The sequence below is a fragment of the Mesorhizobium sp. B3-2-1 genome, assembly GCF_006439515.1.
In the GTDB taxonomy this organism is placed as follows: Bacteria; Pseudomonadota; Alphaproteobacteria; order Rhizobiales; family Rhizobiaceae; genus Mesorhizobium.
The window spans coordinates 1-57,192 of record NZ_VFTI01000029.1 but is presented as its reverse complement, the minus strand read 5'-3'; the positions used below and the strand labels follow the sequence as shown (position 1 = coordinate 57,192).

Genomic DNA, 57,192 nt, shown 5'->3' with positions numbered 1-57,192 from the left:
CTGGTCGTGATGCCGGACGAGTGCCAGTCCATGCCCATGACGGCGCCGAAGGACTGGAACCAGAACGGATGCGCCAGGCGCCGCAGCAACTCATTGCGGCCATAGTGATGGATGATCGCCTCGCACATGACCGCGCCGAGACGCGTCATGCGATCGCCCAACCATTTCGGCACACGCCCGCCGTGAAGGGGAAGATCAGCACTGCCCGATCGTTGCGCCACGTTCGTGCCTGCTCCTGTGTCCGCGAATCTTAGACAAATAGGTATCCCGGACCGAGCAAGGAAGCACTGAATGCTCGCACCCGGGTGATCGATGAGCCAGACTGGGCTCGGCCCGCTCGCGAGAGCAACGGCGCTGTGCTACCTCACCACGCGCTTCTCGAGCTTGCGGGCCAGAGTACGCCGGTGAAGGCCAAGCCGGCGCGCCGTTTCGGAGATGTTGAAGCCGGTTTCGACCAGCGTTTCGTGGATGCGCTCCCATTCCAGATTCTTGATCGAGGTGGGCCGGCTGGAAAGCGGTACGGAAACATCGCCCTCGGCACGGCCGAAGGCGGCTTCGATGTCATCGGTATTGGCGGGTTTCGCCAGGTAATGGCTGGCGCCGAGCTTGATCGCCTCGACCGCCGTGGCGATGCTGGCAAACCCCGTCAGCACGACGATCTTCATCGAAGCATCGCGGGCGCTGAGCAGCTTGACGCACTCCAGCCCGGAGCCGCCGGCTCCAAGCTTGAGATCAACGACGGCGTAAGCCGGAACAGTTTTTTCGAGGGCGCCGAGCAATGCCGCCCTGTCGTGGCAGACGACGACGTCGTAGTCGCGCTTTTCGAAGGAGCGCTTCAGCGTTTTCGCGAAGGTCGCGTCGTCCTCGACGATAAACAGGGATCGATCAAACGTCACGATCATCTCCATCGGTCAGTGCCGCCAGCGGCAGCAAAAGGGTAACACAGGCGCCCTGCTCCATATTGCGCGCCGAAAAATCGCCTCCCAGTTTCCGGACCACGTTCATGACGAGGAACAGACCAAGACCGCCGCCTGGCCGTCCCTTGCTCGACATATAGGGTTGGCCAAGTGCTGCCAGAATACCCTCGTCGAAACCCGGACCGCGATCGCGCACGGAGATCATGAGCTTGTCGCCTTGCCGCTCGGCAGTCACGCCGACCCAATCCTGCGATGCTTCCTGGGCATTGTCGAACACATTGAAGATGACCTGCTTCAGCGCCGTGTCTGACACGATCTGCTCGTCCGGGGCGAAATCGTTCTTGTATTCCAGCTTGAATGGCTGGCGACTGATGCGCCATTCCTCGACCAGATCGTCGAGGAAATCGCGAATGGTCGTGCGTATCGTCCCCTCGCCCCTCGCCTGGCCGGAAGACATCAGGATTCCGGACACGATGCGCTTGCAGCGCTCGATCTGCGCCTGCATTTCGGCCACGTCGGCCGCCAGTTCGCGGTTGCGCGCAAGGGTGCGCAAGTGGCGCCAGTCGGACAGGATGACGGATATCGTGGCTAGCGGTGTGCCCAGTTCGTGCGCGGCTCCGGAGGCCAGCAAGCCCATGCGCACGATGTGGTCCTCCTCGGCCGAGCGCTGGCGCAGATCGGCGAGATAGGCGTCGCGCTCGCGCAGATTGCGGTTGATGCGCGTCATGAAGATCACGATCAGCCCGGCCGCCAGCACGAAGCAGATGAACATGCCCCTGATATGCAGGGACAGGAGATCGCTGCCGCCATGATGCGGGATGGCGATCGGCTGGAAAAGGAAGATGAGCAAGACGAAGCAGGCCGAGGCAGCCGCCACGAGGATCCAGGTAAACCTTGGCGTCAGCAGTGCCGCGCCGAGCGTGATCTGCAAGAGATAGAGCGATACGAACGGATTGGACGCGCCGCCGCTCAGGTAAAGCTGCGTCGTCAGTGCCGCCATGTCGAAGATGAGTGCGATGAAGAGCTGGGTGTTGCTGATAGGCCTGATACCGCGCAGGACCAGCAGGCTGAAGATGTTGAGGCCCACCAGAAAAAGCACCACCCCGGCCATCTCCCCCAGCGGTAGCGGGATATCGAACCAGTATTCCGTCGCCAGAATGGTGAGCACCTGACCCGCCACCGCCAGCCAACGCAGTTGGATGAGCAGGAACAGATTCTTCCTGTTCGTCGCATCGGTATGCGATACTGTCCCGTTCTTGCCGGCAAGGGATGCCGCCACCAGGGATTTGCCATGGTGAAGCTCTTGCGTGGGAACGCTCATCTCGTGGGTCCTTGCCGCCGGCGGTGGCCGATCATCGGCCTGGCCAGGGCAATGGCGAGCATCGCAGCGAGCGTGAACCAGGTCAAAGCATAGACCAGATGGCTGTTGCGGAAAGTCACGACGGTCAGCCCGCCGCGCGGCCAGCCCTCGATGCCGGATGCTTTCGCATCGACGAAATAGGGAGCGACATTGGTCGTCAACCCGCGCGCGGTTGCGATAGCGGCGACGTCTCGCGCATACCAGCGATTGCCCGTGGCGTCGTTCTTGCGCAGGAATCCTCCGCCCGGTTCGCTCATGCGCAACAGCCCGTCAATGACGGCCGGCGCGGTTCGACCGCCCCTCTCCCGTTCGAATTCAGCCTTGCGCTCCTGGGGAATGAACCCGCGGTTGACCAGCACGACGAAACCAATGTCGGTTCGCATCGGCGTCAGCACCCAATAGCCGCCGCCAAGCTCCGTCACCGCCCGAACCAGCGTGTTGGCGCCGCCCAGATAGCGCCCCGCCAACCGCACATGGCGGTATTCGTAACCGGCCGCGGTGATGCCGTTCCAGCTCTGCGGGCCAGGCGCATCGACAACCGGGGCATGAATGCGCTGGTCGACACGGGCGATCAGATCGAGTTTCCAGACCCGCCTTTCCAGCTGCCATATGCCGAGCCCGACAAACACCAGCACGCCGAGAAGTCCGAGCAGCACAAGGACAAGGCGCGATGCGGACGATCCGCCGGCGTCTTCTTGCGGGGCGGGACGCGAGCCAATGCCGGTTTGTCCGATCGCCTCGATGATGGTCCTCCCAGAGCCCGCCGCCGGGCTCATGGCATCTCGCGCATGTCGTGCAGTCCCGGCATCATGTTGGCGTTGAGATGGTACATCACCCAGAGCGAACCGGTCAGCACGATACCGACCAGGATCAGCGTGAAGATCAGCGCCAGCATCGACCATCCGCCTTCCGAGGCGGTATTCATATGCAGGAAGAAGACCATGTGGACCATGATCTGCACGACGGCGAAGGCCATGATGACGATGGCCGTGGCCTGCTTGTCATCGATGGCGCCGGTCATGACCAGCCAGAATGGAATGGCGGTCAGGATCACCGACAGGACGAAGCCGGTCAGATAGCCCCGCAACGATCCGTGTGCCGCCCCACCATGGGCGTGGCCGTGACCCTCGGCATGATCATGAGCGCTCATCGCAACATTCCCATCAGATAGACGAAGGTGAAGACGCCGATCCAGACGACGTCGAGGAAGTGCCAGAACATGCTGAGGCACATCAGCCGGCGGCGGTTCGCCTTTATGAGGCCAAATCTCGCGACCTGCACCATCAGAGTCACCAGCCAGACGGTGCCGAAGGTGACATGCAGGCCATGCGTGCCGACCAGCGTGAAAAACGACGACAGGAACGCGCTGCGCTGCGGCGTGGCGCCTTCATGGATCATATGCGCGAATTCGTAGAGCTCGATGGACAGGAACGCCAGGCCGAACAGGCCGGTCACGGCAAGCCAGGCTTGCGTCGCCACGACGCGGCCCTTGTCCATGGTCAGCATGGCGAAGCCATAGGTGATCGAGGAGAAGAGCAGCATGGCGGTGTTGACCGCCACCAGATCGAGGTCAAACAGGTCCCTGGGCGCCGGCCCGGCCGCGTAGTTGCCGCCGAGCACGCCATAGGCGGCGAACAGCATCGCGAAGATCAGGCAGTCGCTCATCAGGTAGAGCCAGAAGCCAAGCATGGTGGAGCCGCCTTCGGCGTGCGCATGCTCTTCTTCCAGGTGGAAGACCGGTTCGGTGCCGGCCGTGATTGCCGTCGATGTCATGCTCAAACCCTCAGCCCCGAGCGGCGAGGAGCGTCGTCCTCGCCTCCTCCGTTTGCGTGACTTCGGCCGCCGGAATGTCGAAGTCGCGGTGGTAGTTGAAGGTGTGGCCGATCGCGGTGGCGATGAGGCAGACGAAGCTCAGCGCCGCCAGCCACCAGATGTACCAGATCAGGCCGAAGCCGAGCGCAACGCTGAAGGCGGCCAGGATGATGCCGGTGCCGGTATTGCTTGGCATGTGGATCGGCTTGAAGCCGGCAAGCGGCCTGACGTAGCCGGCCTGCTTCATGTCAAACCAGGCATCGTTGTCGCGAATGACCGGCATGAAAGCGAAATTGTAGGCGGGCGGCGGCGAGGATGTCGACCATTCGAGCGTACGGCCTTCCCAGGGATCGCCGGTCGTATCGGCAAGCGCCTCGCGCCTGCGGATGGAGACGAAGATCTGGATCAGGAAGGCGGCGATGCCGCAGGCGATCAGCACCGCGCCGAAGGCGGCGATGACGAACCATATCTGCAGCGACGGGTCGTCGAACACACGCATGCGTCTCGTCACTCCCATCAGGCCGAGGACATAGAGCGGCATGAAGGCGAACCAGAAGCCGACCACCCAGCACCAGAACGAGACCTTGCCCCAGAACGGATCGAGCTTGAACCCGAAGGCCTTGGGCCACCAGTAGGCAATGCCGGCGAACAGGCCGAACAGCACGCCGCCGATGATGACATTGTGGAAGTGCGCGATCAGGAAGAGGCTGTTGTGCAGAACGAAGTCCGCCGGCGGCACGGCAAGCAGCACGCCGGTCATGCCGCCGACGGTGAAGGTGAGCATGAAGGCCACCGTCCACATCATCGGCAGTTCGAAGCGGATGCGGCCCCGGTACATTGTGAATAGCCAGTTGAAGATCTTCGCTCCCGTCGGGATCGAGATGATCATCGTGGTGATGCCGAAGAAGGAATTGACGCTGGCGCCGGAGCCCATGGTAAAGAAATGGTGCAGCCAGACCAGGTACGACAGGATGGTGATGACCACCGTGGCGTAGACCATCGAGGTGTAGCCGAACAGGCGCTTGCCGGAGAAGGTCGAGGTGACCTCGGAAAAGACGCCGAACAGCGGCAGGATGAGGATGTAGACTTCCGGGTGACCCCATATCCAGATGAGGTTCACATACATCATCGGGTTGCCGCCGAAGTCGTTGGTGAAGAAGTTCGTGCCGACATAGCGGTCGAGCGCCAGCAGCGAGAGCACCGCCGTCAGCACCGGGAAAGAGGCGACGATCAGCACGTTGGTGCAGAGCGACGTCCAGGTGAAGACCGGCATGCGCATCATCGTCATCCCGGGCGCACGCATCTTGATGATCGTGCATATCAGGTTGATGCCCGACAGCGTCGTGCCGACCCCCGCCACCTGCAGCGCCCAGATATAGTAGTCGACGCCGACGTCGGGGCTGTAGCCGATGCCGGAGAGCGGCGGATAGGCGAGCCAGCCGGTGCGGGCGAATTCGCCGACGAACAACGATGCCATGACCAGGATGGCGCCGCCGACCGTCATCCAGAAACTGAAATTGTTGAGGAAAGGGAAGGAGACGTCGCGCGCGCCGATCTGCAGCGGCACGACGAAGTTCATCAGCCCGGTGACGAAGGGCATCGCCACGAAGAAGATCATGATGACGCCGTGGGCGGTGAAGATCTGGTCGTAGTGGTGTGAGTTCAGGTAGCCCTCGGAGCCATTGAAGGCGATGGCCTGCTGGAGCCGCATCATGATGGCGTCCGAGAAGCCGCGCAGCAGCATGACGAGGCCCAGCACCATGTACATGATGCCGATCTTCTTGTGGTCGACGCTGGTGAACCATTCGCGCCAGAGGTAGCCCCACAGCTTGAAATAGGTGATGACGCCGAGAAGCGCGATGCCACCGAGCGCCACCGCGACGAAGGTGGCGACGACGATCGGCTCATGCAGCGGCAGCGACTCCCAGGTGAGGCGGCCGAAAATGAATTTGGTCAGCGTATCGGGCATCGGCTGTCTCTCACAATTCACGCCGCAGCAGGCCGAGGGTCGGCGTATCCGCCTCCGCGCTACGGCTGTCGGTCCCTGGCCGGAGCAATCCCGCCCCGCGAAGCGGGGACAGGTTCTTCGCCGGCCAATAGGTCGGCCAGGCATCGCGGGACGCGCGCGAGACCGCAGCAGCCTCCTCAGCCGTGCAGATGCTGGCGACATAGGAGGGATTGTTTCCGAACACCGCGCCGCGCCGGGCGAGCTTGTCGTATTGCAGCGGCAAGGTGTTGCGCACACCCGCAAGACCGAGACCACCCTTGGCGTCGATCGACATCATCTCGTTCATGCACATCTTGCCGCGCTCGACGCACAGGTTGAGGATGGCGCCATAAAGGTCGGGATCGACCGAGGCGTAGTGCCGGACCGGTTCGTTCTCGCTCGGCTTTTCGAGCTCGAGATAGCTGTCGCGGTTAAGCGCCGCCGACGCTGTCCTGGCCTGTGCCACCCACTGGTCGAAGGCCTCATCGGACAGACCGTGAAAGGCGAAGCGCATGCCCGAAAAGCCGGCACCGCTGTAGTTGGCCGAGAAGCCGCTATAGGTACCCTGTCGGTTGATGACGGCGTGCAGCTTCGTCTCCATGGCCGGCATGGCGTAGATCTGCCCGGCTAGGGCTGGAATGTAGAAGGAATTCATCACCGCCGACGAGGTGATGCGGAAATCGATCGGCTGGTTGACCGGCGCAGCCAGCTCGTTCACGGCGGCGATGCCATAATCCGGATAGATGAACAGCCATTTCCAATCGAGCGCCACGACCTCGACCCTGAGTGGCTTGTGCAACTGGGTGACGGGCTGGCCGGCTTCGATCCGGTCGATCCGGCGGTATGGGTCGAGCAGGTGCGTGCCGAGCCAGGTCAGCGCGCCAAGGCATATGACGATCAGGAGCGGTGCCGCCCAGATTACCAGTTCCAGTTTCGTCGAATGATCCCAGTCCGGCGCATAGGTCGCCGAGACGTTGGATTGCCGGTAGCGCCAGGCGAAAAAGACAGTCAGCGCCATGACCGGCACGATGATGATCAGCATCAGCAGGGTCGAGACCATCAGCAGGTCGCGCTGCTGGGCCGCGACATCGCCCGCCGGCGCGAGCACCACCATATCGCAGCCACTCAACAGCCCGGCCAGGGGAAGCAGAAGCAAGGCTCCAAATCGTTTCATCAGACGCTGCCCTCGATGGACCTCCGCAACGCGTTGGAATGTTGCAGTGCGGTATCGATCAAGGGCTACTGCCGGCGGCGGCGCGGTGACATTGGACAATTTGTCCAATGCCCAGCCGGGATAGGTCTGGCACAGTGTGCAGCGCACAATGGGATTGCCGCAATTGGGTCCCAGATATTTCATTCCACGCGGTGGCGACGGATAAGATGGCTCATACTTCGACTGGCGAAACAAACAGCGGGCTGATCGGCTCGGACCACGGCCAGGTCAGCGCGGGCGATATCGCGGTCGGCGTGATCGTGGGCAGGACGTCGGAATTCTTCGACTTCTTCGTCTATGCGATAGCGTCCGTCATCGTGTTCCCCAAACTGGTGTTTCCCACGCACGATCCGCTCGTCGGAACGCTCTACTCCTTCGCCATCTTCGCGCTGGCCTTCATCGCCCGTCCGTTCGGCTCCGTCCTGTTCATGGCCGTCGATCGCGCCTACGGTCGCGGTGCGAAACTGACGATCGCGCTGTTCCTGCTCGGCACCTCGACCGTCGCCATCGCGTTCCTTCCCGCCTATGGCGATATCGGCGCGGTCGCTATCTGGCTTTTGGCACTGGCCCGCATCGGGCAGGGCGTGGCGCTCGGCGGGACGTGGGACGGCCTGCCCTCGCTGCTGGCACTGAACGCGCCGCGGAACCGGCGCGGCTTCTATGCCATGATCCCGCAACTGGGCGCGCCGATCGGCCTCATCGTGGCCAGCGCCCTCTTCGCCTTCTTCGTCGCCAACCTGTCGGCCGACGACTTCCTTGCCTGGGGCTGGCGCTATCCCTTCTTCGTCGCGTTCGCCATCAATGTCGTGGCCCTGTTCGCCAGGCTGCGCATCGTGGTGACGCCCGAATTCTCGAAACTGTACGAGAGCGGCGACCTGCAGCCGACGCGCATAAGGGACACGATCAGGACCGAAGGCCGCAACGTCGTCGTCGGCGCCTTCGCGCCGCTGGCGAGTTTCGCCCTATTCCATATGGTGACGGTGTTTCCGCTTTCCTGGGTGTTCCTGTTCACCAAGGAGGGGCCGGCGCGCTTCCTGGCGATCGAGGCGGTGAGCGCGCTGTTCGGCATCGCGGCCATCGTCGCGTCGGGTCCACTTGCCGATCGCGTCGGACGCCGTGCGCTGCTCGGCGGTTCGGCGATCGCCATCGCGACGTTCAGTGGCTTTGCCCCGCAGCTCCTGGATGGCGGCACCGTTGGCGAGGCCCTGTTCATGGTGCTGGGCTTCATCCTGCTGGGGCTGAGCTTCGGGCAATCGTCGGGTGTCGTCGCATCGAGCTTTTCGCGACAGCATCGCTATACCGGCTCGGCGATAACCTCGGATCTTGCGTGGATGTTCGGCGCTGGCTTCGCGCCGCTCGCAGCTCTCTTGCTGGCCGGCAATTTCGGCCTCATCGCGGCGGGCGCCTACCTACTCTCGGGTGCGGCCTGCACCTTGCTTGCCTTGTGGATCGATGGACGGCGTCCGGTCTCGGACCGTCCGGCCGACTGAAAAACCAGAGCTTGCAGAAGGTTCGACGCAGTCGCCCTGCCGGTCAGCGGAACATCGAACCGCCATCTACGTCGAGCGCCGCGCCATAGACGAAGCTCGCGGCGTCGGAGCATAGGAACAGGATCGCGGCAGCCATGTCGTCGGGCCGGCCCATGCGGCGTATGGGGAGATTGGCCGCGATGCGATCCTTCAGGGCCGGGTCGATGTGGGAATGCATCGGCGAATCGGTCGGTCCCGGATTGAGGGCGTTGATGCGCACCGCCTTGCCCGCCAGTTCGCGCGCGACCGACTTCACCAGCGACAGCGTGCCGGCCTTCGAGGCCGCATAGGCCGTGTCGGCGATAAGGCCGCCGCCGCCATGCACGCCGGCGTCCGATGCCACGCAGACGATGTTTCCCCCACCGCTGCCCTGCATGCGCTGCACCGCCCCCTGGACGGTGAAGAAGGTGCCCAGCAAATTGACGCCGAGCACGTGTTGCCAGTGCGCCCAATCCTGGTCCGGGATTCGCTTGGCGGTGATGATCGCGGCGCAGGTGACGACGTTGTCGAGCCGTGCCAGCCTGGCATCGCAATAGTCGAACATATGCTTGATGCTGTCGGGATCGCCCATGTCTGCCACCACCTTGTGCGGTGTCCCGGCCATCCCGCCCAGCTCGTCATGGCGCCTTGCAAGGCCTTCCGCGTCACGGTCGCACATCACGACCTCGGCCCCTTTGGAGAGGAATGCCCGGGCGGTTTCGAAACCCATGCCGCTGGCGGCACCGGTCACCAGCACGGTCTTGCCGGCAAAGCTGTCCTGGGCAAACGTGGCGTACGCGTCGGTCATGATTTCTCCATAAGCTGAAAAACGGATTTGCCGGCCATAGGCGAGGCCCGTTGCGCCGGCGCGAGCCGGTTCAGGCCTTCAGATGCAGAGTCACCAGCACGGTACACTCGGCGCCACCGTCGAACCGTGCCGCGACACGCAGCCAGTTGCCGAAATGGGCAAGCCGCGCCATCGCCACGGCGTCGCGCTCCTTCGGCATGGGAAATTCGGTGCCCTCGCGCAGCCAGTGCATGCCGTCCGGCGAGACCTCGACCCATGCCGAGCCGGTGGGGCCGACGGGTTGCTTGAGCGCCCGCACGAAGAAGATCGCCTCTCGCGCCCATCCCGCCTCATAGGGCTCGCTGGCGGCTTCGCCATGCCAACGCTCGTTGCGCGAGACGACCGCGGTGATGTTCTCGGGCAGCATCAGAAATCTCCCGAAATGCAGATGGAATCGACGTAGAGAAAGGCCCGTTTGGCGACGTCGGTTTCAGCGAAAAGGCCGAAATTGAGCATGCACCACAGGTTCTTCATCGCCGGAATGCGGATCGAATCGAAGCCTGTGAGATCAAAGCTGCGATCGTTGCAGCGCAGCCCGAGCGCCGTCATCGTTGCCAGATCGAAATCGAAGCACAGATACGTCCAGTTCACCTTGGTGGGGATTTCATTGTAGCAGAGGCGCTGCGATCCGCCGGGAAGATCGGTCCAGCCCTCCGGCGACAGATGGTAGTGGCTGATCGTCTTGTTGTCGGTGCCGATCGGCGTGATCCTTTCGGTCTCGCGCTTGTACTGCCATTTCTGCAGGTGCTGGCCGTCGAGCGCGTTCAAAAAGCGCAGATGCGGCATGACACGATCATTGTTGCTGTTGCCGTCCTGGTCTCCACCCTGCAGATCGAAGAGGAGGCCGACGGATCGCACGTCGGTTTCGGACAGCTTGAGCGTGTTGGCCTCCGGCTTGAAGGTAAAATACACTTCGAAACGGATCGGCCCGCGTTTGCGGAATGTGTGACGTTTGATGGCGACGTTGCGGGCCCCCGCCACCGGGCGCGTCGCGATCTTCAGCGCATAGGACGAATCCATCCCGCCATGCGAGCCGGCGTCCCAGTGCGCGAGCGTCGACAGCATCGCGCTGGTGTGCTGCGCGTAGCCCGGCAGCATGGTGTCGAGATCGTCCTCGTAATTGCCGACAAGCTGGGACCAGCCGCAGTGGCCGCGCGCGAAATTGTCGAACGACAATATCCGTGGCAGCGGATCGAAACGGCTGAGCGCGGGGTCCGCGCGCAGCAGCGCCAGGCGCATCGCCTCCGTCAGGTCGCCGGTCTGGTTTGGAGCCTGGTTCTTCATCTGGTCTTCGGCCTCATTCGGCTTTCAGTTTCTTGACGGCATTCCAGTCGATTTCGATGCCGAGCCCGGGTTTTTGCGGGACATCGAGCGTGCCGTTCTTCTGCCTGAGGCAGCCGGGCGCGAGATCGGCCAGATGCGTCTTGAACGGGCTGGCGTCGCACTCGCATTCCATCACGCCGAAGTTCGGCATCGCGGCAGCCAGATGAACGCTTGCCGTCTCGCAGACGATGCCGGACATGCCGATATGCGGAGCGTAACGGACGTCGTGCGCGGAGGCGTAGTCGGCCATGCGGCGCGTCTCGGAGATGCCGCCCGCGCGCGCCACGTCGGGCTGCAGGACCGACAGTGTGCGGTTGGCGATCAGGCGTTGCGCCTGGTCGAGGGTGAAATTGCTCTCGCCCGCGGCCAGCGGTACGTCGCAGCGCCGACGCAGCTCCTCATAGCCCTGCTCGTTTTCCGGCTGCAGCGGCTCCTCGAACCAGAAATAACCATTTGCCGAAAGCGCGCGGCCGACCTCGACGGCCTCGTCCAGATCGTAGGCCCAGTTCGCATCGACACAGAGCCCGATCGCGTCTCCGGCCCGCTTGCGAATGCGCTCGATGCGTTTGCAGGCGTCCCGCACGGGGCGGGCCATCTTGACCTTGATGCGTGTAAAACCCTCGGCGACATAACGGTCGAGCTCGGCGTCGGCGGCCTTGTCATCGACCCAGTTGACGGCCGCCGCGTAGACATCGATGCGATCACGTCCGACGCCGCCAAGAAGTTTCGCGATCGGCTGTCCGGTCGCCTTGCCCAGTATATCCCATAGCGCGATATCGACGCCGGCGATGGCCTCGATCAGCATGCCACCTGCCCTGCCCGACAGCGCGCGGCGCATCGACTGCCACAAGGCGCCGATGTTGCGCGCGTCCTGGCCGAGCAGGCGCGGCCTGAGCGAGCTTTCGATCAACTCGACATAAGCCTTGGGTGAAAATCGAGCCAGGGTTTCGCCGACCGCGACAATGCCGTCGGTGGTGCGCACTTCGACCAGAACCAGCGAGACCTTTTCGTAGACGCCCCATGACGTGACCGTGGGCCTGGGCAGCGTCTGACTGAGGGGATGGGCTATCACCTCGGCAATCTTCAGCGGCCCCGCCGCGGTTGGATCGCTCATGCGCATCGATACCAGACTTCCCTCGTCCCTGCGGATGGCCCGTCATAACGCTCACTTATAAACTTAGCAACCAGAAAACTTAGTTGCTATGTTTGAGGCAATTGTGCTAGGCAGCCAAAAGAGGATCCCGAATGGCCGCAGAAACAGCACGCAAATCGATTTTCGCCGTGAAGCCCGCGAGCCCATCGCGCCTTGCTGATGGCGTCTCGGATGCAATCGCCGCGGCCCTGTTCGACGGACGCATCGCCCCTGGCGAGGCGTTGCCGCCGGAAGGCGAGATCGCCAGGGAGTTCGGCGTCTCCAAACCGATTGCGCGCGAGGCGCTGCGCCAATTGACCAGCGCGGGCCTGGTCTCGACGCAGCAAGGCAAGGTCGCGCGCGCCAAGGCACTGAGCGGCGAGCCGATGGACCGCATCTACGCCTATGCGGTCCGCTCGAGCCTGATGCGGCTGCAAGAAGCCAACGAGATGCGCCGCGTCATCGAGGTCGGCATCGCCCGGCTGGCCGCCGAGCGCCGCGATCCCAGAGGGTTGGAAATGATGCGGCAGGCCGTGCTCGACATGCACGCCGGCATCGGCAGGCCAGACGATTTCACGCAAGCAGACATCATGTTCCACCTCGGCCTTGCGACAGCCACTGGAAATTCCATGATCCGCATCCAGATGGAAGGGATGCGGTCGGTCCAACGGGAGGTTTCGGAACTGTTCTCGCGACGTTCCAATCGCAGCGAAGCGGATTGGCGCGCCACCGTCGAACGGCACAAGGCAATCCATGACGCAATCGCGGCGGGCGACACCGATCTCGCCGACCGACGCATCCACGAGCACTTCGACGCGGCCGACATCGCCTCGTTCGAGGTCGCGGACAAACTCGGGGAGCCGTCGCGGTGAGCCATGACCGTTTTTCCCTGGCTGGTCGTCGAGCGCTGGTGACGGGCGCCAGCTCCGGCATCGGGCGTGCGGTTGCGATTGCCCTTGCGCAGCAGGGGGCCTCGGTCGCGCTGCACCATTTCGGCGACGCCGCCGGCGCGCGCGATACGGCGGCGGCCATCGGCCCCGGCACCGCGGTCATCGAGGCCGATTTCACCGACAGCAGGGCAATGTCGGCCTTTGCGGACGAGGTCAGCGACGGCCCCATCGACATCCTGGTCTCGAACGGCGCGATCGAGCGGCGCTGGGCATGGAACGAGGTCGACGAAGCGCATATCCAGGCGCATGTCGCGGCCAACTTCACGGCGCTGCTCACCTTGGCCGCTCGGCTGGTTCCAGCCATGGCAAAGCGCGGATGGGGGCGCGTGGTGGCGACCGGCAGCGTGATGGCGAGGCGCCCACGCGCCGAGACCATCGTCTATGCATCGCTGAAGGCCGCGCAACTGACGGCCGTGCGCGCCATGGCGCGTGAAGTCGCGCCGCATGGCGTCACCATGAATGTTGTATCGCCCGGCGCGATCGAGACGGAAGCAACTGCCGAGCGTTACCGGGACGCCGCTTTCCGCCAAGCGGTCGCGGCGAAGATTCCCGCCGGGCGCCACGGTCAGCCCGAGGACGTCGTCGGCGCTTTCGTTTTCCTGTGCAGCGATGCCGCCCGTTACATCACCGGCGCCGACATCCCCATCGATGGCGGCTGGACGATCGGCGACGCGCCCGGTGCCCTGCCAGGAGCGACAGCATGACCACACGCCGCCGGCCGGGCCATTGATATCGCGCCACAATTGTCGAGTGACCATCAGCGCTTCGGGAGGAAATAATGAAGACCGCAATCAAGCTCGCACTATCGGCCGTGGCACTGTGCGCCCTGTCGGCACAGTCGCTGGCCCAGGAACTCCGGATGACCGTATGGACCGGCAGCGAGGCCCATCTCAAGATGCTGAACGGCATCGCCGCGGGCTTCATCGCCAAGCATCCGGGCGTGACGGTGAAGTTCGAGACCGTTCCGGTCGCCGACTATACGCAGAAGCTCACCTTTCAGGTCGCCGGCGGCAACACCCCGGATGTCGCCTGGATGATGGAGGATGCGGCACCAGCCTTCGAGAATGCCGGCCTGCTCATGGACATCGGCCCGACGCTGAAGGCTACCGAGGGATACAATTTCGAGGATTTCTCCAAGCCGGCGATGGCGCTCTGGCAGAGGGATGGCAAGGTCTATGGCGTGCCGTTCTCGACCTCGCCTTTCCTGATCTACTACAACAAGGACATGTTCGACAAAGCGGGTCTCGAAGACCCCAACCAGCTCGCCGCCAAGGGCGAGTGGAACATGCAGAAATTCCAGGAGGTCGCCAAGAAGCTCACCCAGGCCAATCCCGGCAAATGGGGCTTCGAGTTCAAGGACGGCGAAGGCTACGCATCGCGCATGACGCACGCTTTGCTGCCGCCCGTGCGCGCCTATGGCGGCGATCTATGGGCCAACGGCCAGTGCGGCCTGGACAAGCCGGAAGCGGTGGCCGCGATCAAGCAGCTGCACGACATGGTGTTCAAGGACAAGTCGATCGTGCCGCCGGGAGAACAGGGCGACTATTTCTCCGGCAATTCGGCGATGACCGTGAACCAGATTTCGCGGGCCTCGAAGATGCCCGAGGCGGGTTTCAAATGGGGCATCGCACCGCTGCCTTCGGGGCCGGCCGGCGAGGCTCCCGTCATCGGTCAGGCCGCGCTGACCGTCTTTGCATCGGGCAAGAACAAGGAGCTCGCCGTGCAACTGGTTGCCGAGATGACCAGCAAGGACAATGTGGCTGTCATGGCGCAGTTCTTCCCGCCCGCCCGCAAGAGCGTTCTCGAGAGCGACGCCTTCATCAATTCCAACAAGCTGATCCCGCCCGAGCAAATGAAGAGCGTGGCAGCCGCGATCGTCAACGGCCGCGTCCACCCCTCGCATGAGCATGTGCCGCAGATCTTCGCGGCGATGGCGCCGCGCGTCGACGCATTATGGCGGGCCGACGCCAATGTCGAAGAGGCACTGAAGGGCGTCTGCGCCGCCATCCAGCCGCTGCTCTGACACAGGGCTCCGCTTCGTGACTGGCAAGGCATACCGAGGCAATGCGGCGCGCCCACCGAGCGCGCCGTGGCTGACCCTGAAAACCAGGGAAATGCTGGAAGCGTGGCTGTTCGTCAGCCCGACCCTGATCGGCTTCCTGATCTTCTTCCTTGGGCCGCTGGCCGCCATTTTCTATTATTCGACGACCGAGTGGAACCTGCTCAGCCAGCAGGCGACCTTCGTCGGGCTTCGGAATTTCCACAACGTCCTGCTGGAGAACCCCGACTTCTGGCATGTCGTGCGCAATTCCGTGATCTTTGCGCTGGGGCTGGTGCCCCTGAACATGGCGCTGGCGCTCTCGCTTGCGCTGGCGCTGTCGCGGCCGTTCTTCGGCGTCGTCTTCTTTCGGACGGTTTTCTTCGCGCCGGTGGTCACGTCGGCGATCGCCTGGGCGATCGTCTGGAAATTCATGCTGCAGGGTGAAGGCGGCGCCGTGAACCAGATGCTTGCCTGGATCGGCATAGACGGTCCGAACTGGCTGCGGGAGCCCAACTGGGCGATGGCGGCGGTCATCGTCACCCGCGTCATCAAGATGGTCGGGCTCAACATGATCCTCTACATCGCGGCGCTGCAATCGATACCGCGCGACTATCAGGAGGCCGCGAAGCTGGAGGGTGCGTCGCGCTGGCAGGTCTTCCGCATGATCACCTGGCCGCTGCTTGCGCCAACGACGCTGGTCATCATGGTTCTGACGACGATCGGTTCGTTCAAGGTGTTCGACCACATCTACCAGATGACCGGTGGCGGCCCGGAAAACGGCACGCTGGTGCTGGCGTTCTACATTTACCAGCAGGGCTTCAAATTCTTCAATGTCGGCTATGCGGCGGCGCTGGCGCTGATCATGTTCGTCATCGTCATGGCGCTGACCCTCGTGCAGGTGACGCTGCGACGGAGGGACATGGAGTGAGCCCGCGCTTGACCGAAATCCTGTACCGCATCTGCTGGACCATCGTGCTGCTGTTGCTGGCGGTGCCTTTCATCTTCCCGTTCTTGTGGATGATTTCCGGCGGCTTCAAGAGCACCACCGAAATCTTCGGCACGCCGACTTTGATGCCCCGCGTCTGGCGCTTCGAGAATTTTGTGGAAGTGTTCGCCTATCAGCCCTTCGCGCGGCAGTATTTCAACTCGCTCTACATCGCCGCGACGGTGACGGTGCTGACCTTGTTCATCGCCTCGCTTGCCGGCTACGCACTGGCGCGCATCCGCTTTGCCGGCGCCGGTCTTTTGATGCTGTTCCTGGTGATGGCGCTGATGGTGCCGGAAGAGGTCACCATCATCCCGAACTTCTTCCTGATCCGCGCCATGGGTCTGATCGACACGCACTGGCCGCTCATCCTTCTGCCGTTGTTCGGGCCGCAGGGCGTAGTGGCGACGTTTCTGATGCGCCAGTTCTTCCTGGCGCTGCCCAAGGAGCTCGAGGAGGCGGGCAAGATGGACGGACTGTCGCGCTTCGGCGTCTGGTTGAAGATCGCGCTGCCCATGTCGCGGCCGGCGCTTGCCGCAGTCGCGATCATCACTTTCCTGCATTCGTGGAACCTGTTCCTCGAACCGTTGATCTTCCTCAGTTCGCTGGAGAAGTTCACGTTGCCGCTGGCGCTGTCCAATTTCAACGACAGCTACGGCCTGCCCCTGTGGAACCTGCAATTGGCGGCGACGAGTCTGGCCGTGGTTCCCATCCTCATCATCTATCTGATCGCCCAGCGCCAGATCATCGAGAGCTTCGCCCTCTCCGGCGTCAAGGGATAAGGGAAGTCATGACAAAGGTTCTGCTCAAGGACATTCGCAAGAATTTCGGCACGGTCGAGGTCATCCGCGGCGTCGATCTCGAGATCGAGGATGGCGAGTTCGTGGTCTTCGTCGGACCGTCGGGATGCGGAAAGTCGACATTGCTGCGGCTGATCTCCGGCCTGGAGCATATCAGCGACGGCGAACTCCACATCGGCGGCCACCTGGTCAACGAGGTGCCGGCGGCCAGGCGCGGCGTCGCCATGGTGTTCCAGTCCTACGCGCTTTATCCGCACCTGACGGTCCGCGACAACATGGGCTTCGGCCTCAAGGTCCGCAAGGTGCCGGCCAGCGAACGCGCCCGCCGCGTTTCGGAAGCCGCCGCGACGCTGAAGCTCGAACCGTTGCTCGACCGATTCCCGCGTCAGTTGTCGGGCGGCCAGCGCCAGCGCGTGGCCATCGGCCGCGCCATCGTCGGCAATCCGGACGTTTTCCTTTTCGACGAGCCGCTCTCGAACCTCGATGCCGAATTGCGCGTCCACATGCGCTCCGAGATCGCGGCGTTGCACCAGCGCCTGTCGACGACGATGATCTATGTGACCCACGACCAGATCGAGGCCATGACGCTTGCCGACAAGATCGTGGTTTTGCGCGACGGCAGGATCGAACAGGTCGGCTCGCCCCGCGATCTCTACGACAGCCCGCGAACCGTCTTCGTCGCTCAGTTCATCGGCAGCCCCAAGATGAACGTCCTGCCGCTCGCCGACGGACAGCCGATCGCGCTTGGCGCATCGGTTCCCGCGACGGCCACATCGGTCGGTGTTCGACCCGAGCACCTGTCGCTGGGTCAGCCCTCGAACACCACGTTGCGCGGCAGGGTAAGGCTGGCTGAATACACCGGCGCCGTCACGCTCCTCCATGTCGAGCTGGACGGGGGCCAGACATGCCTCGTCATCCACAATCAAGGACCGACGCCCGAAACCGGCGCCGAGGTCGGCCTGCTGGCCGAGCCCGAGCATCTGCATTTCTTCGACAGGGAAGGACGGGCGGTCTGATCTGCCGCGCCCCCCGCGCGGTTCTATTCCGCCGCCAGCGCGGCGACTTCCCGCCGAAACGGCAATGCGTCGCCGATGTCGGGTTCGTCCAGCTCGCGGGCGAAGCGGTGGCCGGCATAGGTTGCCCAGGCGATGGGTCCAGGTGCTTCGGCATCGCCGATGACCTTGACCGAACGGATGCCGTTGTCGGCCCACTCGTTTTCCCGGGCCTTGAGATCGCGCCAAACGGCGTCGTCCTGATTGCGCGACGTGACCAGGACGACGGCATCGGCCGTCAGATCGTGTTTCGCGCCAGTGTAGACGCAGGCCGTCGCGACACCGCTTGAAGCGATATTCACGACGGTCCTGTTGAGCACGATATCGACCCCGAGTTCAGCCAGGCGACGGTGAATGGCCCCTTGCTCCAGCGTGTTGCGGGTCCAGTCCGAGACATAGGCCGATGGTGTCACCAGGGTCACCTTCGTTCCCTGACGCGCCATCAGCTCGGCCAGAACGCCGCCCATGTAATAGTGGTCGTCGTCGAACAGGACGACCTTGCCGGCCGGAACCTTGCCGGCCATCAGATCGTCGGGTGAGTAGACCGGCATCGCGGCGTCGATCGGCATCGCCACGACATGGGCACGTGCGACGCCATCGCGGCGCCAGGTCGATCCGGTGGCGATGGCGATGTTCTGGAAACCGAAGGACAGGATGTCATCCGCTGACAGCCGGCTTTCGAAATAGATGTCGACATCAGGCATCTGGCTGAGCTGATACTGCCGATAGTCGCGCACCCTGCCCCATGCCGATAGGCCCGGCAGTTTGCTTTCGCGCGCCACGCGCCCGCCGAGCTCGCTGCCGGCCTCCGCGATGGCCACTTTGTAGCCGCGCAGGCCGAGCGCACGCGCCGCCTCCAGTCCGGCAGGTCCGGCGCCGACGATCAGCACGCTGTCGCTGTCGCCCTTGACCTGCATGCGCTCCGGATGCCAGCCCTTGCGCCATTCCTCCATGAAGGTCGGGTTCTGCGTGCAGCGCGAGATCGACATGGTCATGTCGCCGGTGATGCAGATGTTGCAGCCGATGCATTCGCGGATGTCCTCGATGCGGCCCTCCTCGACCTTCCTCGGCAGGAAGGGATCGGCGATCGACGGACGGGCGCAGCCGATGAAGTCGAGCGTTCCCGACCTGATCATCCTAACCATCACGTCGGGCGAAGTGAAGCGACCGACGCCGACGACCGGCTTCGAGGTGAGCTTCTTGATGCCCGACACCAGGCTTTCCTGCGCCGCCTCTTCCTTGAAGCGCGACGGGCCCGAGCAATCCTCCCAGGCGCCGTGCGCGAGATCCCACAGGTCGGGCAGTTCGGCATGCATCTCGATCATGTCGCGGACTTCCGAATTGGCGAAGCCGAGCTCGCCGATCATCTCGTCCAGCGACAGCCTGAGCGTCAGGCCGCACGTGTCGCCGATCGCGTCGCGCCCTTCCTCGATCAGCTCGCGCATCAGCCGCGAGCGGTTTTCCAGCGAGCCGCCATATTCGTCGCCGCGCTGGTTGGTGGCCGTCGACAGGAAATGCTGGATGATGCCGAAGCCGTGCGCGCCATAGAGGCACACCAGGTCAAAACCGGCCTGCTTCGCGCGTTTGAAGGCATTGCGATGCCAGCGGCGCAAATCGCGGATATCCTGCTTGTCCATGGCGCGCGCCTGCACCGGATCGTTGGTGAAGGTGCGGATCGGCAGGGCCGACGGCCCGCGCGGCACCTCCTTGCTGTAGAGGTTGGGGCCGTTGATTCCGGAATAGGCGAGCTGGATGCCAGCCAACGCGCCGTGCTCGTGCATGGCTCGGGCCATCTTGGCCAAGGCCGGAATGTCGGCGTCGTCCCATAGCCGCAGTTCGATGAAGGGCGTGATCTCGGAAGTGTGGTGCATTTCCGTCTGCTCGGTGAAGATGACGCCCCATCCACCTTCCGACTTGATGCGGCGCATTTCTGCTGCCGCCGACGGATCGCGATAGCCGCCGCCATTGCAGTGCGGAACCTGATAGAAGCGGTTCTTGGCCGTTACCGGACCTATCTTCATCGGCTCGAACAGGACGTCGTAGCGTGGATCGCGCATGGTGCTTCCTCCGTACCGGCTCGGCACTGCCGGTGCTGCCAAGACTACTCATAAGTTGGAGCCGGCGCGGGAAAACTACGGATTTCTTCTGTGCCGATTAGGACGCGCCTAATCGCGCGCCGGCGCGGATTAGTCTGTGTTGAACCGGGGCTGAGCGAAATGCGACTTCAGAGCATCGGCGGCATGATGCTAGACAGCCGGACCCTACCGAGAGACAGGAAAATGGACAGTATCAGGACCCTCGAACGGCTGATCGCCTTCCCGACGGTAAGCCGCGACTCCAACCTCGATCTGATCGGCTATGCGGCCGACTTGCTCGTGGCGAGCGGCATTGCCTGCCAGATCGTCCACAGCGCGGATGGGCACAAGGCCAATCTCTTTGCCACCTTCGGCCCGCCCGGCAGGCCCGGTGTGATGCTCTCCGGCCACACCGACGTCGTCCCCGTCGACGGCCAGAACTGGACGCTGCCGCCGTTCCAAATGACCGAGCGCGACGGCAAGCTTTACGGACGCGGCGCGGCCGACATGAAGGGTTTTGTGGCCTCTGCGCTCGCCGCCTGCGTCAGGGCTTCCAAGATGGCGCTTCGGACGCCGTTGCATCTGGCGCTCTCCTATGACGAGGAGGTCGGCTGCCTGGGCGTGCGCGACCTGATCGAGATGCTGAGCGGGGCGCCGCAACGCCCGTTGCTGTGCATCGTCGGCGAGCCGACCAACATGCAGGTGGCGACCGGGCACAAGGGCAAGCTTGCCGCTCGCGCCGTCTGCAGGGGACGCGAAGGTCATTCGGCGCTCGCCCCGCTGGCGCTCAACGCCATCCACCTCGGGTGCGATTTCGTGCGCGCCTTGCGTGACGAACAGGAACGGCTGGCCCGCGACGGCGCCCGCGACGGCGACTACGACATTCCCTACACGACGGTACATGTCGGCAGGATCAATGCCGGCGTCGCGCTCAACATCGTGCCCAACCTGTGCCAGGTCGATTTCGAGATTCGCAACATTGCCGCCGACGATGCCACCGGCATTCTGGACAGGCTTCGCGACGCCGCGGCGCGCATTGCGCAGGACGCCGCTTCGATCGCTGCCGAGGCCGCGATCGACATCGAGATCACCAACACCTATCCGGGCCTCGACACGCCGGCCGCGTCGGAGGCGGTGGCCTTCGTCAAATCGCTGACCGGTGCCAACGACACGATGAAAGTCGCGTTCGGCACGGAAGGCGGATTGTTCAGCCGCGATCTCGGCACGCCTGCCGTCGTCTGCGGGCCGGGCTCCATGGCCCAGGGACACAAGCCGGACGAATTTGTCAGCGTCGAACAGTTGCGGCGTTGCGACGGGATGCTGGACAGATTGCTGGAACGGCTCACCGATGGCTGGCCGTGAGCCGCATGGCAGCCCTCACTTCACGATCCGTTCGGTGCCGAAGACGCCCTGCTCGACGACGAAGCGGCGGCAGTGGTCGATGAAGGCCTGCACCGTCAGCGTGCGATGCTCGGCGTTCGGCAAGGCAATTCCTATTGTGAGCGGTCGGAGGTCGCCCAGCAAAGGCACGAAGACCAGTAATTTCCCGTCCGGCGACATGGTGTTGAGCGGCCGCATATTGGCGATGCCGTAGCCGAAGCCATTGGCGACCATCGAGCGCATCACGGCGATGTCGCCGGTGCGCTCGACGATCTTGGGCCGCAGGCCCCTGGGCTGGAAAGCCGACAGGAAATATTCCCTGCTGTAGGGCAGATCGAGCAGCACCATCGGCTCATCGACCAGTTCCTCGGGTGTGATGCCTGCCTTTGCCGCCAGGCGATGCGCGGCCGGCAGCATCACATAGGCCGGCAACTGCATCAGCGGCTCGAAGGTCATGTCTTGCGACAGCTCCAGATCGTAGGTCAGCGCGGCGTCTATCTCGCCACGCTGCAGCATCTCGAACAATTGTCCCTGGTTGCGCTCGAATTGCCTGACGCGCACATCGGGATAGGCGTCCTCGAATTTCTTGCGCAGCGCCGGCAGCACGATCTGCGCGAAAGTGAGCAGGCAGCCGATCGCCAGCGGTCCGCGCACCTTTTCGGCGATATCACCGGCGATATCGTGCAGCGCGTCCGCGTCGTTGAGCAGGCGCGCCGCCTCCTTGAGGAACAGGCGCCCGCCCGCGGTCAGCGCCAGGGCATGCGAGTGCTTGCGCACGAAAAGCTGGACACCGAACTCGGCTTCGAGCTGAGCGATCGACGCCGAGATCGACGGCGGCGAGACATTCACCTGCTCGGCCGCCTTGGCGATCGAACCCGCTTCGCCAACGGCGACGAAATATTCGAGTTGTCTGAGCGTGAAGCGGAGCGGCATGGTGGCTATGTTGCCGGTTTGCGGCCGGTGATCAAGTCGCGGCCGCTTCTCAATACTTTATCCAGGTGGTCTTCAGCGCGGTGTATTTGTCGAGCGCATGCAGCGACAGGTCGCGCCCGAAGCCGGACTGCTTGAAACCGCCGAAGGGAGTCATCGGACTCAGCGCATCGACGGTGTTCACGGAAACCGTGCCCACGCGCAGCCTTTCCGCGAGGCGATGCGCCCGCGACAGGCTGTCGGTCCACACCGATGCAGCCAGGCCATAGACGCTGTCGTTGGCGATGCGAAGCGCCTCGTCTTCGGTGTCGAAGGCGATCACCGACAGGACCGGACCGAATATCTCGTCGCGGGCAAGAGGGTCGTCGGGCGAGACGTCGTCGAAGATCGTGGGCTGCACAAAACTGCCGCGCCCGTCGACGGCGACCCGGTCGCCGCCGGTCACCAGCCGCGCCGACTTCTTGCCGCCATCGATGAAACGCATGACGGTCGCGGCGTGGCGCGCGTCCACCATCGCACCCATCCTGGATGCGGGGTCGAGCGGATCGCCCGGCTGGATCGCCGTTGCCCGCTGCGCCAGTTTCTCGACCAGCGCATCCTTGATGCCGCGCTCCACCAGAAGCCGGGAATTGGCCGAGCATACCTGTCCCTGGTTGAAGAAGATGCCGAAGGCTGCCATGTCGGCGGCCGCGTCCAGATCGCCGCAATCGGCGAATACTAGATTGGGGCTCTTGCCACCGGTCTCCAGCCAGACCTGCTTCATGTTCGACTGGCCGGAATATTGCAGGAACATCTTGCCGACGGCGGTCGATCCCGTGAAGGCAAGGCAATCCACGTCCATATGGCGGCCAAGCGCCTGGCCGGCCGTCTCGCCGAGGCCGGGCACCACATTGAGCACGCCGGCGGGCAGGCCCGCCTCCATGGCAAGCTCGGCCAGCCTGAGCGCCGAGAAAGGCGACTGCTCGGCGGGTTTCAGCACCACCGAATTGCCAGCGGCCAGCGCGGGCGCGCATTTCCAGGTCGCCATGTCGAGCGGAAAGTTCCATGGCACGACGGCGCCCACGACCCCAAGCGGTTCCCGCCGCACCAAAGCGAGGTCACCCCGGCCTGTCGGCGCCACCTCGTCATAGACCTTGTCTATCGCTTCGCCGTACCACTGGAAGATCGCCGCCGACCCCGGCACGTCGATGGTCGCGGCGTCCTTGACCAGCTTGCCCATATCCAGCGATTCCAGCAGCGCCAGCTCCTGCAGGTTCTCGCGTAACAATTCCGCCAGCCGCAGCAGCACCTGTTTGCGATGCCGAGGGCTCGCTCGCGACCAGACGCCAGCCTCAAAACTGCGCCGCGCCGCGGCGACGGCAAGGTCGATGTCCTCTTCGCCACAGGAGGCCACCTCGGCGAGCGTTGCTCCCGTGGCCGGATTGATGCTGGTGAATGTCCGGCCGGAGCGCGCGGGCATCGTCTTGCCGTCGATGAACGCGCCGTCGCGAAAACGGATCGCCGACGCCTTGCCGATCCAATCCTCATGACTGAGTTCGCTCATGCTGGCTCCAGATTGTCGGGACTACTCGTCACCGGGAACGCCGTAGCTCGGCGCACCAGACGGATTGAGGGCGCGCGTGACATAGGCATCAAGCTGGGGCTTGTAGATATCCCAGAGCGTCGCCAACTGCTCGACCGGACACTCTTCGCTCCAGTCGCAACGCAGGTCGGCGACGGGCCATGAGACATCGCGCACCAGCTTCATGCCGGCGGAGCGGACAGGTCCCGCCTCGCCGCCGGCCCTGAGCGCGGCGCGCATGGTGGCGATCAGCCGGTCGCCGAGATCGCCTTCGGAGGCGAGAAAGGCGTCCACCATGGCTTGCGGAACCCTATCGTTGGCAAGCAGGTTGCCGCCGCAGGCGACGTCCTCGCCGCGCGCCTCGGCCCAGATGCCGAGCGCTTTCGGTCCCGAATGGATTGCGCTGCCGCCAGCCGCGTCGACCGCCAGGACCTGCCGGTATTCGCTGAAAGCGGCCGTGCGCTTCAGGATCGCGACGGCCTCAGTGGCGGAGGCGCCCCGCGCCATCAGCTCGAGCGCTCGTGGCCCGAGCGTCGGGTCCGTGACGTTCTGGCTGGCAACCGCCCCGACGCCCGCCTGCGCATAGGCGCAGCGGGCCGCGACCGCGGGAGATGACGAAGACACCGCCACTCCGAACATACCGGTGCGCCGGCACCGTGCCACGATGGAGAAGGTCATGGCGCTCAGTCCGGAATTACGGCAGTGCCGTCGATCTCGACCAGCCATTCCGGCCGCGCCAGGGCTGACACGACGAGGCCGGTCGAAACCGGATGCACGCCTTTGATGTACTCGCCCATCGTTCGGTAGACGGCTTCGCGATGGCGTACATCCGTCAGGTAGATCACCACCTTCACCAGATGTTCCATCGTCCCACCGCATTCCTCGATGAGCTGCTTGATGTTCTGCATGACCTTGTGGGTCTGCTCGACCGGATCGTGACTGCCGATGTTCTTGGCCGTGTCCAAATCCTGCGGGCACTGGCCGCGCAGATAGATCGTGCGGCCGCCGCGCGTGACGACCGCCTGGCACAGATCGTTGTCGAGCTTCTGCTCGGGATAGGTATCCTTGGTGTTGAAGGTGCGAATTCGCGTATGCGCCATGTTTGTCTCCATCAGGTCGGCTCGCAGCTGTCGTCGGCTTGGTCAGGCGTCCACGGGCTCGCGCTTCGCGGCGGCGTGGTAGGCCAGATATTTTCGCTGCGTCGAAATACGATCGGCGACGTGCTTGGCGTCGTGCCATACGCCCCAGATGAAACTGGAACCCCTTCGCGACTGCCAGGGCAACCCCAGGAAATAGATTCCTGGCTCTGTCGAGACGCCGCGCTGGTGCCTTGGCCGGCCCTTCTCGTCAAAGGCGTCGACCTTCAGCCAGCTATAATCGGCGGCAAAGCCCGTCGCCCAGATGATCGCCGCTATCCCGGCCTTGGCCAGGTGCAGTTCGCGGATCGGATTGGTCATGCATTCCGGATCCGTTTCGATCCGGCGGGCAGCGGGTTCTTCCGGAAGGTCGAGACCGTTGCGCGCGACATAGGCGTCGGCTTCGTCCAGCAGCGACATCAGATTGGTGTCGCCGCGGGCAATATTTTTCGCAAGATCAGGCGCGAAGCTCATCAGTCCGTCTTGGTAGGTCCTCGTCATGCCGACCAGGGTAAGCCCTTGCGCGGCCAGACGGCGGAAATCGATCGTTTCGCCGCCGCGCGCGCCACTCACCGCGATCGTGACATGTTCGGTGCCTGGTCCTGGGGTTTCGAGGTCCCATTTGCCGAGAACGCCCAGCCACCAACAGAAGTCGCGCCCGCGATAGGCCCGCGGCGGGCGGTCGTGCGGGCCGACCGAAAGATAGACGCGCCTTCCCGCGCGCTGGAGCTCGTCCGCGATCTGCACGCCCGACGATCCCGCTCCGACCACCAGCACCGCGCCCTTTGGCAATTGCGCGGGATTGCGATACGCGCTGGAATGGATTTGCAGGACGCCCGCCTCCGCTGGCACAACGGACGGAATGACGGGGACCTGGAAAGGTCCGGTCGCGGCGACGATGCTGTTGGCCTCGATCACACCATCGGACGTCTCGACCCGGAAGCCGGGCCGACCGACATTTCTTTGCACAAGCCTGACCTCGACGCCGCTGCGGATCGGCGCATCGATCTGCTTTGCGTAAGCGACAAAATAGTCGGCAACCTCCTCCTTGGAGGGAAAGCCATCGGGACCCGTAATCGGAAACTCCATGCCCGGGAAGCGGTCGTGCCAGGCCGGGCCATTGGCAACGAGGGAGTCCCACCTCTGCGAGCGCCAGCGCTCGGCAATGCGGCCACGTTCGAGGACGAGATGAGGCACTCCGCACTTGCTCAGGTGCTCGCTCATGGCCACTCCCGCCTGGCCGCCGCCAACGACAAGCGTGTCTATCGTCTCAACCGACATGCCCAGTCCTCTCCTGACCATCCGACAGCTCCTGCCGCACGGAACGAAAGCCGATTTCCGGCGGCTGGCGGATGCAGCCCGGGGTGATCCCTTTCACCGTGTTCCAGACAGGCCGTGTGTCATCCGGTCGTCTCGTTATTGGCGCTCACAAGTAGCAGCACGTGCCGGTGGGCGCCCATAACGAATCTCCGAAGTCACGCGTAACCATTTCCGAATTTCTCGCGCCGATAGACGCATCTACAGTTTCAGCGGTCGGATCCGCAGCGCCGCATGAGGTGGCGGGCGAAGCCGGGCATGGGTCGGCACGAAACTGGTTGCGGAACAGAATGCGCTACCGCAGCCGCCCGTTCCGCGATGCCTCGAGCGCCGGCATTCTCAAGGGGCCGGCATGAAGACCGAGAGCTATGATTACATCGTCGTCGGAGCGGGTTCGGCCGGCTGCGTGGTGGCCAATCGGCTGAGCGCCGATCCGTCGGCCAGAGTGTGCCTGATAGAGGCCGGCGGCAGCGACGACAGCCTGCGGGTAAAGGTGCCGGCAGGCATCCTGTCGCTCTATGGCAACCCGAATTACGACTATTGTTTCGTCGGCGTGCCACAGCCCCATCTCAACAACCGCAGCATTCCGGTCAACCGGGGCAAGGCGCTGGGCGGATCAAGCTCGATCAACTCGATGGTCTATATTCGCGGCGCTGCGGACGACTATGACGAGTGGGCCGGGCTCGGCTGCGCAGGCTGGGCCTACAGCGACGTGCTGCCTGTGTTCAGGAAGCTTGAGCGCAACCTGGTCGCCCAGGACCCGCGCTATCACGGCACGGACGGCGAGTTGATGGTCGACAATCCGCGCGATCCGAACGTGCTTTCCGGCGTGTTCGTCAGGGCTGGCGAACGTGCCGGCCTGCCCGCCAATGGAGACTTCAATGCCGAGAGCCAGTTCGGCGTCGGGATCTACAACGTCACGCAGAACCGGGGCCAGCGCTTCAGCAGCTTCACCGCTTTCATGCGGCCGGTGCTCGATCGCAAGAACCTGACGCTGCTCAGCGCATGCGAGGTGATCGACATCGTCATCGCCGAAAGGCGCGCGACCAGACTGCGCGTGCGCCATGACGGCCAGCAAAAAATACTCGCGGCGAGCCGCGAGATCGTGCTCTGTGCCGGGGCCATCAACTCACCCAAGATCCTGATGGCGTCCGGCATCGGCCCCGCGGAGGAGCTTCGGCAGATCGGCATCACGCCGGTTCTCGACCTGCCGGGTGTCGGCAAGAACCTGCAGGATCATATAGACGGCATGATCACCGTGCGCTCCAGGAGCACCAGGACGCTCGGCCTGTCGCTTGCCAACCTGCCCCGCATCGCCGCAGCGCCCTTCCAGTATTTCGTGCGCCGCAAGGGAATGCTCACAACCAATTACGTCGAGGCCGGCGGCTTTGCGAAAACCAGGCATGCGAACGGCCTGCCCGACATTCAGTTCCATTTCGTGCCGGGCTATCGCAGCCATCGCGGCAGGCTCATCGAATACGGCCACGGCTATGCCATTCACACCTGCGTGCTCAGACCGAAAAGCGTGGGCGAGATCAGATTGTCACGGGACAGTTCTCGCCGCGACGTTCTCATCGACCACCGCTTCTTCGCCGATGAAGACGACGCCATGGTGCTTGTCGAAGGCATCAAGATCGCGCGCAAGATCCTCGCCGCGTCCGAGTTCGATCCAGTGCGCGGCAAGGAAATGCTTCCGGGCAAGGATGTCCGCAGCGACGACGAGATCCTCGCCTATCTGCGCGCCGAAGCGCTGACCGTCTACCACCCTGCCGGTACCTGCAAGATGGGGACGGACGCGATGGCGGTCGTTGATCCGGCGACGCTGAAGGTGCGAGGCGTGGACGGGCTCCGGGTCGCCGATGCATCAGTCATGCCGAAGCTGATCGGCGGCAACACCAACGCGCCAAGCATGATGATCGGACAGAAGGCCTCGGAGATGATCCTGGGCTCGGCGCATCAGGGCGAAAGATAAAGACCGCCTCGCCTTCGGGATTTGAGCGCGGCTCAGCGTCTGGTATCACTGAACTGCGCCAACCAAGCACGTCGTTCTCCCAAGACCGCCGCACACCCTCGGGAAGAGCCCGTGGGCATGCGTTTGGGTGACATGCATCAATGATCCTCGTCGATCTCGTCGTGCAAAAGGCCGAGGATGCGGCGCTTGAGCGCGATGAACTCGGGTTCGAGGATCACATCCATCGAGCGCGGCCTGGGAATGTCGACCTTGATCTCGGCCTTGATCTTGCCGGGCCTGGCCGTCATCACCAGGACACGATCACCCAGGACGAGCGCCTCGTCTATGTCGTGGGTAACGAACAGCACGGTCTTTTGCTGCCTCTCCCAGACGCGCAAAAGCAGTTTCTGCATGGTGCCGCGAGTCTGGCTGTCCAAGGCGCCGAAGGGCTCGTCCATCAACAGAACGGCCGGGTCGTTGGCAAGCGCGCGCGCGATCGCCACGCGTTGCTTCATGCCGCCGGAAAGCTGGGCAGGGTAGTGGTCGGCAAAAGGCGCGAGGCCGACTTCGTCGAGATACTGGTCGGCGATCTGCTTGCGCCGCCCCGCCGGCAGGCCCTTGCGCTTGGGCCCATACTCGATGTTGGCGCGCACGGTGAGCCAGGGAAACAAGGTGTAGCTCTGGAACACCATGCCTCTGTCGGGGCCGGGTTCGATCACTTCCCTGCCATCGACCTTGATGCTGCCCGAAGTCGCGTAATTGAGGCCGGCCGCAAGGTAGAGCAGGCTGGATTTGCCGCATCCCGAAGGGCCGACGATGACGCAGAACTCGTTCTTGGCCACCTTCAGCGACACATCGTCCAGCGCCAGCACGCCGTTGGCGTCGCCGTAACGCAATGTCACGTCTTCGATGGCCATCGTCGTACCGGTCGAGCGCGGATCGCCGGTCGTCGCGGCCGTGCCGGCCAGATCGTTCGCCTTGATGGTCTCGCTCATTGCTACCCTTGATCCGACTGCGGTTTGCGAGTTTGCGTTCAAAATCAGGATGCCCATGGCGCGACCCTCGCCCGGATAATGCGGAACGCCGTGTCTGTGATGAGGCCCAGAAGCCCTATCGCGGCGATCGCCATGAAGATCACGTCGACCTGGAAGCCTCGCATCGCCTTCAGGCTGATATAGCCGAGGCCGCTCGACGCGGCGACGAGCTCGGCCACGACCAGATAGGTCCAGGCCCAGCCCATGGTGACGCGAAGCGTGTCGAGGATCGCTGGAAGCGCGGCCGGGAAAATGATGTGCCACACGGCTTCGCTGCGCTTGGTGCCCAGAGTGTAGGAGGCGTTGACCAAATCCCTGGACACGCTGCGCGCGCAGTCGGAAATCATCACCAGCTGCTGGAAGAAGGTGCCGAAGAAGATGACCGCTATGCGCTGTTCGATACCGATGCCGATCCAAAGGATGAACAGAGGCACGAAGGAGGTCACGGGCAGGTAGCGGATGAAGTTGACCAAGGGTTCCAGGGGCGCCTGCACCACCCGGTAGGTCCCCATCCACAGCCCCAGGGGTACCGAGATCAGCGAGGAGACGATGAAGCCCAGGATCACCACCTTGGCGCTGGTCAAAGTGTGATAGAAGAGGCTGCCGTCCAGAGACATGCGATAGGTCGTCTGCAGCACGGTTCCGGGCGTCGGCAGGAACATGTTCGGCACGACGCGGCCGTAGGACAGAAGAGCCCAGCCGCCGATCACGACCACCCACATCGCCAGCGCGAGTGTTGTTGCCGTGCTGGCGGGAATGTTGGCGAATGGGGTCGTCAGGCGCGTCCACGCCGTCCGCCTCTGTGCCATGGGTGGCCTCCGTTGATTTTCTGAAGCGCGAAGCTCTGGCCTGCCGAAAACCGGGATCGGCCCAGACGGACCGACCCCGGTTTCTCGAACGATCACTGCTCCTTGATGAAATCGGTATCGAGGATGGTTTTCGCGTCGATCGTCATCTTGAGCTTGCCGGCCTTGCCCCAGATGTCCTGCGCGAAGTTCACCAGTTCGGACGCCTCGCTCTTCTGCGGCGTGCCGAAGAACTCCAGGTTACGATCGTGGTCGTAATAGCGCACGCCTTTGGCGCCGGCCGCGAAATCCTCTGGCTTTTCGAGATAGCCGCCAATGCCCTTGGCCATGATCTCATAGGCCTTTTCCGGATTGGTCTTGATGAATTCGACCGCCTTGTAATAGCCCTTGACGAGGCCCTTCACGTCCTCGGGATGCTTTTCGATGAGATCGCATTTGAGGGCGATCACATCCACGATCAGGCCAGGGGTGGTCGTGGAATCGATCAGCACCTTTCCCTTGCCGCCCTTGCGGACTTCGGTGAGGTGCGGCTCCCAGGTCACGGCGGCGGGAACCTGGCCGGCGATGAAGGCCGTCGCCGCGTCATCGGCGGTCATGTTGGTGATGGTGACGTCGTCCTCGGTCATGCCTTCCTTTTTCAGCAGCACATTGAACCAGAATTCGGAAACGGAGCCCTCGTTCAAGGCCACCTGCTGGCCCTTCATATCCTTGAGCGACTTGACGTCGGGTTGTGTGACGACGCCATCACCGCCGTGGCTGTCGTCGAGCGCCAGGACATATTTGAAACAGAGATCGTCCGAGCGGTATTTCATCAGTTCGTCGACGGTGGAGGCGGCGCCATCGAGATCGCCACCGGCGACCGCCGCCATGTAAAGCGCTGATTCTTCTATGACCTTCAGGTCGACATCGACGCCGGCTTCCTTGAAGTAACCAAGGTCGCGGGCAAGAAACAACGGGCCGTAGCCCACCCAGGTCGTCATGCCAAGGCGAATGGCGCCCGCGTTGGCAGGAGCGGCAAGCCCCAAGCCCAGCAAGCCTGCGCCGACCGCGCTCATCAGGCGATTTCGGAAAGTCTTCATCGTCGTGGTTCCCCTATGGCTGTTGCCGGCATCGGCCTCATTCAAGCGGCGTATGCCGGCTCTTGTTTTGGCAGCCGCTCTTGTTTGGGCGTCGCCTCCCAAGCGAGCCTTGCGTGTTCTAAGGTCCGCAAGAGAGCATTCGGGCCGGATCGCAAAAAGAAGTCTTTTTCTGCCTATTGCTTCGTCGAAACCGAAGCGGTCCATCACCGATCGGCGGCCTGGTTCTGGGACCCCTGGCCGGTCCATTTCCGTCGGCCCGTCGACCGAAGCGGCGTCGATGCCATGGCGCTCGAAGAGACGGGTGTCCCGTGCGGGAACCGCTCCTGCAAAAGGCACAGGAACCGACGCCGGCGGCCGGCGTTTTGCTGCGGGGTGGATCGCATGCGAAACCAGGAAGCGGGTGGTGCCTGAAGGCAACGCGGCTCGCTGGCCGAAAGGGCGGAGATCATGTGATGAGTATTTTCTATCGGGCGGCCAAGATTGCGGAGCAGGCCCATGCATCGCAGCACGACAAGACAGGAGGCCCCTATATCGACCATTGCCGTCGAGTGGTCGACGCTGTCGAGACGATGGACCAGAAAGTCGTCGCCTATCTGCACGACGTCCTGGAAAAAAGCGACGGCTGGAACCGGACCAGACTCGAAGAGGCGGGCTTCGGACCGACGATCGCCGCAGCGGTCGATGCCATGACACGCAGAGAAGGCGAGGACTATTTCGCATTCGTACGCCGGGCTGCATCGAACCCATTGGCGTTGCCGGTAAAACGGGCGGATTTGACCGACAATATCTGGCAATCACGACAGATCGGAGCATCCACGGCCAGATATGAAGAGGCGCTGCGCATTCTTGACGACGAGTTCACCAAGTGAATGCAGGGATGCTGGCGGCAAACGCGCCACGGCATGCCACATGCGCCACCGGTCGATGCCCATAGCCGCGCGATTTGGCCAAGATGCATGATTGCGGGACCAACCCGTTTGGTAATTTTCGTACCATGTTTTTTCGTGACGCGCCGGGCGGATGGTTTTATGAATCCGACGATCGATCCGCGGCCGGCACGCTTCTGGTGCGCGATGCCTGATCGCCTTCGGGTCGCTTCGAGACCAAGGTGGCGCCCATGCGGGAATTGCCGAAAGACATTGACGCCGATGTGGTGATTGAAATCAGCAGGTTGCTGGACGACAGCCCGCTTTTCACGCCTGTCCGGGTTCATGAACTCACAGCAAGGGTAAGGCAGAAAGTGAAGACGGGTTTGCCGGATCGTTCGATTGAAGAGCTGATCGTGGAAATGGCCTCCGCGCGTCGGTTGGCCATGGCCTTCGATCTGCCCGGATCGGAAAATGTGGTGCAAATTCCAGAGCGACTCTCACGCTGACCGGATCAAGTTCACGCGCTCCACCCGGCGGTCAGGACAAGCGATGCCTCGAACACCTGGGCGCCCGCCTCATTGCGCACCTTGACGGTGATCTTGACCAGATCGCGATCCGGCGTTTCGTCGCGAGCGACATCCTGCAAGATGCGAATGGCTTCCGCCCTCGCCTGTTCTCGCGATTCGAACGGCTGGCCATCGTCGTCCGGCACGAGGCCATCGCCAAAGATCGAAATGATACAGTTTCATTTTCGGGCAGCCTTGGACACCTTAGCGTGCTAAATATTCGGCGGCGCTGGTGGTTCCCTATCCGCTCCGGCGCTTGCACCAGAGTGCGGCCAGGCTGCCGATTGATAGTGTCCGCCATCTTCCGAAGGCCTGCGGTCCGGCTGCCATGCTTGCGTCCGAGACAACCGGCGATCGGCGTTTCAACCCCGATCGTTTCGAGGCTATCATGTTAGAGTCTCTCTACCTGCAACTCGGCCAGCACGACACTCTCTCGGACGAAGAGAAGGCCTTGTTGGCCGAAACGGTTTCTTTTGGACGGGAGTTCGAAAAGGGGCAGGACCTGGTCGGAGTGGGATCCCGGCCAAGCTATAGCACCATGCTGCTGGACGGCCTGGCGGCACGCTATAAGGTGCTCGAGGACGGCGGCCGGCAGTTCACGTCCTTGCAGGTGCCCGGCGACTTTGTAGATCTCCACGCCTTTTTGCTCAAGACCATGGATCACGGTATCGTCGCACTTGCACCTTGCCGGGTGATGTTCGCGGATCACAACAAGCTGAAAGCCATCACCGAACAGGCTCCTCACCTGGCCCGGCTGTTGTGGCTTGACACGCTGGTCGATGGCGCCATTCATCGCGAATGGATCGTGGCAATGGGCCGCCGCTCCAAGACCTCGCATCTGGCCCATCTCATATGCGAACTGTTCGTGCGCCTGCAGGCGGTGAAACGCACCGACGGCATGAGCTTCCATCTACCGCTGTCACAGGCTGAAATGGCCGACGTACTCGGGTTGTCGGTCGTGCACATGAACCGGGTGATCGGGGGCCTGAAGAAGATCAAGGTGATTACCTGGACGAACCATACGGTCACCATTCTGGACTGGGAGCAACTTGCCGGGATTGCCGAGTTCGACCCTACCTATCTGAGCATGAACAATGAGCCGAGATAGACGGTCTTGGCTCAATGTGCGGTGCTGCTTTTCTCTTCAAAAAACTGAATGCCCCGCACAGCAACCTTCTTGGTGATCAAGCCTTTAGATCTGCATTCGATCGCTCTGTACCGGTCCGCTCCCGCAGCATGGCAATGGCGGCTTGCATCGATGAAAAGGGGCCGTTCTGCAACTCGTCGAGAATGGCGTCCACCGACGCCGCGACATTTGTCGGTTCGACATTTGCCGACATGGACTGCTCTATTTGGTAGCAGGTATTAAAGGCGCTTGATACCAGCCAGCTTCAACCGAAGCCTTTGGCCCTCGGCATAGGCCAGGGCGAAGGATTCGAGCTCGAATTGGCAGGTGGTTTCCTGACCGTCGCATATCACGCGGACGAACCATTCGCCGCACCCTTCGACGACCTCGATCTGGGTTCCGACTTTGCTTTTGTGCTGGCTACTGTGCACGGCTTCCTCCCAAGCATCAGCCAATGCGGAATTTTCACGCGGAACGAGGTTCCGTCATTTAAATTTGATGACTTTTCACTGTACGGTTTTTACCAAGTCGTGCCGAAATCACCGCGCGCTCTACCTGCGCATACGACCCGAACGGCTACCGAGCTGCCGCAGTCACGCGCCAGACCGTGTTTCCGACATCGTCCGCAATCAACAAAGCACCCAACTTGTCGACGGCAACGCCCACGGGCCGGCCATGCGCCTTGTTGTCATTGTCAAGGAAACCGGTGACGACGTTCTGAGGCTTGCCGTCGGGATGACCTCCATTGAATGGTATGAAAACGACCTTGTAGCCGTTGAAGCGCTTGCGGTTCCAGCTGCCATGTTCGCCGACAAACGCGCCATTGCGATAGGATTCGGGCAGATTGGTGCCGGTGTAAAATGCCAGGCCCAAGGGCGCGACATGGGAGCTCAGTGCATAGTCCGGGGGGATCGCCTTGGCGACCAGGTCGGGCCGCTGCGGCATCACCCGCGGATCGACATGCTGGCCATAGTAGCTGTAGGGCCAGCCATAAAACGCGCCGTCCTTGACCGAAGTCATGTAGTCGGGAACCAGATTGGGGCCGAGTTCGTCGCGCTCGTTGATGACGGCCCAAAGGGCTCCGCTCTGCGGCTCCCAACTCAAACCGTTCGGATTGCGCAGCCCGCTTGCGAAAATGCGCGAACGGCCCGTCGCCCTGTCGACCTCCCAGATGGCGGCGCGGTCCTTTTCCGCCTGGATGCCGTTCTCGGTGATGTTGCTGTTGGAGCCGACGCCGACATAAAGCAGCGATCCGTCCGGGCTGGCGACGAGAGATTTGGTCCAGTGGTGATCGATCGGGCCGCCGGGCAGCGGCGTCAGCACGGTGCCCGGCGCGGTGATCTTGGTATCGCCCGCTGTGTAGGGATAGCGCACGATGGCATCCGTGTTGGCGACATAGAGGTCGTTGCCGACCAGAGCCACGCCGAAGGGCGAATTGAGATGGTCGAGGAAGACGCCCTGGACATCGGGCACACCATCGCCGTTCGTATCGCGCAGCAAGGTTATGCGGTTGCTTCCTTCGGTGCCGCCGCCCGACGTCGCCATGGACTCGATCCAGCCCATGATCAAGTCCTTCGGACGCTTGATCGCGGCGGCGGGCGGTGCCACGGACTCGACCACGAGAATGTCGCCATTCGGCAAGGTGTAGAGCGAGCGCGGATGCTTCAATCCCTTGGCGAATGCCTGGATCTGCAAACCCTTCGCAACCGTGGGTTTGTCGTCCTGTTTCCAGCCAATGATCGAAGCGACATGCATTGGCGGAACCAGATATTGCGTCGGTTCGGGCAGTGTCGGGTTCGGCCCGACCTGGCCGCTTGGGTCTGGGTCGTCGTCGCTGCAGGCAGGCAATGCCAGAAGCGATCCGCACAGCAGGCCCAACCCCATGGCATGCCGGATGTGTCTGTTGGAAACCCGCATGGCGGTCATTCGACCGCCTCCACGGGAGCGCGGCCGGTGCTCCACCGCAGCAGCCACACGAGAAGCATGACGATCACTGCCGCCGCGGAGAGGATGAGCCCTGTCGGCACGACCGACGTCCAGGCGTCACGACTGTGCACCAGCGCGTTGAAGAGCGACAGCACAAGCACCACCAGGCTGCCGAACAGATAGGCCCAGCGTACTGGGAACATCCGACCGGTGAAGAGATCAACAAGTGCCGCAATCACCGCAAGCGCACCCATCACCAGACCGGCCAACAATAGCCATGCGGAAAAATCGGCCCACATCATCTCCGCCGTCCGCCAATAAGCGAGGTCAGTCAGGAGCGTGCCGATGAAACAGGCATTTGCGATCGCCATTGGCGCCCGATAGATCGGACGCCTGGCGACCACCGGCATTGATCGCGAATTGACCATGGACCTTCTCCACCCCTGCTCCAGATGGCACCTGGGCTTCAAACAAACCTGGAGTTGAGAGGTTCCGGGAACAGTTTTCGTTCAAGGACTTGTGATTGCCTGGCCAATGCCGATCAATGACGGTTCGGCGCACGCGAAGCGTGGGCGTGCTAAGTTTCGTACGCTTCTTACCAACCCTTTGACCTTTATTGTCAGTCTTCCCTGGACGACTAGATTGGCTAGGCGGCATTCTCAAACCATGCCGCAATGGCCGACGCGGGCTTAGGCAATGTGCCGTCACCGGCATCGCCGCGTCGGCCATTCCCGCAATTCCGGCCCTGCAACCCGGCAGCGATGGCGGTCAGTTGAGCGGACGGTCCTGCCTCGACGGGTTCTTTGAACCGAGGTCCCCGACCAGCCGGCGGTATTGCAGCTCGGGAGGGCCGTAAGAGTCCCGTGCCAGCATCATGAGACCTTGCCGATCCCGGATCGTGATTTCGCCGCGGCGGGCTCGGATGTAGCCATGGCTCTCGATTGTCTGAAGCCCCACGGTAACCCCGGGGCGCCTGACGCCCAGCATGACGGAAAGGAATTCGTGGGTTATCGTAAGCCTGTCACCGACGGTTCGGTCGCTGCACATCAGAAGCCATCTCGCCAGCCGGACCTCCAGGCTGTGCCGCGCGTTGATCGATGCCGTGTAGCTCGTCTGGATATGGAGATATTGGACGTAGCGCAACAGGAACGGCCGCAAGGTAGGGCTATCTTCCAAGGCCTCGAGGAATGGCGCGGCGCTCATCCGTAGCGCTTCACTGGTGGACTGGACGTAACAATCGAAGCTTGCCAGGTCGTCGCCCATGATCAGCGCCGAACCGGTCATGCCTTCAAAGCCGATTATTCCGACCTCTGCTTCCGCCGTCACCGAAGCCTTGGCGACGACCGATGCGATGCCACTCTCCAAGAAATAGACGGCCTCGATCTTTTGGCCTTCGTTCTCCAACGGCGATCGCAACTCCAGAAAAACGCTCTTGAGATGCGGCCGCAGCCGTTCGAAATCGTCCGCGCTCATCCGGCGCAACAACTCGCTCTTGGCCTGCAGAACCTTGCGATCCACGAAATGCTCTCCACCTGGGCAAGAGCACTAGGATCTCTCGGCCGCCCGCGTCGCTCGAACGAGCGGACGGTGGCAAAACATAGACTGTCCTACCCGGCCAGCACTAGGCAGGCGGCGGTCTCGGTATGAAACCGACAGTAGCTGCTGTGGAAAAATCGCAAGTTTCGTCGGCTATCCATCCTTCGCCAGAAGGCGAGCTTCCCTGAGGATCGAGGAGCGGTCGAACCCTATCAGCAACACTATGTCACGTATCTGCTGTTCCGTAGCGCCCGATTCCCGGGCAAGTGCACGCACGACTTCGGCCGCTAGACCGGGGCGTTCAGGGTCTTTCGCCATGACATCCTAGCCTCACGCTGGGGCAGGAGTGCGATGGTCGCTCCCAAGCGTCAACGCCCGTATTGTGCTGCTGACGACCCTTTTTTGTACGCTTTCATACTGAACTTGGCGAATCAATTCGACCGAGCCCCGCTCGGGCGGTTCCGCCGTGCCGTTTGTCTTCGCCCTCAAGCTCTTTGCAGATGACACCCGATCGGCAGGGCGAGCGCCCCGACGCGCTTCCTGGCGCGGCGCGCATCGTCCTGCGAAAAGAGCTCTGAAGGAGGCCTCTGCCAAAGTGGCGGCCATCACCACGCCACAGCGATTACGGCTGCTGTCAATGCTCGAGCGCATGATGCAGTCGCCCATTCTGTCGCGCCGGCAGCACAAAGGCGAGGTCGCAAAGGATTAGGGGCGGCAGCTCTATGGTGCGCTTCGTATGAGCAGCCGCCGTGGCAGCCGGGACTAGTGACCTTCCGGGTGCCTTCAATTGCTGTTTCCGACCGTAAAAAAAACTGATTTGGGAGGGCCTACTTTAGAGATATTTAAATTAGCAATTTGGTGCATTGCAGTATAATTTGGTGTGCGGTGCAGCAGCAATGCAGCACGCTGGTTTCGGGAGGTGACGCCGCTTTGGGTTTTGCGGCAAAGAATCTGCGCCCCAGCGCGAATGTCTGCTCCGAAGGCGCGGCCGGTGGCGCCGCGTCATCGAGAAGCTCGGCGGCCTCGCCGTCACAACACCTGCATAGCCAATTGTCGCGGAGAAACAGAGGCCCATGATCCGAGACAATGCCACGGTGGGCGTTGTGGTGCCGATGTTCAATGCCGAACGAACCATTCGCGCGACCCTGAACAGCATCTGCAGGCAAGACTATCAGGCCCTTGACATCATCGTGGTCGACGACGGGTCGACGGATCTGTCTGCTTCAATTGTGGCCTCTTATGCCGAACAAGATCGGCGCATACGCCTGGTAGAGCAGTCAAACGCCGGCGTCGCGAAAGCTCGCAACCGAGGCGCCGCTTCTACCGATGCGAGGTTCCTCGCGTTCATTGATGCGGATGATCTTTGGGCCCCATCCAAAATCGCGCTTCAGATGTGTGCCTTGCAGCAGGGTGGCTCTTCTGCAGGCCTGGCATATTGCTGGTTTGCCGATATAGACGGCGATGGCCGGGTATTCTCATTGCATAACCGACCCGACGCCGAGGGTCGCGTCCTCCAACGCATGTGCAGGACGAATTTTGTCGGCAACGGAAGCTCGATGCTGGTTCGACGCTCCGCATTTGAGCGCGTAGGAGGCTTTGATCCTTCCTTGAGGGCCAGGAACGCACAAGGCTGCGAAGACCTGCTGATGTGCCTTAGAATCGCGGAACATTACGAGTTCCGCGTCGTTCGTCAGCACCTCGTCGGCTACCGAATGACAAACATCAACATGTCGAGCGATGTCATGCAGATGCTTCGTTCGTGTGAAATTGTGCTCGCCGAATTTCGCGAAAAATACCCGGAATTCGGGGGCGAGCTCGATGATCATCTGGTCGACATGCTGCATTGGCTCGCCGTGAGAGCGTTGATCTGCGGACGGCTTTCCGCAGCGTACGACCTGTTCAAGAGACTCGTTGTCCTGGAGCCGGGCACGGCTATTTCTCGTCTGCCGAACATGCTGGACATTTATTGCCGGGCCAGATTGGTCCCGCGCTGGATCAAAATTCGAGTGAAGAGGGTGCAAAACAAGAACGCCGAGTTCCAGCCTCACTACGCAGAGAGGATCTGGTGAACCTGTTCATGCAATTGCGGCGGCTTTTTCGCCTGTCAGCAGCGCCAGCGTGGGCTGGACCGACTGTGGTGGGGCTTGGACTGGTTGCGGCGGTTCTGGAAGGTGCCGGTCTCGTCCTGTTCATCCCGTTGCTGCAGAGCCTCGGAGCCTCGCCACCTCAGTCCGGTCGATGGCAGCCGGTATTTGACCAGCTCCTGTCGTCCATTCCGCAGCATCGCCTAACCGCGTTCCTGGTCGGAGCGCTGTGTGTCAGCATCATTCTCAAAAATGCGGTCCACCTTATCAACACCTGGGTGACCAGATATGTCGACGGCCTCGTTGCGCATCGGTTGCGATCCAGGGTTTTTGATCAGACGATAAGTTCGTGCATCGATTACCGGGTCGAAAACAGACGATCGGACATCATCACGACGATTGCCAATAATACCTGGAAGGTCAGCCAAGGGCTGAGCCTGGCCTATCGCTTGATGATCTGCTTTTGCACCTTCGTGGTCTTCGTTCTCTTGATGCTCTTGATCTCGGTTCGATTGACCTTTTTTTCCATGATTTTTCTGCTCTTCGGTGCAATGGCCATTCGCCTGGCCACGCGACGTGCAGACGAGACCGGCAAGGCCGTCGTCGAAGAAAACAAGCAGTTCGGCCTCAGGATGTGGGAAAGCATAAATTCACTGCAGTTGATCCGTGCCTTCGCTCAAGAAAACTACGAGCAAGATCGGTTCCTTAAGACATCGGACAGGGTACGGCGCCGCCTACTGAGGCTCGACATGCTTTGGGCTACTCCCGGGCCGGTGTCCGAGGTATCGATCACGGTTCTGATCGGCGCACTCGTCGTCATTGCAGAGTCCGCAAGCATAGGAATCGCGGCACTCGCCGCTTTCCTGTCGCTCCTTTATCGCCTCCAGGGTCCAACGCGGGAATTGCTGCAATCGAAGATCGCGCTGGACGGGCTTGCCGGCGCTATAGACGATGTGGACGATTTTCTGCGCACAACGCAAACACCCTTTCTCAGCCAAGGCAATCTGTCAGCCCCTCCACTCAGGACGGCAGTGGAATTCCGCGGCGTCTCCTTTCGTTATGCGCCAGATCAGCCACTTGCACTGCACGACGTCTCCTTCAGCATTCCCGCCGGCAAGACCACAGCCATTGTTGGAGAGTCGGGTGCCGGCAAGTCGACCCTCATGGTGCTGCTCTTTCGCTTTATGGACCCTACTTCAGGGGAAGTGCTTGCCGACGGCGTGCCGCTTTCGGGTTTCGAGTTGCGCAGTTGGCGCAAGCGACTGTCGTTGATGTCTCAGGAAGTGTACCTCTTCAACGATACCATCGCGGCCAATATCGCCTACGGCGATTTCGATACCAATCAGCACGACCTGCGCGAGGCGGCCCGCATAGCAAAGGCGGACGATTTCATCCGCTTGCTTCCGGAGGGCTATGAAACGCAGATCGGCGACCAGGGAATGCGCCTGTCGGGCGGCCAAAGGCAGCGGATTGCACTTGCCCGTACCATTCTTCGCAACCCCGACATTCTCCTGTTGGACGAAGCCACGAATGCGCTCGACGTTGAGACGGAACAGGCATTCCAGATCGCGCTCGAGCAGTACTCGCACAATCGCACCGTTGTGGTCATTGCTCACCGCCTGTCGACCGTCCAGGCCGCCGACCAGATCATCGTCATGTCCAAAGGACGGGTGATCGAAGTCGGTTCGCCGGATCAACTCCTGAAGCGACCGGGTCATTTTTCAAAACTTCACGGGTTTCAACACGGACGTGTTGCCGTGGGAACGAACTAAGACGATGGGCTACAAAATTGTCGACGTCGAGTTGTCAAGTCCGCTGGCGCCGATTGAGCTTGGGCCGCAGCAGGATGGCGTTGGTCTCATTGCCCGCTGGCAGAACCGGCTTGTCGGGTTCGAGATGATCACACTCCCCACCACGGGGGTTCTTTCGGCGGAAAGACTGAGATCCATTGCCGATCAACGCTTCGCCCCCCGTATTCTCGTTGCCAAAATGGAAGAGGAGTTGCGGCGACGAAGACCGGTAGCGGAGCCGGCATTGCCGAGCCTCTCAATCGCGATTTGTACGAAAGACCGCGCCGAACGTCTTTCCCGGCTGCTGGCTTCGCTCGACGATATCCGCCGGAAGTCCGCTTTTCCGTTCGTCGAAATCCTGGTCGTGGACAATGCATCCGCGGATTCGGCTACACGCGAAGCCGTCCAGCGCTTCAAAGACATTCGTTACGTTTTCGAGCCGAGGGCCGGGCTTGATTTTGCAAGAAACGCAGCTGTTCGTTCCGCCTCGGGTAGCATGATCGCCTATCTGGACGATGACGTGGTCGTTGATCGCAACTGGCTTGAGGGCCTTGCCAAGGTTTGCCGGGATCATCCCGGTGCCGGCGGCTTTACCGGCTTGGTGCTGCCGCTTCGCCTCGACACAGAGGCCCAGATCTTTTTCGAACAGCGAGGCGGATTCGGCCGCGGCTTCAACCGCAATGAATTCCACAACGCCCGATTTGACAACCCGCTGCATCCGGTCGGGTCTGGTATTCTCGGCGCTGGCTGCAACATGGCCTTCGACCGCACACTGCTCCTTTCGCTCGGAGGGTTTGACGAAGCGCTCGACACTGGAGCACCGCTGCCTGGCGGTGGCGATCTCGACATTTTCTATCGCGTGCTGCGTTCAGGCCGGTCCATGGTCTACGAACCAGAGTACGCGGTTTACCATGAGCACCGCGAGACGATCGACCAATTGAGACGGCAATATTGGACGTGGGGTCTTGGTATGATGGCCTTCCTTGTCAAAAGCCGTCGGACTGACGCAGCGCTCAGAGCACGGCACCGCGCCATGGTTCGCTGGTGGTTCTTCGATCGGCTGAAAGCGCTGGCACGCGCGGTGCGCAAGCTTCAAGGTCGGGATTTCCGTTTCGCCATTGCAGAGCTGTGGGGCGGCATTCACGGCCTTGCAGGCGAATATGATCGCTCGCGTGTCCGCGTGCAGGCGATTCGGGAGCTGAACCAGTGAGTGGCGGCGCCTTCCGTATCAGGCAAATCGATCTCGGCTCTCCCGATGCGGACGTCGAGGCGGGCGATACTCCTTCGCTATCGATTTTTTGGTGGAAGGACTTGCCGCTGGGAATGCGAGCGTCCTTGCCTGACGAATTGCCATACACAGAGGCACGCTTGAGGCAGCTTGCAGCGGAATTTTCGGCAGCACAATTGGCTGCCCGCAGCATCAGACTGGGCGCCCCGTTGCGGGCGACTTATGAAGGATGGCCAAAGTCCGTGCTCTCTTTGACTGCAGCGCTCGATGCCAAGGATCTCGTCGGTTGCCTCGATGAGCTAGCAACTGCGTCGTCCGCGCCCGCGCAGCACGTCTCGGTGGTCATTTGTACGCGTGATCGCGGCCCCGCGCTGGCGCAGTGCCTTCAAAGTGTTGCCAGGCAGCGCAGCGCTCCCGGCGAAGTCATCGTCGTTGACAATTCGCGCGACGCCAACGCATGGCCAGTATGTATCCGCTTCCCCGACATCCGTTACGTTCACGAGCCACGCCCCGGGCTGAGCGCTGCCCGATCCGCCGGCATTCGTGCAAGCCGTCGCGATATCATTGCCTTCACAGATGACGACGTCGAGGTCCATCCTGGCTGGACTGCCGAAATCGCGCGTGCCTTTGCAGAATGGGACGTCGAGGCATTGACCGGCCTGGTGCTGCCAGCCCGGCTCGATACGATTGCCCAACGCCGCTTCCAGTTCGACATGGGCGGTTTTGGCACCACCTTCGTGCCGCTTATCTTCGACCAGCGCTTCTTCGAGGAGACTCGGCCAAGCGGAGCTCATGTCTGGAAAATCGGCGCCGGGGCCAATATGGCCTTTCGGCGATCCGCCTTCGATCGGGTAGGCTCGTTCGACGAGCGCCTCGGCGCCGGTGCTGCCGGATGTTCGGAGGATTCGGAGCTATGGTACCGGCTTCTGGCAACAGGAGGGGCTTGCCTTTATGAACCCCGGGCCGTCGTCTTCCATCATCATCGCCGCGACTGGCCGGGCTTTAGGCGGCAGATGAAGGCCTATATGAAGGGCCACGTCGCAGCTCTCGTCGCGCAATATGATAATTTCGGGGACCGCGGAAACATCGACCGTATCTGGAAGCAGCTACCCGCATATTTCGTGAGAACATTCGTCAAGACGCTTTTCGAAGGCCCCCCCGGCAGGATCGGAATCCTGGCGGCAGAAGTCCAAGGCTGGCTGGCGGGTCTCCAGTTTCTCTTGCGTTTCGGCTGGCGAAAACGGCGAACATCAAATTGGCTGAGGAAAACCCGATGATCCGCAAGGCGTCGCTCGGACAGTTCCTGTCTCGAAATCCATTTCCAAACAGCCTGACAGACGGCCTTTTTTACCGTGAGAAGATGCGGGCGATTCATCGCGTTGCGCCCGTGACGATCGAGGGACCCGGGCGGATATTGGAAATTGGGGGCGGCCGCAGCGGACTGGCAAGCATCCTCTACCCGAAGGCGGACATCGTTACCCTCGATCTCGATCCCGAGTTGGGCAAGCACCAGCCAGATTGGGCGAGGTCGACCTTCGTCTGCGGCGATGCCTGTGACCTCCCCTTCCCGGATGACAGCTTCGACGTCGCGACGCTCTTTGACGTGCTTGAACATATCGAGGATGACCGCAGCGCGGCACAAGAGGCCTTGAGGGTCGTGCGACCCGGCGGGTATGTTCTTGTCTCGACGCCGCATGCCGATTGGCACTACCCGTATTTCCGCATCATGAAGCCCTATTGCCCGCATGAGAGCGAACTGATGCAGGAATGGGGTCACGTCCGGCGCGGCTACCGGGATCCGGAACTCGCAGCGCTCTTCGACAGTGCGCCGGAGCGCCGGGCCACGTTCATCAACCCGGTGACGGCACTCTTTCACGACATCGCATTTTCTCGTCTTGGACGCCGTCGCCGCAACCTTCTTTACGCTCTCGCAGCGCCCATAACGGCCGTCGGCTACGCGCTGCACCGACGCTCGACACGCGGCACGGAGACGGCCTTTTCCTGGCGCAAATGAATTCTCTGGGCAAATGATCGGCCGCGCTTCCCTTGTCATCGCTCTCTTTCCGTGGGGCGACGTCGTGGAGGAATTCCTCGATCCGATAGGGTTGCGGCTCAAGGATTTCGTCGAACAGATGACCGGCGGATGGCTGTTTGGCTACGCCTCCGCCCTACAGCTAGCCGGACACAGACCGGTCATTGTTTGCGCTTCTGAGCACGCCTCGGAGATAGAGTGCCACTACCATGCCGGAACGGACGTGCCGATCTGGATTGTTCCCGGCAGACGCGCGCGCCAAGGTCACTCGGCAGCGGCTCACAGTCTGCGACGCTGGGCCGCGACGCCGCTCCCGGCGTTCCGCAAGGTTCTCGCCCGGTCGCAATGCGACGTAATTCTCGTTCAAGAATATGAGTACACCCGCTTTGATGCGCTTGCCTGGTTGGCGCGCCGTATGCGCATTCCACTCTACGCAACCTTCCAGGGCGGAGACCGGACGCTCTCCTGGATTGAGGCGATTGCCAGACAGGCGTCGCTCCGTGCCTGCAGCGGCTTGATCATTGCATCGGCTGCGGAGCGTGAACGTGTCGCCAAAGCCTACCCGCACATTGCCCTCAACATCGCAAATATCGCCAACCCGATCGATTCCAGCGAATGGAAAGCGATAGGGCGCCAGCAAGCGCGGCAAGCCCTCGGGTTGGCGCGTGAGGTTTTCGTCGTCGTCAACCACGGACGCATCGACATTCGTCGGAAAGGGCTCGATGTGCTCCTGAAAGCCTGGTCCTTCTTTGCCGGCGACGCCTCATCGGAACTGGTTATCATTGGCTCGGGGCAGGACCGAGACGTCTTTGCCAGGCTGTTGAGCGAGGCCAAATTGCCGAATGCAAGATGGCTTTCCCACTACACCACGGATCGATCGATGATCCGGCATTGGCTTTCAGCGGCGGATGCCTATGTCACGGCCTCCCGCATCGAAGGCATGCCAGTCGCACCGCTGGAGGCGATGGCCTGTAGCCTTCCGGTCATTGCTACCGACGCACAGGGTCTGCCCGACATTTTGGAAAACGGCGAGGCATCCGGCGGTCTCATTGTTCGGAGGGATCAGCCGGCAGAAATTGCGCACGCACTGAAGAAGCTGAAGGATGATCCGGGCATGCGGAACCGCCTCGGCCAAGCGGCGCGGAAGCGGATAGAGGAAAACTTCTCGCTCGGCGCAGTTTCTGGCGCTCTTGATCGTTGGTTGACCGCGCGGTAGCGCCTCTTGTGAAAGATCATTACTGCCGGCTACGGTACCACGCCAGCGCCGTCTCGACGATCCTGTCGATACCGGATTGCTCGGACACCCAGCCGAGTTCCCGCTCGGCCTTGCCGGCGGCGGCAACAAGCGCTGGAGGGTCGCCCGGTCTGCGCGGCCCGTAAGCTACCGGGAGGCGCACCCCCGAAGTTCGGCTCACAGCGTCGACCAGTTCGTTCACCGTCGTACCCGCCCCGGTTCCGAGATTGTACACGTGGACGCCCTTGTCGCCGAGAAGCTTTTCCGCTGCCAGCACGTGGGCGCGGGCGAGATCGACAACGTGGATGTAGTCTCTCACTGCGGTTCCGTCGCGGGTGTCAAAATCGGTGCCGTTGATGGTAAAAATACGGCCCGGCCTCAGTGCGGCTTCAATGGCAAGCGGAACGACATGTGTTTCGGGTTCATGCCTTTCGCCGATTTCGCCGTCGGGATCGCATCCGGCAGCGTTGAAATACCGAAGCACGACCGCGTCGAGGCCACGAGCAACCGATAGATCCTCCACCATCCTTTCGATGATGAATTTCGACCACCCGTAGGGATTGACGGGCGACTGCGGGTGCATCTCGTCGATCGGAAAACGAACCGGAATACCATAAGATGCGCAGGTGCTGGAAAAGATCAGCTTGTCCAGGCCGGCCTTCAGCATTTCCTCGAGCAAGACCAGGGTCCCGAAACTGTTGTTCCGGTAGTAAAGATCCGGCCGCTCGACGGATTCGCCGACATAAGCGTAAGCAGCGAAATGAGCCACCACGTCCGGCCGATACTGGTGGAGAGCTGCCGCCACGGCCGCGGCGTCGGAAATATCTGCCTCGATCAACGGTCCCCACTTGACCGCGTCGCGCCAGCCCCGCGAGAGATTGTCGTAGGCAATAACAGACCATCCGGATTGGGCGAACGCCTTGCAGCAGTGCGACCCGATATAGCCGGCCCCGCCAGTGACCAGGACTGTCTTCATTCGGCGGCGGCGTGCCGGACATGCCCAGACGAAGCCAGGTCCTCGAAATACGCAATGGTCTTGGCAAGGCCATTACGCAATGCGACTCTTGGCTTCCATTCGAGTTCGCGCGCAGCATACCCGATATCGGGCTGCCGCTGCTTTGGGTCGTCGACGGGCAGAGCCGAAAATCTGATTTTCGATCGACTTCCGGTAAGTTCGATCACAAGATTTGCGAGTTCAAGCACAGTGAATTCGACCGGATTGCCGAGATTGACAGGACCGGTGACATCGTCGGGCGTCTGCATAAGGCGAACCAAGCCGTCGATAAGATCCTCGACATAGCAGAACGAACGAGTCTGCTCGCCCGTGCCGTATACCGTTATCGGTTTGTTTTGCAGCGCCTGCACGATGAAGTTGGAAACGACACGACCGTCATCTGGACGCATCCTCGGTCCGTAAGTATTGAAAATACGCGCTACCTTGATCCTCAGCTTGTGCTGTCGCCAATAGTCGAAAAACAGGGTTTCGGCGCATCGCTTGCCTTCGTCGTAGCACGAACGAGGGCCAATCGGGTTCACTCTGCCCCAATAGTCCTCTGTTTGCGGATGAACTTCAGGGTCGCCGTAAATTTCGGAGGTGGACGCCTGCAGAATCTTTGCGCGAACCCGCTTGGCCAACCCCAGCATATTGATCGCACCATGGACGCTGGTTTTGGTCGTCTGAACGGGATCGAACTGATAGTGGACGGGGCTCGCGGGACAAGCAAGGTTGTAGATTTCGTCAACTTCTACGTAGAGTGGAAATGTCACGTCATGACGAATGACCTCGAACGATCTGTTGTCGAGCAGATGAGAGACGTTTCTTCGGCTCCCTGTGAAGAAATTGTCGACACAAGCAACCTCATGACCTTCAGCGAGCAGCCGCTCGCACAAAAATGACCCCAGAAACCCTGCCCCCCCAGTCACCAGGATTTGTTTCGCCTGCTGCATTCTCGTGGTCTCCGGTTCAAATTAGGCAAGCCTAATATTCTAACCCGGCGGCAGGACCATTTGCCACTGGCCTGCTTTCAATTTGCGTTACCGGCATGACATTGTTCTCGATGGGACCCGCTATCGCGGGCGCCGACCTCTCGGGCAATTCAACGCGGCCGAATGGAGTTGCAAGGTTGAGGCTCGATGGCGCCTCGTCCGGTCCGACGTCTCGCCGGCGTCAGCGGTTGCGGAGGTTTGCCAGATTGTTTTTGGGAGTGCGATTCTCGCGGCAGGCCAAAATACTCACTTACCGTGCAAGGCGGTTAGAACCACATCTAGTCGAATACGCTCGCCCGAGACTCTCAACTTGGTTGCCGCGACGTCTGCTTTCGGGAACCCTCAAAGCGCGTCTCTCATGGCAGAGATCGGGCGCAAAGTTGCCCTTCAACACCAGGCCAAGGCGCTGGATTTCGGTTCATTTAGACATCTGGTGCGCACGAAGAGATTCGACTGCAATGGCTTAAACGAGAGCCCGATGGTGCCGTTGGCCGGGATCGACACGATACATGCAGCATTTGTTTTTATTTATTTTTTTGAACCAAAATTCTGAATAGGTATCACAATATGCAGCGCATTCATGGCAACTGCCGCAAACGGTGTCGATGAACACTTTCCGGCGCGACCCAGCATGACTGGCTGCAGCTTATGGGCGGTGCAATCGGTGCGAAATTCCGCTCGCAATGGGAGCGGCCATTGGCGCGCGCCGTCGAGAGCCCTTGAGCCTGCGAGCGGACGGTCCGCACTCTATTTCGCGCGTGACGATCCAAGGTGACAATACTCGCCGGCTTGGGCTGATCACGCGATGCGCAACAGCTCGCGCAGACGCACCGGCAGTCGGGGCGAGGCTTGCAGTTCCGCACAACTCGCCTCCCATCGCTTCAGGTACTCATCGATCGGGACACCGGTGCGGCCGGGCCAGCGATTGAGTGCGCCCAGCGCCTCGATGCAGTCCGGCGCGCGGTCATATTCGGCGAGGATGGTTACCGACATTGCCTGGGCGAATGGATTGAGGCTGGGTATTTCGATCTCGCGGCGATGATTAGTGAACCACGCCGCGGCGTCGCGGGTCAGCCCCTGGCTATCGGCGAGCGCGGTGTAGCGGTCGATGATGTCCTGGCGGTACCGGGCAATGGCATCGCCGAACGCGTTGTCGCCGGCGAAGGGCGGGGCCTCCTTCCAGCTTTTCGCCAAGCGCCCGAGCCCGCGCAGCGAGTGGGCCTCCACCATGGCTTCCTCGAGCCATTGGCAGGGGGGCGCCGGCTTGGCGTCCGGCTGCCAGCTATTGCAAAGGACATGGCCGAGCTCGTGGCCGAACTGGTAGGCGAGCTTCGACCAATCACGCTCACCGATGTCGACGATGATCCACGCCATGTTGCTGCCGTCCGGATGCAGCCAGATGGCCGGCGTGCCGGAAGTGTGCTCGTCGACACGCAGGCGGCTGGGCTGGCGGTCGGAGAGCAGGCGCACGCCATCCAGGCAGGCATGCCGCATGCGCTCGACGACCTGCTCGGCAGCGCCCTCCAGCATGCGGCCCCAGTCACCGGCAAGCTCGATGGGCGCGGTGAGGAGGGTTGGCCGCGGGCCGGCCGGGGATTGTGGGGGAGACATGGCCGCGTAGCCTGTGCTCCAACCACCCAAGCATGTCAACGCTGCCGCTGCTAGGCTCTCGGCAGCTGAACCCGCAAGCAATGTCAGGAGATTTCGTCGCTGCAACTTCGAACCCTGATGTCACGACTTCAGCCTAATGTGGCCCTGTAAAGCGAAAAATAGGAACTCCCAGCTTGTTCTGCTATCGGCCGAGGTCTAAAGCGTAGGCCAGCTTGAAAGTTGGACTACTCGGAAGCGGCTAGGGGCGTGAGAGTGGGCGAGGCGATCTTTTCCAAAACGTATGTTGGAGATGCTTTATCAAGCTGGCAGGTCGTCCACGAGCTGTCGACTCATATCGTCGGCGGAGCTTTGGCCGTTTGCGATAGTGACCACCGTGACTGGCATCTTCTACGACTTCACGATTCAGCTTTTCTGTTTCGAATGGTTCGGATGAAGTGCGTTGTCAGATTCTTCCCCACGACCACCACAAATTTCTACATCCATCATTACGGTTCTTTGGATGTTGCAGAAATTGGGTTCGACGGCACCATAATAAATAGGGGCATCAGTCACAACATTTCGATCAATGTTCGTCCAGATGACGCGATCGAGATCGATGTGAGCTTTTTGAATTGTCACGGGTCTCTCTCAATAGGTTGCTCCGACAATGGTCGCCCCGTTTATGCCGGCACTGGACTCGAACAGTTTGCACTCTTGAGCGTCCTGGTTGAAACGTTTGATGCATACCCCGAGTTGTCTCGCACGCCGGCGGAGGAGCGGATCATACTCGTCGATGTTGGCGGCCAAGGCGGGCTACAGCCCAAGTGGATGCTACGAGCCGATTGTATCACGCCCGTCGTGTTCGAACCCTTGTCGTCGGAAGCGACCATGATACGCCAAACCCTTGCGCGGATTCCGGGGGCGCAAGTGGTAGAAAAGGCGCTGGCCAACACTTCTGGCCCCCAAAAGCTGTATGTCACCGCCGGATCCTTCTGCTCATCCTTACGAGAGCCAAACTTTGATATCTTGCAGCACTATTCAGGAAGCCGCGTCTTCAAAGTTGTCGGTATTCAAGAGGTTGACTGCGATCGGTATGATGAGTTGTTCCGTGCAGGAGCGGTTCCGTCACCGGATGTCATAAAAATAGACGTCCAAGGTCTTGAATACGAAGTTCTACTTGGTTTCGGCCACCTTCTGGAATCCTGTTTGGCTATCGAGTTGGAAACGCATGTTGTTCCGATATATCGTGGACAAAAGCTTATTGGTGACATAGTAGATATTCTTGGTGATTTTGGTTTCGCCCTGCGCCAGCTTAGTCAAGTACCGCACTTCGATGGCGATGCAGTCGAATTTGACGCGCTCTTTACCAAGAGGCGCGATAAGGTCGCCGCTCTCTCCAGTCTAGCAAAGAGAAAATTTGCTGTAGCCAGCCAAGTGCTGGGAATACCTCCTTATCCGTGAGGCCGTGGATGGAGCGACGGTCGCTACCGAGATTCCTAGCTATGGAACCTCAACAGGTTGTCCTCATTCCAAGCTCACCCCTTGATCCGTCGCCACTCGATCTGAAGGTTGCTCGTCGTCCAAAATGACCAGTGGTGGCATGCAAAGGAAAGCTTGCATCGAGCCATATGCCGCACACATCGCGCAGTCGATACCCGTGTCGTCAAGGACGACGGCAGTTCCAGGAAATGGGATTAGCCTTCTTCGTAGCGGCAGGCATTTTTCCAGAAGTATCCGCGCACCTCTTGGTGTGATTGTGTAGGCCTGAAGCCCAAATGAATGCTCGACCTTTATGAGGGATTTGGCGAATTTCTCGGACTGAAACAAGGCAGTTCTATTGGTATATCGGCGATCGTAGAAATCCAGCTTGGCCTTCGAGAAACCAAGGTCCAACCAAATGAAAGATGGATCAAATATCCAGCCCCACTGTATCAAGTCCCATTCGGCGGGCGCTTGAGATAAAATATCGGCGGATTCCTCCATGAATCGAAACGATGCTCGAACGTCGTCTTCAAAAATAGTTATCGCCTTGTTTTCTGAAGCAGACAGCTTCCACAAGTTGATATGCGATAGAGCGCATCCCAGCGTGCCCGGGGGGTACGGACAATCACTGGTAATCAGCCCTTCCTTGATGAGCGCCCCCCTGTCGAGGGAAGTGCCGTCAACGGCCGATACGCGAACCGTATTGTGCATCAGATGCCAGTTGTTGCTTTGATAGCTGCTCCAGCGCTCGACGCTGCGGTCGAGGTTTATCAGGTGTATTTTCGGCGAATCCTTCGGCTCGACATGTCGAGCCGGCATCGGTAGGAAGCCCGGGAGCGTGACGCCAGTGGATACGGGGGTATCGCCCGCACCGTGCAACAGCGTTCGGGCGCGTTCGATCCCGTCACTCACATGGTATTGGCCGTCACCGAAAGTGATGTAGCCGTAGACCTGGCGGTTGTCCATGTACTGGACGATGCCGGCCTTCCTGGCGCTGTCGGCAAAGATGACATACTCGTATCTTGACGTCCCGTCATCATATGTCAGTTCCGTTAGCACGTCGGCGCGCACGAGATAGGTGCAGTGCACCAGCGGCATCTCGATGACGCCGCGCACATGCCGGTTGAGCACCCACCCATATTGGTCGCATTGCATGTAATAGCCCTTGGCATCGACCTCTGCGTGGTAGTTCGAATAATATTGGCCGGGCGAGATGGAGCGTAGCAGCGGCGCGACGATCGGCAGGTCGAGCGTGACAAGCTCTCGTAGCGTGGCCGGTCGCACGAAATTGTCGACGTCGGCGACGAAATAGAAGTCGCAATTGTGCTCAAGGGTCTTCCCCAGGCTGATGTTGCGGATTCGGCCGAGTACCTTGAAACGCGTTTCGTTCCATTCGTGTTCGCGAAACTGCTCGACCCGATCGGCCACGTCCGAGGCATCGAACTCAACCGCCGCGTAGAGGTGGCGTACACGCTCCACCCATTCGCGGAGTATGTGCTCGGTCCTGTCGGTGTTGTTGTTTGTCCTGATGTAAAGGACGATCGACCCCTTCGGGTAGTCGAGCGCCTCGATGCACTCGAGGTAAAGGGGGAGTGCCGGCTCTTTCTGCTTTGCCAGGATTGTTACCAGCACGCGCGGCGTGCCCTTCATGCGCGATCGCAACGAACGCTGCGGGATGAGCTTGTGCTGCTCAACCAAGCCCTCGGCGCCAAGCGTTCCTAAATTCGGTGGCTCGCTGACCTGCAGCTTGTCGGCGGCAAAGCGCGCGTTGGCCACCACGCGCTTCAGCATGTCTGGTGGCAACTTGTCGCTGGCCAGTAATTTCAGGCAGGCATCGAGTGATTCCCGGTATGCGCCTGACCAGTAGGCGTTGATTGAAAACTCATCGAGAAGCCCATAGTCGTAGACCCAGGGCTGAACGAAAAGGCCCGCAGGCACATCGAAGCTCAAGCCGCGACGCGCATGCTCACGGCCCTCTGCGTTTCGGCCCTGCTTGCGGCAGTAAAGGCTAGCCGCATGCAGAGCCTCCGCGCGGGAAGGTGCAGTCTGGGTTGCACGCTCATATATGCCGATGATGTCTTCGAATGGCCTGTCCAGGGCCGCCATCAGGTTACCCGCCTCCAGCAGGCTTACATAGACCTCCTCGTTCCAAAATCCTTGGTCGGCACGCTTCAGATAGTGCTCAAGCGCTTTTTCACGTTCACCGCAGTCTCTATAGCTCTGCGCCAAATAAAATGTGTACCGCGAAATCAGGAACGGATCGGTTTCGGTTCCGAGGACATCCTCCAAAACTGCCGCATCGTCCTGGTATTTCCGCGGATTTTGACTGCGCGCTCCGCCACGCCCCGTCGCTATCCTGAAACCCTTGGCAGTCTGACGAGTAATGGGACCGGTGGGGGCCTCGAGATATTCATGCAGTACACCCTTGAAGGAGAAGGGCAGCCGGTTGCGACACATCTGCGGGCGATAAAACGAAATGCCGCCATGAGACACCTCGACGTCATATAGATCGTGTTCCATCTGCGACTTGAAAGTGTTCGGATCGAAGCTGGGGTCTAAGATCAGGACATCGTCCGCATCGATGATCATTGCATAGTCGACCGTCTCGACTTCACGCAACCGATCAAGGGCGAATGTACGGTTGTATGCGAAGTCCCGCCACGGCTCGTCGATGACAACGCCCTTGACATTGTGAGCGGCGATGAAGCTGCGGATAATTTCTTGCGTGCCATCCTCGGAACCTGTGTCGACGACGAGCACATAATCTACAAGGGGGAGCACGCTAGCGAGGCATTGCAGAATGACCTTCGCCTCGTTCTTGACGATCATACATAGGCCGATTGTGCTCATGCAAATCCCTCGGTCATGTTGAGGCAGAGGCGCTTGCGGCTTGTCATCTGTGAATCGTCGGCTCCGTGCGGCGGTCCGTCACGCCCCTCGACTTAGTTCACCGTCATTTGCCAGGTGTCGTCAAGATCGAGAAACGTTGATGCGTGGTTCTAACTGGCACCCGCCAGAGGCCTGCCACGCCCGACCTTGATCATTTGCGACATGGCTAGAGTTGGAGAGGAGACGTTAAGTCCTAGGTTCTCAAGAACAATTTTCAGCAATTGCCGACAAAGAATGGCCGGCGCCCGCCCTTGATCAATTATCCGTCCGCTTATAGTTTACAAATCCCTAATTTTTGGTTTACTAATATACATCGTTGAGTGCACTCGCGCAGTTTCGCGGGTGGGTTGGCGTTCTTGAGAGGGTTTTAGGAGTTCTGGAGTAGCTAGGCCCCTTCGCGGCTGAAGCAGGTGCGTTCGCAAAGCGTGCGCTGCCGCGCATATGTTTGTCCTTCTTCTGGAGGCGGACGGGTTCCCGTTCCGGAGTTCCTCTCGAGTTTTCGCCGCGACATCGGCGTGGACGTGACGGGAGTGAAGTCGTGAGTTGGGTAAAATCGCGTGCGCATCGCAGGAAGAGTGAAGCCTTGGCTTCGCCACCCCCTAACCATTCGCGGCCGGACCTCGGAACCGATCTAGGGATCGGCTATCGGCGCTGCCGTTTGCCAGACGAACAAATCCAAAAACCAGCGCGGCGCGCCGTCGGCACACGTGGTGCACAACGGCGCCCGGCGTCTGCCCACCCACCCACCAGACCGGCCGCGTCGCGCTCGGTCGGGCGCTTCTAGAAGACCGAACACGAAAGGCGCGGCGCAATCGTCGCTGACCGAGGAGGAAATGATGAGCTACATAGAAGGGTTTGCGGTCATGGAAGTTGCCGTTAGAGGCGTCTTGCCCATCGGCGACTCGACCGAAAATGTGCCTTATTTTATCCTGGACACGGCCAAGAGCGCTATCGTCGGTCAGGTCATTCTTCCCAAGGCCGTCAAGCGAAGCCTCGCCGTCGCTGTCACCGTCAAGGTTCCGGCCGCGGCCGGCTCACTTGCGATTGGCACGTTTGACGATGGCGGGACTTTCCAGGTCGCCAGCTTCCTGCGCGTAGAGACCCCCGCCGTAGACCGTCCCGACGGTGCTGTCGGGCCGTCCGGAAGATGACGCGTCTCAAGTTGTTGTCCTCAGCGCTCGCCAGCCAAGCCGGTGGGCGGTTTCCGCTTGAATAGAATTCGAAGCCAACAGGAGCCAGTCATGGCCCGCGCCTCTGAAATTCTTTTTGTCGACCCCTCAGTCTCCGACCTCCAGACCGTTCTCGGCAACGTGCGACCCGAGGTTCAAGCGATTGTGCTCGACGGCCGCTGGCCGGCGGCGCGGCAGATCGCTGCCGCGCTCGCAGGGCACGAAAGCCTCGATGCGGTCCATATTATCGCGCACGGCGCGCCTGGCCGGGTTAGCTTCACCGCGGGAGAGTGGTCGGCCGCCACACTGAAGGAAGAGGCCGAGGATCTTGCCGCGATCCGCAGGGCGCTTGCCGCGGACGGCGAACTGCGGCTGTGGAGCTGCGAGACGGCTTTAGGGAATGCTGGCGAGACGTTCGTAGCGGCGCTTGAAGAGGCCGTCGGCGCGGACGTCCGCGCATCGAGATCGCTGGTTGGCGCAGCCAAGTTAGGTGGCTCTTGGGGAATGTCCGAACACGCGGCCAGACCCCTGCCGCCCCTGACCCAGGATGGGGTGGTGCATTACGGGGGAGTCCTTACCGCAGGTGATTTGACGCTGACTGGATCGATAGATGGCTCCGGAAAGAGCATTAACACATTTTACTTATCAGATTCGAAGAACACTCCTGCCACTTCTGACGACGTCATAGTCGGAAGTTTCGTTCTTCCGGGTGATCCGACCGCCGGATCACTCTTTTCTATAACTATTACTGTTCCTGATATAACTCATACTTATCTTGTCTATGATTCAGGATTTCATTTGTACGGTACGCTAACGTCTGTTGAAGATCTGCCACCCACTGTTCCTCCGACCTATCATTTCAGTTTCACGACCACGCCCATCAATGCCGTTGGCGGATCGAGCAACAATGGCGATCATTTTGATGGAGGCAATTTAAGCGTCGCCAGTGCCGGCACTCCAGGCCCCACTGGTCCCACAGGAGCAACGGGCGCGACAGGAGCCACAGGCTCTACTGGCGCGACCGGCGCCACGGGTGCGACTGGGGCCACAGGCTCTACTGGCGCGAGCGGCTCATCGGGTGCGACTGGCTCGACCGGCGCCACGGGTTCGACTGGCGCGACCGGAGCCACAGGTGCCACAGGCGCGACAGGTTCTACTGGCGCAAGCGGCTCGACTGGAGCCACAGGTTCTACGGGTGCAAGCGGCTCGACGGGAGCGACTGGCGCAACCGGAGCGACAGGTGATACCGGCGCCGCGGGTTCCACTGGCGCCACGGGTTCTACAGGTGCGACCGGCGATACCGGCGCAACTGGCTCTACCGGAGCAACGGGCTCTACTGGTGCCACCGGTTCGACCGGCGCCACGGGTGATACCGGAGCGACAGGTTCGACTGGCGCAACCGGCGCCACAGGTGCAACCGGCTCGACCGGCGCCACGGGCGATACCGGTGCCACTGGCTCTACCGGAGCAACTGGTTCGACCGGTGCCACCGGCTCGACCGGCGCAACGGGCTCTACTGGTGCCACCGGTTCGACCGGCGCCACGGGTGATACCGGAGCGACAGGTTCGACTGGCGCCACGGGCGATACCGGTGCCACTGGCTCTACCGGAGCAACTGGTTCGACCGGCGCCACCGGCTCGACAGGTGCGACAGGCTCTACCGGTGCGACTGGCTCGACCGGCGCCACGGGTGATACCGGAGCGACAGGTTCGACTGGCGCAACCGGAGCCACAGGCGCGACCGGCGATACCGGAGCAACCGGCTCGACTGGTGCCACAGGCTCGACCGGAGCGACGGGCTCGACCGGAGCAACCGGCTCGACCGGAGCAACCGGCTCCACCGGAGCGACGGGCTCGACCGGTGCGACGGGCTCGACCGGTGCAACCGGCTCCACCGGAGCGACAGGCTCGACCGGAGCGACGGGCTCGACCGGAGCAACCGGCTCCACCGGAGCGACAGGCTCGACCGGGGCGACCGGCTCGACCGGAGCGACGGGCTCGACCGGAGCGACAGGTTCGACCGGGGCGACTGGCTCGACCGGAGCGACAGGCTCGACCGGAGCGACCGGTTCGACGGGCGCGACCGGCGCAACAGGCTCGACTGGTGCCACGGGCTCGACCGGTGCAACAGGCTCGACCGGAGCCACTGGCTCTACAGGTGCAACCGGCTCGACCGGTGCCACGGGCTCGACCGGAGCAACGGGTTCGACCGGAGCAACGGGTTCGACCGGAGCGACCGGCTCGACAGGGGCAACGGGTTCGACCGGCTCGACAGGTGCAACTGGGTCGACCGGGGCAACGGGTTCGACCGGAGCGACCGGCTCTACTGGAGCAACTGGTTCGACCGGAGCGACCGGCTCGACAGGTGCCACTGGCTCGACCGGAGCAACCGGCTCGACCGGAGCGACCGGTTCGACCGGAGCGACCGGTTCTACCGGAGCGACCGGTTCTACCGGAGCGACCGGTTCTACCGGAGCAACCGGCTCTAC

At 61.7% G+C, this 57,192-nt stretch carries 52 protein-coding genes and 1 pseudogene (1 of these 53 only partly in view); 22 read left to right on the top strand and 31 right to left on the bottom strand.

Going from position 1 to position 57,192, the window contains the following annotated elements:
* From FJW08_RS25385 to cyoA, 8 genes and pseudogenes are all read right to left on the bottom strand, one after another.
* Positions 1–221 (bottom strand): annotated as a pseudogene (locus FJW08_RS25385) (DUF763 domain-containing protein) (it extends 995 nt beyond the left edge of the window).
* 138 nt (positions 222–359) lie between these two features.
* The gene (locus FJW08_RS25380) at positions 360–896 is read right to left on the bottom strand and encodes a response regulator transcription factor (RefSeq protein WP_181183042.1); all 537 of its coding nucleotides are present in this window, start codon (positions 894–896) and stop codon (positions 360–362) included.
* Positions 886–2,238 carry an ATP-binding protein gene (locus FJW08_RS25375; RefSeq protein ID WP_140812761.1) on the bottom strand — a complete coding sequence of 451 codons (1,353 nt, stop codon included), beginning with the start codon at positions 2,236–2,238 and terminating at the stop codon, positions 886–888. The genes FJW08_RS25380 and FJW08_RS25375 overlap by 11 nt, the downstream gene beginning before the upstream one ends.
* Positions 2,235–3,053 (bottom strand): SURF1 family protein, encoded by an 819-nt coding sequence (locus tag FJW08_RS25370; RefSeq protein ID WP_140812760.1) that lies wholly within the window; start codon positions 3,051–3,053, stop codon positions 2,235–2,237. Before FJW08_RS25370 ends, FJW08_RS25375 begins: the two co-directional genes overlap by 4 nt.
* Positions 3,050–3,427 (bottom strand): cytochrome o ubiquinol oxidase subunit IV, encoded by a 378-nt coding sequence (locus FJW08_RS25365; RefSeq protein ID WP_140812759.1) that lies wholly within the window; start codon positions 3,425–3,427, stop codon positions 3,050–3,052. The genes FJW08_RS25370 and FJW08_RS25365 overlap by 4 nt, the downstream gene beginning before the upstream one ends.
* On the bottom strand, positions 3,424–4,050 hold the full coding sequence (gene cyoC / locus FJW08_RS25360; protein ID WP_140812758.1) for a cytochrome o ubiquinol oxidase subunit III: 627 nt from the start codon (positions 4,048–4,050) through the stop codon (positions 3,424–3,426). The genes FJW08_RS25365 and cyoC overlap by 4 nt, the downstream gene beginning before the upstream one ends.
* Positions 4,051–4,060: 10 nt before the next feature.
* Positions 4,061–6,058, bottom strand: coding sequence for a cytochrome o ubiquinol oxidase subunit I (cyoB, locus tag FJW08_RS25355; protein WP_140812757.1), 1,998 nt, complete (start codon positions 6,056–6,058; stop codon positions 4,061–4,063).
* 10 nt (positions 6,059–6,068) lie between these two features.
* Positions 6,069–7,250 carry a ubiquinol oxidase subunit II gene (gene cyoA, locus FJW08_RS25350; protein ID WP_140812756.1) on the bottom strand — a complete coding sequence of 394 codons (1,182 nt, stop codon included), beginning with the start codon at positions 7,248–7,250 and terminating at the stop codon, positions 6,069–6,071.
* A 206-nt stretch (positions 7,251–7,456) separates the two neighbouring features.
* On the opposite strand from cyoA, the gene FJW08_RS25345 reads away from it, so the two are divergent.
* Positions 7,457–8,779: an MFS transporter gene (locus FJW08_RS25345; protein WP_140812755.1), complete on the top strand. Its 1,323-nt coding sequence runs from the start codon at positions 7,457–7,459 to the stop codon at positions 8,777–8,779.
* Between the two features lie 43 nt (positions 8,780–8,822).
* On the opposite strand, the gene FJW08_RS25340 is transcribed toward FJW08_RS25345, so the two are convergent.
* From FJW08_RS25340 to FJW08_RS25325, 4 genes are all read right to left on the bottom strand, one after another.
* Complete coding sequence (locus FJW08_RS25340) at positions 8,823–9,605, bottom strand: SDR family oxidoreductase (RefSeq protein ID WP_140756574.1); 783 nt, start codon at positions 9,603–9,605, stop codon at positions 8,823–8,825.
* A gap of 70 nt (positions 9,606–9,675) precedes the next feature.
* Entirely contained in the window at positions 9,676–10,011 is a 336-nt protein-coding gene (locus FJW08_RS25335; RefSeq protein WP_140756572.1) for a hypothetical protein, read from the bottom strand.
* The gene (locus tag FJW08_RS25330) at positions 10,011–10,883 is read right to left on the bottom strand and encodes a DUF6772 family protein (protein ID WP_140812778.1); all 873 of its coding nucleotides are present in this window, start codon (positions 10,881–10,883) and stop codon (positions 10,011–10,013) included. Before FJW08_RS25330 ends, FJW08_RS25335 begins: the two co-directional genes overlap by 1 nt.
* Before the next feature lie 58 nt (positions 10,884–10,941).
* Positions 10,942–12,081, bottom strand: coding sequence for a mandelate racemase/muconate lactonizing enzyme family protein (locus FJW08_RS25325; protein WP_140812754.1), 1,140 nt, complete (start codon positions 12,079–12,081; stop codon positions 10,942–10,944).
* 131 nt (positions 12,082–12,212) lie between these two features.
* Here FJW08_RS25325 and FJW08_RS25320 point away from each other — a divergent pair, with 131 nt between their 5' ends.
* The 6 genes from FJW08_RS25320 (at position 12,213) to FJW08_RS25295 (ending at position 17,891) form a co-directional block, all read left to right on the top strand.
* On the top strand, positions 12,213–12,971 hold the full coding sequence (locus FJW08_RS25320) for an FCD domain-containing protein (protein WP_140812753.1): 759 nt from the start codon (positions 12,213–12,215) through the stop codon (positions 12,969–12,971).
* Complete coding sequence (locus FJW08_RS25315; RefSeq protein ID WP_140812752.1) at positions 12,968–13,753, top strand: SDR family oxidoreductase; 786 nt, start codon at positions 12,968–12,970, stop codon at positions 13,751–13,753. Before FJW08_RS25320 ends, FJW08_RS25315 begins: the two co-directional genes overlap by 4 nt.
* Positions 13,754–13,827: 74 nt before the next feature.
* A complete protein-coding gene (locus tag FJW08_RS25310; RefSeq protein WP_140812751.1) occupies positions 13,828–15,072 on the top strand; it encodes a sugar ABC transporter substrate-binding protein in 1,245 nt (414 codons plus the stop codon).
* A gap of 91 nt (positions 15,073–15,163) precedes the next feature.
* Positions 15,164–16,018 (top strand): sugar ABC transporter permease, encoded by an 855-nt coding sequence (locus tag FJW08_RS25305; RefSeq protein WP_140812777.1) that lies wholly within the window; start codon positions 15,164–15,166, stop codon positions 16,016–16,018.
* A gap of 8 nt (positions 16,019–16,026) precedes the next feature.
* Positions 16,027–16,857, top strand: a complete 831-nt coding sequence (locus FJW08_RS25300; protein ID WP_246682557.1) for a carbohydrate ABC transporter permease — start codon at positions 16,027–16,029, stop codon at positions 16,855–16,857.
* A gap of 8 nt (positions 16,858–16,865) precedes the next feature.
* Complete coding sequence (locus tag FJW08_RS25295; RefSeq protein ID WP_140812749.1) at positions 16,866–17,891, top strand: ABC transporter ATP-binding protein; 1,026 nt, start codon at positions 16,866–16,868, stop codon at positions 17,889–17,891.
* Between the two features lie 23 nt (positions 17,892–17,914).
* Here FJW08_RS25295 and FJW08_RS25290 read toward each other — a convergent pair whose 3' ends face one another.
* On the bottom strand, positions 17,915–19,984 hold the full coding sequence (locus FJW08_RS25290) for an NAD(P)-binding protein (RefSeq protein ID WP_140812748.1): 2,070 nt from the start codon (positions 19,982–19,984) through the stop codon (positions 17,915–17,917).
* Between the two features lie 222 nt (positions 19,985–20,206).
* Here FJW08_RS25290 and argE point away from each other — a divergent pair, with 222 nt between their 5' ends.
* On the top strand, positions 20,207–21,364 hold the full coding sequence (gene argE, locus FJW08_RS25285; RefSeq protein ID WP_140812747.1) for an acetylornithine deacetylase: 1,158 nt from the start codon (positions 20,207–20,209) through the stop codon (positions 21,362–21,364).
* A 15-nt stretch (positions 21,365–21,379) separates the two neighbouring features.
* On the opposite strand, the gene FJW08_RS25280 is transcribed toward argE, so the two are convergent.
* From FJW08_RS25280 to FJW08_RS25260, 5 genes are read right to left on the bottom strand one after another with little or no spacing between them, the layout of a single operon-like run.
* On the bottom strand, positions 21,380–22,315 hold the full coding sequence (locus tag FJW08_RS25280; RefSeq protein WP_015316459.1) for a LysR family transcriptional regulator: 936 nt from the start codon (positions 22,313–22,315) through the stop codon (positions 21,380–21,382).
* A gap of 49 nt (positions 22,316–22,364) precedes the next feature.
* Positions 22,365–23,855, bottom strand: a complete 1,491-nt coding sequence (locus tag FJW08_RS25275) for an aldehyde dehydrogenase (RefSeq protein ID WP_140812746.1) — start codon at positions 23,853–23,855, stop codon at positions 22,365–22,367.
* Between the two features lie 21 nt (positions 23,856–23,876).
* Positions 23,877–24,551 (bottom strand): DUF1028 domain-containing protein, encoded by a 675-nt coding sequence (locus tag FJW08_RS25270; protein WP_140812745.1) that lies wholly within the window; start codon positions 24,549–24,551, stop codon positions 23,877–23,879.
* A 5-nt stretch (positions 24,552–24,556) separates the two neighbouring features.
* Complete coding sequence (locus FJW08_RS25265; RefSeq protein ID WP_140812744.1) at positions 24,557–24,973, bottom strand: RidA family protein; 417 nt, start codon at positions 24,971–24,973, stop codon at positions 24,557–24,559.
* A 42-nt stretch (positions 24,974–25,015) separates the two neighbouring features.
* On the bottom strand, positions 25,016–26,290 hold the full coding sequence (locus FJW08_RS25260) for an NAD(P)/FAD-dependent oxidoreductase (protein WP_140812743.1): 1,275 nt from the start codon (positions 26,288–26,290) through the stop codon (positions 25,016–25,018).
* A gap of 388 nt (positions 26,291–26,678) precedes the next feature.
* On the opposite strand from FJW08_RS25260, the gene FJW08_RS25255 reads away from it, so the two are divergent.
* Positions 26,679–28,298: a GMC family oxidoreductase N-terminal domain-containing protein gene (locus FJW08_RS25255; RefSeq protein ID WP_140812742.1), complete on the top strand. Its 1,620-nt coding sequence runs from the start codon at positions 26,679–26,681 to the stop codon at positions 28,296–28,298.
* Positions 28,299–28,435: 137 nt separating this feature from the next.
* Here the strand turns inward: FJW08_RS25255 and FJW08_RS25250 are convergent, their stop codons facing one another.
* The 3 genes from FJW08_RS25250 to FJW08_RS25240 form a co-directional block, all read right to left on the bottom strand.
* Positions 28,436–29,194: an ABC transporter ATP-binding protein gene (locus FJW08_RS25250; RefSeq protein WP_210241215.1), complete on the bottom strand. Its 759-nt coding sequence runs from the start codon at positions 29,192–29,194 to the stop codon at positions 28,436–28,438.
* Between the two features lie 122 nt (positions 29,195–29,316).
* A complete protein-coding gene (locus FJW08_RS25245) occupies positions 29,317–30,120 on the bottom strand; it encodes an ABC transporter permease (protein WP_140756545.1) in 804 nt (267 codons plus the stop codon).
* Between the two features lie 92 nt (positions 30,121–30,212).
* Complete coding sequence (locus FJW08_RS25240; RefSeq protein WP_140812740.1) at positions 30,213–31,196, bottom strand: ABC transporter substrate-binding protein; 984 nt, start codon at positions 31,194–31,196, stop codon at positions 30,213–30,215.
* A gap of 452 nt (positions 31,197–31,648) precedes the next feature.
* On the opposite strand from FJW08_RS25240, the gene FJW08_RS25235 reads away from it, so the two are divergent.
* Together FJW08_RS25235 and FJW08_RS25230 are read left to right on the top strand one after the other, a co-directional pair.
* Positions 31,649–32,065 (top strand): HD domain-containing protein, encoded by a 417-nt coding sequence (locus FJW08_RS25235; protein ID WP_140757031.1) that lies wholly within the window; start codon positions 31,649–31,651, stop codon positions 32,063–32,065.
* Positions 32,066–32,313: 248 nt separating this feature from the next.
* Complete coding sequence (locus tag FJW08_RS25230) at positions 32,314–32,571, top strand: hypothetical protein (RefSeq protein ID WP_140812739.1); 258 nt, start codon at positions 32,314–32,316, stop codon at positions 32,569–32,571.
* 11 nt (positions 32,572–32,582) lie between these two features.
* Here FJW08_RS25230 and FJW08_RS25225 read toward each other — a convergent pair whose 3' ends face one another.
* Positions 32,583–32,777: a hypothetical protein gene (locus FJW08_RS25225; protein ID WP_246682555.1), complete on the bottom strand. Its 195-nt coding sequence runs from the start codon at positions 32,775–32,777 to the stop codon at positions 32,583–32,585.
* Between the two features lie 242 nt (positions 32,778–33,019).
* Between FJW08_RS25225 and FJW08_RS25220 the strand changes: the two genes are divergently transcribed.
* Entirely contained in the window at positions 33,020–33,739 is a 720-nt protein-coding gene (locus FJW08_RS25220; protein WP_140812776.1) for a Crp/Fnr family transcriptional regulator, read from the top strand.
* A gap of 76 nt (positions 33,740–33,815) precedes the next feature.
* Here the strand turns inward: FJW08_RS25220 and FJW08_RS25215 are convergent, their stop codons facing one another.
* The 5 genes from FJW08_RS25215 to FJW08_RS25195 form a co-directional block, all read right to left on the bottom strand.
* Positions 33,816–33,971 carry a hypothetical protein gene (locus tag FJW08_RS25215; protein WP_246682554.1) on the bottom strand — a complete coding sequence of 52 codons (156 nt, stop codon included), beginning with the start codon at positions 33,969–33,971 and terminating at the stop codon, positions 33,816–33,818.
* Between the two features lie 25 nt (positions 33,972–33,996).
* Positions 33,997–34,212, bottom strand: coding sequence for a hypothetical protein (locus tag FJW08_RS25210; RefSeq protein WP_227791963.1), 216 nt, complete (start codon positions 34,210–34,212; stop codon positions 33,997–33,999).
* Between the two features lie 121 nt (positions 34,213–34,333).
* The gene (locus FJW08_RS25205) at positions 34,334–35,683 is read right to left on the bottom strand and encodes a sorbosone dehydrogenase family protein (RefSeq protein WP_181183041.1); all 1,350 of its coding nucleotides are present in this window, start codon (positions 35,681–35,683) and stop codon (positions 34,334–34,336) included.
* Positions 35,680–36,054 (bottom strand): DUF2231 domain-containing protein, encoded by a 375-nt coding sequence (locus tag FJW08_RS25200; RefSeq protein WP_246682551.1) that lies wholly within the window; start codon positions 36,052–36,054, stop codon positions 35,680–35,682. Before FJW08_RS25200 ends, FJW08_RS25205 begins: the two co-directional genes overlap by 4 nt.
* Before the next feature lie 397 nt (positions 36,055–36,451).
* Positions 36,452–37,201 carry a Crp/Fnr family transcriptional regulator gene (locus FJW08_RS25195; protein WP_140812737.1) on the bottom strand — a complete coding sequence of 250 codons (750 nt, stop codon included), beginning with the start codon at positions 37,199–37,201 and terminating at the stop codon, positions 36,452–36,454.
* Positions 37,202–38,292: 1,091 nt separating this feature from the next.
* Between FJW08_RS25195 and FJW08_RS25190 the strand changes: the two genes are divergently transcribed.
* Genes FJW08_RS25190 through FJW08_RS25165 form a run of 6 tightly spaced genes read left to right on the top strand, consistent with a single transcriptional unit; the run spans position 38,293 to position 45,569 of the window.
* On the top strand, positions 38,293–39,288 hold the full coding sequence (locus tag FJW08_RS25190; RefSeq protein WP_140812736.1) for a glycosyltransferase family A protein: 996 nt from the start codon (positions 38,293–38,295) through the stop codon (positions 39,286–39,288).
* Complete coding sequence (locus FJW08_RS25185) at positions 39,285–41,075, top strand: ABC transporter ATP-binding protein (RefSeq protein WP_140812735.1); 1,791 nt, start codon at positions 39,285–39,287, stop codon at positions 41,073–41,075. Before FJW08_RS25190 ends, FJW08_RS25185 begins: the two co-directional genes overlap by 4 nt.
* A 4-nt stretch (positions 41,076–41,079) precedes the next feature.
* Positions 41,080–42,303, top strand: a complete 1,224-nt coding sequence (locus FJW08_RS25180; RefSeq protein ID WP_140812734.1) for a glycosyltransferase — start codon at positions 41,080–41,082, stop codon at positions 42,301–42,303.
* Complete coding sequence (locus tag FJW08_RS25175) at positions 42,300–43,598, top strand: glycosyltransferase (RefSeq protein WP_140812733.1); 1,299 nt, start codon at positions 42,300–42,302, stop codon at positions 43,596–43,598. The genes FJW08_RS25180 and FJW08_RS25175 overlap by 4 nt, the downstream gene beginning before the upstream one ends.
* Positions 43,595–44,335 (top strand): class I SAM-dependent methyltransferase, encoded by a 741-nt coding sequence (locus tag FJW08_RS25170; RefSeq protein WP_140812732.1) that lies wholly within the window; start codon positions 43,595–43,597, stop codon positions 44,333–44,335. The genes FJW08_RS25175 and FJW08_RS25170 overlap by 4 nt, the downstream gene beginning before the upstream one ends.
* Before the next feature lie 13 nt (positions 44,336–44,348).
* Entirely contained in the window at positions 44,349–45,569 is a 1,221-nt protein-coding gene (locus tag FJW08_RS25165) for a glycosyltransferase family 4 protein (protein WP_140812731.1), read from the top strand.
* A 19-nt stretch (positions 45,570–45,588) separates the two neighbouring features.
* Here FJW08_RS25165 and galE read toward each other — a convergent pair whose 3' ends face one another.
* Together galE and FJW08_RS25155 are read right to left on the bottom strand one after the other, a co-directional pair.
* Entirely contained in the window at positions 45,589–46,563 is a 975-nt protein-coding gene (galE, locus tag FJW08_RS25160) for a UDP-glucose 4-epimerase GalE (RefSeq protein WP_140812730.1), read from the bottom strand.
* On the bottom strand, positions 46,560–47,534 hold the full coding sequence (locus FJW08_RS25155) for a UDP-glucuronic acid decarboxylase family protein (RefSeq protein ID WP_140812729.1): 975 nt from the start codon (positions 47,532–47,534) through the stop codon (positions 46,560–46,562). Before FJW08_RS25155 ends, galE begins: the two co-directional genes overlap by 4 nt.
* A gap of 397 nt (positions 47,535–47,931) precedes the next feature.
* Here FJW08_RS25155 and FJW08_RS25150 point away from each other — a divergent pair, with 397 nt between their 5' ends.
* Complete coding sequence (locus tag FJW08_RS25150; protein ID WP_140812728.1) at positions 47,932–48,126, top strand: hypothetical protein; 195 nt, start codon at positions 47,932–47,934, stop codon at positions 48,124–48,126.
* 245 nt (positions 48,127–48,371) lie between these two features.
* Here FJW08_RS25150 and FJW08_RS25145 read toward each other — a convergent pair whose 3' ends face one another.
* Entirely contained in the window at positions 48,372–49,184 is an 813-nt protein-coding gene (locus FJW08_RS25145; RefSeq protein WP_246682549.1) for a hypothetical protein, read from the bottom strand.
* Between the two features lie 252 nt (positions 49,185–49,436).
* Here FJW08_RS25145 and FJW08_RS25140 point away from each other — a divergent pair, with 252 nt between their 5' ends.
* Positions 49,437–50,624 (top strand): FkbM family methyltransferase, encoded by a 1,188-nt coding sequence (locus FJW08_RS25140; protein WP_140812727.1) that lies wholly within the window; start codon positions 49,437–49,439, stop codon positions 50,622–50,624.
* A gap of 63 nt (positions 50,625–50,687) precedes the next feature.
* On the opposite strand, the gene FJW08_RS25135 is transcribed toward FJW08_RS25140, so the two are convergent.
* A complete protein-coding gene (locus FJW08_RS25135; protein ID WP_140812726.1) occupies positions 50,688–53,495 on the bottom strand; it encodes a glycosyltransferase family 25 protein in 2,808 nt (935 codons plus the stop codon).
* A gap of 875 nt (positions 53,496–54,370) precedes the next feature.
* Here FJW08_RS25135 and FJW08_RS25130 point away from each other — a divergent pair.
* Both FJW08_RS25130 and FJW08_RS25125 read left to right on the top strand, forming a co-directional pair.
* Positions 54,371–54,685 carry a hypothetical protein gene (locus tag FJW08_RS25130; RefSeq protein ID WP_140812725.1) on the top strand — a complete coding sequence of 105 codons (315 nt, stop codon included), beginning with the start codon at positions 54,371–54,373 and terminating at the stop codon, positions 54,683–54,685.
* A 42-nt stretch (positions 54,686–54,727) separates the two neighbouring features.
* A partial coding sequence (locus tag FJW08_RS25125; RefSeq protein ID WP_246682547.1) for a DUF4347 domain-containing protein occupies positions 54,728–57,192 on the top strand: 2,465 nt, incomplete at its 3' end.

Excerpts from the sequence above, each read along its gene's own strand:
- FJW08_RS25375 (WP_140812761.1), bottom strand. The coding sequence starts at position 2,238 with ATGAGCGTTCCCACGCAAGAGCTTCACCATGGCAAATCCCTGGTGGCG.
- FJW08_RS25370 (WP_140812760.1), bottom strand. The coding sequence starts at position 3,053 with ATGAGCCCGGCGGCGGGCTCTGGGAGGACCATCATCGAGGCGATCGGA.
- FJW08_RS25365 (WP_140812759.1), bottom strand. The coding sequence starts at position 3,427 with ATGAGCGCTCATGATCATGCCGAGGGTCACGGCCACGCCCATGGTGGG.
- cyoC (WP_140812758.1), bottom strand. The coding sequence starts at position 4,050 with ATGACATCGACGGCAATCACGGCCGGCACCGAACCGGTCTTCCACCTG.
- cyoB (WP_140812757.1), bottom strand. The coding sequence starts at position 6,058 with ATGCCCGATACGCTGACCAAATTCATTTTCGGCCGCCTCACCTGGGAG.
- cyoA (WP_140812756.1), bottom strand. The coding sequence starts at position 7,250 with ATGAAACGATTTGGAGCCTTGCTTCTGCTTCCCCTGGCCGGGCTGTTG.
- FJW08_RS25345 (WP_140812755.1), top strand. The coding sequence starts at position 7,457 with ATGGCTCATACTTCGACTGGCGAAACAAACAGCGGGCTGATCGGCTCG.
- FJW08_RS25340 (WP_140756574.1), bottom strand. The coding sequence starts at position 9,605 with ATGACCGACGCGTACGCCACGTTTGCCCAGGACAGCTTTGCCGGCAAG.
- FJW08_RS25335 (WP_140756572.1), bottom strand. The coding sequence starts at position 10,011 with ATGCTGCCCGAGAACATCACCGCGGTCGTCTCGCGCAACGAGCGTTGG.
- FJW08_RS25330 (WP_140812778.1), bottom strand. The coding sequence starts at position 10,883 with ATGCGCCTGGCGCTGCTGCGCGCGGACCCCGCGCTCAGCCGTTTCGAT.
- FJW08_RS25325 (WP_140812754.1), bottom strand. The coding sequence starts at position 12,081 with ATGAGCGATCCAACCGCGGCGGGGCCGCTGAAGATTGCCGAGGTGATA.
- FJW08_RS25320 (WP_140812753.1), top strand. The coding sequence starts at position 12,213 with ATGGCCGCAGAAACAGCACGCAAATCGATTTTCGCCGTGAAGCCCGCG.
- FJW08_RS25310 (WP_140812751.1), top strand. The coding sequence starts at position 13,828 with ATGAAGACCGCAATCAAGCTCGCACTATCGGCCGTGGCACTGTGCGCC.
- FJW08_RS25305 (WP_140812777.1), top strand. The coding sequence starts at position 15,164 with ATGCTGGAAGCGTGGCTGTTCGTCAGCCCGACCCTGATCGGCTTCCTG.
- FJW08_RS25295 (WP_140812749.1), top strand. The coding sequence starts at position 16,866 with ATGACAAAGGTTCTGCTCAAGGACATTCGCAAGAATTTCGGCACGGTC.
- FJW08_RS25290 (WP_140812748.1), bottom strand. The coding sequence starts at position 19,984 with ATGCGCGATCCACGCTACGACGTCCTGTTCGAGCCGATGAAGATAGGT.
- argE (WP_140812747.1), top strand. The coding sequence starts at position 20,207 with ATGGACAGTATCAGGACCCTCGAACGGCTGATCGCCTTCCCGACGGTA.
- FJW08_RS25280 (WP_015316459.1), bottom strand. The coding sequence starts at position 22,315 with ATGCCGCTCCGCTTCACGCTCAGACAACTCGAATATTTCGTCGCCGTT.
- FJW08_RS25275 (WP_140812746.1), bottom strand. The coding sequence starts at position 23,855 with ATGAGCGAACTCAGTCATGAGGATTGGATCGGCAAGGCGTCGGCGATC.
- FJW08_RS25270 (WP_140812745.1), bottom strand. The coding sequence starts at position 24,551 with ATGACCTTCTCCATCGTGGCACGGTGCCGGCGCACCGGTATGTTCGGA.
- FJW08_RS25265 (WP_140812744.1), bottom strand. The coding sequence starts at position 24,973 with ATGGCGCATACGCGAATTCGCACCTTCAACACCAAGGATACCTATCCC.
- FJW08_RS25260 (WP_140812743.1), bottom strand. The coding sequence starts at position 26,290 with ATGTCGGTTGAGACGATAGACACGCTTGTCGTTGGCGGCGGCCAGGCG.
- FJW08_RS25255 (WP_140812742.1), top strand. The coding sequence starts at position 26,679 with ATGAAGACCGAGAGCTATGATTACATCGTCGTCGGAGCGGGTTCGGCC.
- FJW08_RS25250 (WP_210241215.1), bottom strand. The coding sequence starts at position 29,194 with ATGGCCATCGAAGACGTGACATTGCGTTACGGCGACGCCAACGGCGTG.
- FJW08_RS25245 (WP_140756545.1), bottom strand. The coding sequence starts at position 30,120 with ATGGCACAGAGGCGGACGGCGTGGACGCGCCTGACGACCCCATTCGCC.
- FJW08_RS25240 (WP_140812740.1), bottom strand. The coding sequence starts at position 31,196 with ATGAAGACTTTCCGAAATCGCCTGATGAGCGCGGTCGGCGCAGGCTTG.
- FJW08_RS25235 (WP_140757031.1), top strand. The coding sequence starts at position 31,649 with ATGAGTATTTTCTATCGGGCGGCCAAGATTGCGGAGCAGGCCCATGCA.
- FJW08_RS25230 (WP_140812739.1), top strand. The coding sequence starts at position 32,314 with ATGCGGGAATTGCCGAAAGACATTGACGCCGATGTGGTGATTGAAATC.
- FJW08_RS25220 (WP_140812776.1), top strand. The coding sequence starts at position 33,020 with ATGTTAGAGTCTCTCTACCTGCAACTCGGCCAGCACGACACTCTCTCG.
- FJW08_RS25215 (WP_246682554.1), bottom strand. The coding sequence starts at position 33,971 with ATGTCGGCAAATGTCGAACCGACAAATGTCGCGGCGTCGGTGGACGCC.
- FJW08_RS25205 (WP_181183041.1), bottom strand. The coding sequence starts at position 35,683 with ATGACCGCCATGCGGGTTTCCAACAGACACATCCGGCATGCCATGGGG.
- FJW08_RS25200 (WP_246682551.1), bottom strand. The coding sequence starts at position 36,054 with ATGGCGATCGCAAATGCCTGTTTCATCGGCACGCTCCTGACTGACCTC.
- FJW08_RS25190 (WP_140812736.1), top strand. The coding sequence starts at position 38,293 with ATGATCCGAGACAATGCCACGGTGGGCGTTGTGGTGCCGATGTTCAAT.
- FJW08_RS25180 (WP_140812734.1), top strand. The coding sequence starts at position 41,080 with ATGGGCTACAAAATTGTCGACGTCGAGTTGTCAAGTCCGCTGGCGCCG.
- FJW08_RS25170 (WP_140812732.1), top strand. The coding sequence starts at position 43,595 with ATGATCCGCAAGGCGTCGCTCGGACAGTTCCTGTCTCGAAATCCATTT.
- FJW08_RS25165 (WP_140812731.1), top strand. The coding sequence starts at position 44,349 with ATGATCGGCCGCGCTTCCCTTGTCATCGCTCTCTTTCCGTGGGGCGAC.
- galE (WP_140812730.1), bottom strand. The coding sequence starts at position 46,563 with ATGAAGACAGTCCTGGTCACTGGCGGGGCCGGCTATATCGGGTCGCAC.
- FJW08_RS25155 (WP_140812729.1), bottom strand. The coding sequence starts at position 47,534 with ATGCAGCAGGCGAAACAAATCCTGGTGACTGGGGGGGCAGGGTTTCTG.
- FJW08_RS25150 (WP_140812728.1), top strand. The coding sequence starts at position 47,932 with ATGGCAGAGATCGGGCGCAAAGTTGCCCTTCAACACCAGGCCAAGGCG.
- FJW08_RS25145 (WP_246682549.1), bottom strand. The coding sequence starts at position 49,184 with ATGTCTCCCCCACAATCCCCGGCCGGCCCGCGGCCAACCCTCCTCACC.
- FJW08_RS25135 (WP_140812726.1), bottom strand. The coding sequence starts at position 53,495 with ATGAGCACAATCGGCCTATGTATGATCGTCAAGAACGAGGCGAAGGTC.
- FJW08_RS25130 (WP_140812725.1), top strand. The coding sequence starts at position 54,371 with ATGAGCTACATAGAAGGGTTTGCGGTCATGGAAGTTGCCGTTAGAGGC.